General features: G+C 50.0%; 53 protein-coding genes and 1 tRNA gene (2 of these 54 only partly in view). 3 read left to right on the top strand and 51 right to left on the bottom strand.

Features of this window, described 5'->3' with window-relative positions:
• From AADEFJLK_RS12945 to AADEFJLK_RS12905, 10 genes are all read right to left on the bottom strand, one after another.
• Positions 1-239, bottom strand: the 5' portion of a protein-coding gene (locus AADEFJLK_RS12945; protein WP_103974571.1) for a hypothetical protein. 73 nt of this gene lie to the left of the window's left edge; 239 of the gene's 312 nt are visible here — the first part of the coding sequence; it begins with the start codon at positions 237-239; its stop codon lies off the left edge, out of view.
• Entirely contained in the window at positions 221-691 is a 471-nt protein-coding gene (locus AADEFJLK_RS12940; RefSeq protein WP_103974570.1) for a hypothetical protein, read from the bottom strand. Before AADEFJLK_RS12940 ends, AADEFJLK_RS12945 begins: the two co-directional genes overlap by 19 nt.
• A gap of 1 nt (position 692) precedes the next feature.
• On the bottom strand, positions 693-1424 hold the full coding sequence (hisA, locus tag AADEFJLK_RS12935) for a 1-(5-phosphoribosyl)-5-[(5-phosphoribosylamino)methylideneamino]imidazole-4-carboxamide isomerase (protein WP_088618698.1): 732 nt from the start codon (positions 1422-1424) through the stop codon (positions 693-695).
• 63 nt (positions 1425-1487) lie between these two features.
• The gene (gene hisH, locus AADEFJLK_RS12930; protein WP_103974569.1) at positions 1488-2123 is read right to left on the bottom strand and encodes an imidazole glycerol phosphate synthase subunit HisH; all 636 of its coding nucleotides are present in this window, start codon (positions 2121-2123) and stop codon (positions 1488-1490) included.
• Between the two features lie 20 nt (positions 2124-2143).
• Positions 2144-2737 carry an imidazoleglycerol-phosphate dehydratase HisB gene (hisB, locus tag AADEFJLK_RS12925; RefSeq protein ID WP_088618700.1) on the bottom strand — a complete coding sequence of 198 codons (594 nt, stop codon included), beginning with the start codon at positions 2735-2737 and terminating at the stop codon, positions 2144-2146.
• A 110-nt stretch (positions 2738-2847) separates the two neighbouring features.
• Positions 2848-3024, bottom strand: a complete 177-nt coding sequence (locus AADEFJLK_RS24525) for a hypothetical protein (RefSeq protein WP_170065110.1) — start codon at positions 3022-3024, stop codon at positions 2848-2850.
• Positions 3025-3049: 25 nt separating this feature from the next.
• Positions 3050-3544 carry a hypothetical protein gene (locus tag AADEFJLK_RS12920; protein ID WP_103974568.1) on the bottom strand — a complete coding sequence of 165 codons (495 nt, stop codon included), beginning with the start codon at positions 3542-3544 and terminating at the stop codon, positions 3050-3052.
• A 144-nt stretch (positions 3545-3688) separates the two neighbouring features.
• Positions 3689-5500 (bottom strand): translational GTPase TypA, encoded by a 1812-nt coding sequence (gene typA / locus AADEFJLK_RS12915; protein ID WP_088618702.1) that lies wholly within the window; start codon positions 5498-5500, stop codon positions 3689-3691.
• 165 nt (positions 5501-5665) lie between these two features.
• A complete protein-coding gene (locus tag AADEFJLK_RS12910; RefSeq protein ID WP_088618703.1) occupies positions 5666-6058 on the bottom strand; it encodes a rhodanese-like domain-containing protein in 393 nt (130 codons plus the stop codon).
• Between the two features lie 197 nt (positions 6059-6255).
• Positions 6256-7164 (bottom strand): LysR family transcriptional regulator, encoded by a 909-nt coding sequence (locus tag AADEFJLK_RS12905; protein ID WP_170065109.1) that lies wholly within the window; start codon positions 7162-7164, stop codon positions 6256-6258.
• A 291-nt stretch (positions 7165-7455) separates the two neighbouring features.
• On the opposite strand from AADEFJLK_RS12905, the gene AADEFJLK_RS24520 reads away from it, so the two are divergent.
• Positions 7456-7608, top strand: a complete 153-nt coding sequence (locus AADEFJLK_RS24520; protein ID WP_170065108.1) for a hypothetical protein — start codon at positions 7456-7458, stop codon at positions 7606-7608.
• A gap of 76 nt (positions 7609-7684) precedes the next feature.
• Here the strand turns inward: AADEFJLK_RS24520 and AADEFJLK_RS12900 are convergent, their stop codons facing one another.
• The 19 genes from AADEFJLK_RS12900 to AADEFJLK_RS12810 all read right to left on the bottom strand — a co-directional run bounded on the left by AADEFJLK_RS12900 (position 7685) and on the right by AADEFJLK_RS12810 (position 38941).
• The gene (locus AADEFJLK_RS12900; protein ID WP_103974567.1) at positions 7685-9691 is read right to left on the bottom strand and encodes a polysaccharide biosynthesis protein; all 2007 of its coding nucleotides are present in this window, start codon (positions 9689-9691) and stop codon (positions 7685-7687) included.
• On the bottom strand, positions 9688-10689 hold the full coding sequence (locus tag AADEFJLK_RS12895) for an MraY family glycosyltransferase (protein WP_103974566.1): 1002 nt from the start codon (positions 10687-10689) through the stop codon (positions 9688-9690). The genes AADEFJLK_RS12900 and AADEFJLK_RS12895 overlap by 4 nt, the downstream gene beginning before the upstream one ends.
• Positions 10689-11645, bottom strand: coding sequence for a UDP-glucose 4-epimerase family protein (locus AADEFJLK_RS12890; protein WP_103974565.1), 957 nt, complete (start codon positions 11643-11645; stop codon positions 10689-10691). Before AADEFJLK_RS12890 ends, AADEFJLK_RS12895 begins: the two co-directional genes overlap by 1 nt.
• Positions 11646-11796: 151 nt before the next feature.
• Positions 11797-12933 (bottom strand): glycosyltransferase, encoded by a 1137-nt coding sequence (locus AADEFJLK_RS12885; RefSeq protein WP_103974564.1) that lies wholly within the window; start codon positions 12931-12933, stop codon positions 11797-11799.
• Positions 12930-14246, bottom strand: a complete 1317-nt coding sequence (locus tag AADEFJLK_RS12880) for a glycosyltransferase family 4 protein (RefSeq protein WP_103974563.1) — start codon at positions 14244-14246, stop codon at positions 12930-12932. The genes AADEFJLK_RS12885 and AADEFJLK_RS12880 overlap by 4 nt, the downstream gene beginning before the upstream one ends.
• Positions 14247-14373: 127 nt before the next feature.
• A complete protein-coding gene (locus AADEFJLK_RS12875) occupies positions 14374-16872 on the bottom strand; it encodes a GtrA family protein (RefSeq protein ID WP_103974562.1) in 2499 nt (832 codons plus the stop codon).
• A gap of 15 nt (positions 16873-16887) precedes the next feature.
• Positions 16888-17802: a glycosyltransferase family 2 protein gene (locus AADEFJLK_RS12870; protein ID WP_211299212.1), complete on the bottom strand. Its 915-nt coding sequence runs from the start codon at positions 17800-17802 to the stop codon at positions 16888-16890.
• 229 nt (positions 17803-18031) lie between these two features.
• Positions 18032-20551 carry a glycosyltransferase family 4 protein gene (locus tag AADEFJLK_RS12865; RefSeq protein ID WP_103974561.1) on the bottom strand — a complete coding sequence of 840 codons (2520 nt, stop codon included), beginning with the start codon at positions 20549-20551 and terminating at the stop codon, positions 18032-18034.
• The gene (locus AADEFJLK_RS12860) at positions 20551-21789 is read right to left on the bottom strand and encodes a class I SAM-dependent methyltransferase (RefSeq protein ID WP_088618713.1); all 1239 of its coding nucleotides are present in this window, start codon (positions 21787-21789) and stop codon (positions 20551-20553) included. The genes AADEFJLK_RS12865 and AADEFJLK_RS12860 overlap by 1 nt, the downstream gene beginning before the upstream one ends.
• Positions 21786-23006, bottom strand: a complete 1221-nt coding sequence (locus AADEFJLK_RS12855; protein WP_103974560.1) for an ABC transporter ATP-binding protein — start codon at positions 23004-23006, stop codon at positions 21786-21788. The genes AADEFJLK_RS12860 and AADEFJLK_RS12855 overlap by 4 nt, the downstream gene beginning before the upstream one ends.
• The gene (locus AADEFJLK_RS12850; RefSeq protein WP_103974559.1) at positions 23006-23800 is read right to left on the bottom strand and encodes an ABC transporter permease; all 795 of its coding nucleotides are present in this window, start codon (positions 23798-23800) and stop codon (positions 23006-23008) included. The genes AADEFJLK_RS12855 and AADEFJLK_RS12850 overlap by 1 nt, the downstream gene beginning before the upstream one ends.
• 59 nt (positions 23801-23859) lie before the next feature.
• A complete protein-coding gene (gene lpdA / locus AADEFJLK_RS12845) occupies positions 23860-25275 on the bottom strand; it encodes a dihydrolipoyl dehydrogenase (protein WP_103974558.1) in 1416 nt (471 codons plus the stop codon).
• A gap of 17 nt (positions 25276-25292) precedes the next feature.
• Positions 25293-26609: a dihydrolipoyllysine-residue acetyltransferase gene (gene aceF, locus AADEFJLK_RS12840; protein ID WP_103974557.1), complete on the bottom strand. Its 1317-nt coding sequence runs from the start codon at positions 26607-26609 to the stop codon at positions 25293-25295.
• A gap of 15 nt (positions 26610-26624) precedes the next feature.
• Positions 26625-29303 carry a pyruvate dehydrogenase (acetyl-transferring), homodimeric type gene (gene aceE, locus AADEFJLK_RS12835; RefSeq protein ID WP_088618718.1) on the bottom strand — a complete coding sequence of 893 codons (2679 nt, stop codon included), beginning with the start codon at positions 29301-29303 and terminating at the stop codon, positions 26625-26627.
• 441 nt (positions 29304-29744) lie between these two features.
• Complete coding sequence (locus tag AADEFJLK_RS12830; protein WP_103974556.1) at positions 29745-32132, bottom strand: putative bifunctional diguanylate cyclase/phosphodiesterase; 2388 nt, start codon at positions 32130-32132, stop codon at positions 29745-29747.
• Positions 32133-32267: 135 nt separating this feature from the next.
• Entirely contained in the window at positions 32268-34928 is a 2661-nt protein-coding gene (locus AADEFJLK_RS12825; RefSeq protein WP_103974555.1) for an MMPL family transporter, read from the bottom strand.
• Positions 34929-35381: 453 nt separating this feature from the next.
• Entirely contained in the window at positions 35382-36290 is a 909-nt protein-coding gene (locus AADEFJLK_RS12820; RefSeq protein WP_146054585.1) for a tetratricopeptide repeat protein, read from the bottom strand.
• 51 nt (positions 36291-36341) lie between these two features.
• On the bottom strand, positions 36342-38549 hold the full coding sequence (locus tag AADEFJLK_RS12815) for a CHAT domain-containing protein (protein ID WP_103974553.1): 2208 nt from the start codon (positions 38547-38549) through the stop codon (positions 36342-36344).
• Positions 38550-38563: 14 nt separating this feature from the next.
• A complete protein-coding gene (locus AADEFJLK_RS12810) occupies positions 38564-38941 on the bottom strand; it encodes a hypothetical protein (RefSeq protein WP_103974552.1) in 378 nt (125 codons plus the stop codon).
• Positions 38942-39594: 653 nt separating this feature from the next.
• On the opposite strand from AADEFJLK_RS12810, the gene AADEFJLK_RS25880 reads away from it, so the two are divergent.
• Entirely contained in the window at positions 39595-39720 is a 126-nt protein-coding gene (locus tag AADEFJLK_RS25880) for a hypothetical protein (protein ID WP_282957362.1), read from the top strand.
• A 56-nt stretch (positions 39721-39776) separates the two neighbouring features.
• On the opposite strand, the gene AADEFJLK_RS12800 is transcribed toward AADEFJLK_RS25880, so the two are convergent.
• The 20 genes from AADEFJLK_RS12800 to rlmE all read right to left on the bottom strand — a co-directional run bounded on the left by AADEFJLK_RS12800 (position 39777) and on the right by rlmE (position 53972).
• Complete coding sequence (locus AADEFJLK_RS12800; RefSeq protein WP_146054584.1) at positions 39777-40448, bottom strand: hypothetical protein; 672 nt, start codon at positions 40446-40448, stop codon at positions 39777-39779.
• Positions 40449-40565: 117 nt separating this feature from the next.
• Positions 40566-40991 carry a Mor transcription activator family protein gene (locus AADEFJLK_RS12795; protein ID WP_146054583.1) on the bottom strand — a complete coding sequence of 142 codons (426 nt, stop codon included), beginning with the start codon at positions 40989-40991 and terminating at the stop codon, positions 40566-40568.
• A 73-nt stretch (positions 40992-41064) separates the two neighbouring features.
• Positions 41065-41409 (bottom strand): hypothetical protein, encoded by a 345-nt coding sequence (locus AADEFJLK_RS12790; RefSeq protein ID WP_103974548.1) that lies wholly within the window; start codon positions 41407-41409, stop codon positions 41065-41067.
• Between the two features lie 258 nt (positions 41410-41667).
• Complete coding sequence (locus AADEFJLK_RS12785; protein WP_103974547.1) at positions 41668-41922, bottom strand: hypothetical protein; 255 nt, start codon at positions 41920-41922, stop codon at positions 41668-41670.
• A gap of 331 nt (positions 41923-42253) precedes the next feature.
• Positions 42254-43708 (bottom strand): DUF3987 domain-containing protein, encoded by a 1455-nt coding sequence (locus tag AADEFJLK_RS12780; RefSeq protein ID WP_170065107.1) that lies wholly within the window; start codon positions 43706-43708, stop codon positions 42254-42256.
• The gene (locus tag AADEFJLK_RS12775; RefSeq protein ID WP_103974545.1) at positions 43708-43905 is read right to left on the bottom strand and encodes a hypothetical protein; all 198 of its coding nucleotides are present in this window, start codon (positions 43903-43905) and stop codon (positions 43708-43710) included. Before AADEFJLK_RS12775 ends, AADEFJLK_RS12780 begins: the two co-directional genes overlap by 1 nt.
• Positions 43905-44360, bottom strand: coding sequence for a hypothetical protein (locus AADEFJLK_RS25575; protein WP_146054582.1), 456 nt, complete (start codon positions 44358-44360; stop codon positions 43905-43907). Before AADEFJLK_RS25575 ends, AADEFJLK_RS12775 begins: the two co-directional genes overlap by 1 nt.
• A 375-nt stretch (positions 44361-44735) precedes the next feature.
• On the bottom strand, positions 44736-44996 hold the full coding sequence (locus AADEFJLK_RS12765; protein ID WP_103974543.1) for a helix-turn-helix domain-containing protein: 261 nt from the start codon (positions 44994-44996) through the stop codon (positions 44736-44738).
• Complete coding sequence (locus tag AADEFJLK_RS12760; protein ID WP_103974542.1) at positions 44993-45334, bottom strand: hypothetical protein; 342 nt, start codon at positions 45332-45334, stop codon at positions 44993-44995. Before AADEFJLK_RS12760 ends, AADEFJLK_RS12765 begins: the two co-directional genes overlap by 4 nt.
• 30 nt (positions 45335-45364) lie before the next feature.
• Positions 45365-45592 (bottom strand): helix-turn-helix transcriptional regulator, encoded by a 228-nt coding sequence (locus AADEFJLK_RS12755; protein WP_103974541.1) that lies wholly within the window; start codon positions 45590-45592, stop codon positions 45365-45367.
• 103 nt (positions 45593-45695) lie between these two features.
• Positions 45696-46088 (bottom strand): hypothetical protein, encoded by a 393-nt coding sequence (locus tag AADEFJLK_RS12750; RefSeq protein WP_146054581.1) that lies wholly within the window; start codon positions 46086-46088, stop codon positions 45696-45698.
• Positions 46089-46094: 6 nt separating this feature from the next.
• On the bottom strand, positions 46095-46382 hold the full coding sequence (locus tag AADEFJLK_RS12745; protein ID WP_146054580.1) for a hypothetical protein: 288 nt from the start codon (positions 46380-46382) through the stop codon (positions 46095-46097).
• 184 nt (positions 46383-46566) lie between these two features.
• Positions 46567-46770 carry a hypothetical protein gene (locus AADEFJLK_RS23945; protein ID WP_146054579.1) on the bottom strand — a complete coding sequence of 68 codons (204 nt, stop codon included), beginning with the start codon at positions 46768-46770 and terminating at the stop codon, positions 46567-46569.
• Between the two features lie 7 nt (positions 46771-46777).
• Positions 46778-47995 carry a tyrosine-type recombinase/integrase gene (locus AADEFJLK_RS12740; protein WP_103974538.1) on the bottom strand — a complete coding sequence of 406 codons (1218 nt, stop codon included), beginning with the start codon at positions 47993-47995 and terminating at the stop codon, positions 46778-46780.
• 192 nt (positions 47996-48187) lie between these two features.
• Positions 48188-48272, bottom strand: a tRNA-Leu gene (locus AADEFJLK_RS12735).
• A gap of 5 nt (positions 48273-48277) precedes the next feature.
• Entirely contained in the window at positions 48278-49030 is a 753-nt protein-coding gene (gene secG, locus AADEFJLK_RS12730; protein ID WP_103974537.1) for a preprotein translocase subunit SecG, read from the bottom strand.
• A gap of 16 nt (positions 49031-49046) precedes the next feature.
• The gene (gene tpiA / locus AADEFJLK_RS12725) at positions 49047-49793 is read right to left on the bottom strand and encodes a triose-phosphate isomerase (RefSeq protein WP_088620032.1); all 747 of its coding nucleotides are present in this window, start codon (positions 49791-49793) and stop codon (positions 49047-49049) included.
• Between the two features lie 54 nt (positions 49794-49847).
• Complete coding sequence (glmM, locus tag AADEFJLK_RS12720; RefSeq protein WP_103974536.1) at positions 49848-51191, bottom strand: phosphoglucosamine mutase; 1344 nt, start codon at positions 51189-51191, stop codon at positions 49848-49850.
• Positions 51192-51315: 124 nt separating this feature from the next.
• Positions 51316-53217, bottom strand: a complete 1902-nt coding sequence (gene ftsH, locus AADEFJLK_RS12715) for an ATP-dependent zinc metalloprotease FtsH (RefSeq protein ID WP_088621634.1) — start codon at positions 53215-53217, stop codon at positions 51316-51318.
• A gap of 137 nt (positions 53218-53354) precedes the next feature.
• A complete protein-coding gene (gene rlmE / locus AADEFJLK_RS12710; RefSeq protein ID WP_088620034.1) occupies positions 53355-53972 on the bottom strand; it encodes a 23S rRNA (uridine(2552)-2'-O)-methyltransferase RlmE in 618 nt (205 codons plus the stop codon).
• Positions 53973-54022: 50 nt separating this feature from the next.
• On the opposite strand from rlmE, the gene yhbY reads away from it, so the two are divergent.
• Positions 54023-54289, top strand: coding sequence for a ribosome assembly RNA-binding protein YhbY (gene yhbY / locus AADEFJLK_RS12705; RefSeq protein ID WP_103974535.1), 267 nt, complete (start codon positions 54023-54025; stop codon positions 54287-54289).
• 156 nt (positions 54290-54445) lie between these two features.
• On the opposite strand, the gene greA is transcribed toward yhbY, so the two are convergent.
• Both greA and carB read right to left on the bottom strand, forming a co-directional pair.
• Positions 54446-54922, bottom strand: coding sequence for a transcription elongation factor GreA (gene greA, locus AADEFJLK_RS12700; protein ID WP_088620036.1), 477 nt, complete (start codon positions 54920-54922; stop codon positions 54446-54448).
• A gap of 57 nt (positions 54923-54979) precedes the next feature.
• A protein-coding gene (carB, locus tag AADEFJLK_RS12695) for a carbamoyl-phosphate synthase large subunit (RefSeq protein ID WP_088620037.1) crosses the window boundary here: on the bottom strand, positions 54980-57671 show its 3' portion. Its footprint extends 527 nt past the window's final position; only the last 2692 of its 3219 coding nucleotides appear in the window; its start codon lies off the right edge, out of view; the stop codon is at positions 54980-54982.

Raw genomic sequence — 57671 nt, 5'->3', positions numbered from 1 at the left:
ATTTCAGGAGTGGTCGTCTCCCAAAGCAATCCGATTAATTCTTTCAATACGTTGCCCCCATAAGTCACTTCCAGTAAGGGCTGTTTTACGACCACATTAACAACAAATGAAGTGGGAATCATGCCCGGATAAGCTTCTTCAAGATAAACGGCATCCTTATCTCCGGTATCAATATAACCTTTTTCGCCACAAACCTGCGTAAAAGCTTGTAGCTGACCAATCAGCTCTGTTCTATCCATTGTAATAACCCATCGTTATGTGGTAGTAACTCAATCAAACGCTGTACATGTTTTGGATTTTGCGAGCCTTTAGGTTGATAACGGACTTGTTCATGCCATAAGCAACGCTTTTCCCCAGCGATTAAATACGCGTGGGTCTCCATAAGGATGATATTATTTTTTTTCGTCGCGTCCAGCTTATTTTTCAAACCGCTAAAAATCAGCAACCGCTTAATATCATGAATTTTAACGGCATTCCTCACACTGGCAATACTGTCCTTATCAGTATCTTTGCTGTCTTCGTCAAAAAGGTTATCCACGCCAAAATGTTGGCAAATTTTCATTTTTAACATCAATTCAACGCTATAACCCGCCAAATAGAACGCGCCATCGTACTTATTGTTATCGCAAAGGATTTTTGCCTCGCTGAGCCGCTCATAAGCCAGCGCTTTAATGAGTTGCGAATTTTTCATTTTAAAACGATTCGGCTAACTTTGCCGCTTCGGTAAAATCCAACGTCCCTTCATAAATTGCCCGGCCTGTAATCGCGCCCATAATTCCTTCATGGGCAACTTTGCCCAAGGCATGAATATCATCAATATTGGTAATGCCGCCGGAGGCAATCACGGGGATATTAATCGCCCGCGCCAATCTGGCAGTGGCTTCGACATTGACCCCTTGCATCATGCCATCGCGGGCAATGTCGGTATAAATAATCGCTTCGACCCCATCGGACTCAAAATGTTGCGCCAAATCGATGACATCATGCTTGGATAATTTCGACCAGCCGTCAATCGCCACTTTACCGTCTTTCGCATCCAAACCGACAATAATATGGCGCGGGTATTCCAAGGCGACATCACGGACAAAATGCGGCTCATTCACCGCTTTAGTGCCGATAATGACATATTCGACCCCCGCATTCAGATACGCTTCAATCGTCTCTTCACTACGGATGCCGCCGCCGATTTGGATAATCAGATCGGGATAGGCTTCGGCAATAGCATGGACAACCTCGGCATTTCGCGGCTTACCCGCAAACGCCCCATCCAAATCCACCAAATGCAGGCGCTTAGCGCCCGCCGCCACCCAACGCCCCGCCACCGCGACCGGATCATCGGAAAATACCGTATCATCCTCCATGCGTCCTTGGCGCAAACGCACACATTTTCCTTCTTTTAAATCGATAGCGGGTATTAACAGCATAACAAGCAAATCCTCAACACGGTAATAGGCACAAAGAGGCAAAAATGACGCGCCATCACGCCACTAGACATCCCAATGCAAAAAGTTTTTCAGCAACTGCAAGCCAACGGTTTGGCTTTTTTCAGGGTGGAATTGTACAGCAAAGACATTATCCTGCGCCAAGGCACAGGCAAACGCATTGGGATAGTCGCAAGTCGCCGCCACAATAGCACCATCATCAGGCTGGGCATAATAACTATGGACAAAATAAAAACGGCTGTCTTGGGCAATGCCCTGCCATAAAGCATGGGGCTGTTGCCTGACTTGATTCCAACCCATATGCGGGATTTTCAGGCGGACACCGTCAGTATCCGTTAAGCCTTCGGCAAAACGCACGACATGGCCGGAAAACACACCTAAACCGTCGGTATGGCCATTTTCGGCACTGTCCGTCAACAAGGCCTGCATCCCCAAGCAAATGCCTAACAACGGCTTGGTGTTGGCAACTTGCCGGATAACCTCGGCCAAACCTGATCCGTTCAAGGCCAGCATACAATCACGCATCGCCCCAACACCGGGAAACACCACACGGTCAGCCTGCAAAATAGCGGCGGCGGTGCTGCTGATCTGCACATCCACGCTAGGGTCGGCATGTTGTAAGGCTTTAGCAATCGAATGCAAATTGCCCATTCCGTAATCAATAACAGCAACAGAAGACATAAATAATGCTCAGTAAAAAATCAAAGAGTGCCTTTCGTGGACGGCATCATCCCCGCCATACGCTCATCGGCAGTCATCGCCATCCGCAATGCGCGGCCCATGGCTTTAAAAATGGTTTCGGCAATATGATGGGCATTAACGCCTTTCAGATTGTCAATATGCAAGGTCACCCCGGCATGGTTGACAAAGCCTTGGAAAAACTCCCGGAACAAATCGACATCAAACGAGCCGATCATGCCACGCGTAAACGTGACATTATAAAACAAGCCGGGGCGGCCAGAGAAATCGACCACCACCCGTGACAGCGCCTCATCCAAAGGGATGTACGCGTGTCCGTAGCGGTATATGCCTTTTTTGTCACCTAACGCCTTAGCGACGGCCTGCCCTAAGGTAATGCCGACATCTTCAACGGTATGGTGCGCGTCAATCTGCAAATCGCCGTGGGCGACAATATCCATATCAATCAGGCCATGCCGGGCAATTTGGTCAAGCATGTGGTCAAGGAACGGCACACCCGTGGTAAAGCTGGCCTTACCCGTGCCATCCAGATTAACGGTGATTTTGATTTGGGTTTCGAGCGTGTCGCGCTCGACGGTGGCGGTGCGTGGGGTCATGGTTATATTGTTTTTGGGTTTCAATAAATTAAATTTTTGCTTAAATGTAGATATACATTTTCAAATAAACAGAGAGACACAGAATTGCAGTTCTTTTACGGTCATAGTTTTTACCTGCCGTCCTTGCGCTCAATGCCAAGGGCATCAAGCGGAATTACTCGACCTGCAACAAAGTCACTATCAGCCCGTTTGCCAGCAGCATCTAAACGACCCGCTAAAATATCAGCCTCAATTTCCTTATCCCACTGATCAGCTAAAAATTCTTCAAGCAATTCGGAAAATTCCATAAGCTCATTGATAACTTAATATAGGTCAATTACCTGTTGTAAAGCACTCATTTACACGATCAGCAATAGATGCGGCATTGTGATATGGTGCAGCATAAGAATCGGCAAATCTCCAAGCTATCGTAGGTGCTGTCCGTACAAATATCAAAATACCAAAATGCTCTAACACAACCCCTAAATAGCTTGATCCTTGGGCATAGTAGACATTCCGATTTACTCTATACAAGGCCACGCCAAAACCATCTATTTCCGCTCCATTTCTAAGCTGTTCCACATTGTTTGCAAGCGGAAAATCTGCACCCCCAAATCGGCCTAGCAACCAATAAAGAGCGGCAGAAATTTCATCTTTCGTAAAACATCGTTTGCCTTGATTAGCCCAATTATTTCCGATATACAATCGACCATCTGCATTACGATCACTGGATATTTTTTGAATAATCAGCTTGTCATTGGAAATATACCAAAAGAAATCTCGCGCAACTCCACCTGGGCCGCGAGTTCTTGAAATGTGATGAACCATAAAAACACCCCATAATATTTAAGCCAGCTTGAACGTTTAGACATCAATCGACAAGCTCAAAACTCTATCGCTTCCAGACGAACAGCTAACAACGGATAACAGCAGCAAAAGCCTGTTATCCGTATCTGGTTGCCCTAAGAAACCTTAACCCTTAGCCGCCCGCTTACGCTCGTTTTCTGTCAAAAACTTCTTGCGCAGACGGATGGATTTAGGGGTCACTTCCACCAGTTCGTCTTCGGCAATAAATTCCAACGCTTGTTCCAAGGTCATTTTTTGAATCCGTGCCAATACTAAGCTTTCATCCGTGCCTGAAGCGCGGACGTTAGTCAATTGTTTCGGTTTGCAAGGGTTGACGCATAAGTCATTACTGCGCGAATGCAAGCCCACCAGCATACCTTCGTAAACTTCATCGCCATTGACCAATAACAATTCGCCGCGTTCCTGTAAAGGATGCAACGAATAGGTGACGGCCTTACCCGCAACCATTGAAATCATCACGCCCCGCAAACGGCTGCCCACCTCACCCGCTTTCATCGGGCCGTAATGGTCAAACACATGATAGAGCAAGCCAGAGCCTGAGGTTGCCGTCATAAATTCGGTTTGGAAACCAATCAAACCGCGTGATGGCATCATGTACTCCAAACGGATCCGGCCTTTGCCATCGGGAACCATATTGGTCAAATCGCCTTTACGCTCGCCCAATTTCTCCATAATGGTACCTTGGTGGATTTCTTCCACTTCAATGGTAACCATTTCGAAAGGCTCACATTTTTTACCGTCAATTTCTTTGATGATAACTTCTGGACGGGAGACGCCCATTTCAAAACCTTCGCGGCGCATGTTCTCAATCAAGACGGACAAATGCAATTCGCCACGGCCTGACACTTTAAATTTATCAGGGTCAGCAGTGTCTTCGACTTTTAAAGCGACGTTATGTTGCAATTCCTTATCCAACCGGTCACGGATTTGCCGGGTTGTGACAAACTTGCCTTCTTTGCCTGCAAAAGGTGAGTTGTTGACTTGAAAGGTCATGGTCACGGTAGGCTCATCCACCGACAATGGCGGCATGATTTCCACCTTATCAGGATGGCAGATGGTGTCAGAAATTTCCAGCTTTTCAATACCGGCAAAGGCAATAATATCACCGGCACGCGCTTCGGACACTTCAACACGCTCCAAGCCATGAAAGCCGAAAATTTGCAGCATACGGCCCTTACGTTCGACACCTTCACGGTTGATAATGGTCAACGGTTGGTTAGCTTTAATACTGCCGCGTTGGATACGGCCTACCCCAATAACGCCCACATAAGTGTTGTAATCGAGACTGGACACCTGCATTTGGAATGGGCCGTCAATATCAACAGGCGGCGGGCTGACTTTGGCGACGATGGTTTCAAACAAAGGGGTCATGTCACCACCCGTAATGGTGTGTTCCAAACCCGCATAACCATTAATGGCCGAAGCAAAGACGATAGGGAAATCCAGTTGCTCGTCGGTCGCGCCCAAACGGTCGAACAAGTCGAAGGTTTGATCGACAACCCAATCAGGGCGTGCGCCCGGACGGTCAATCTTATTGATGACCACGATAGGTTTTAGGCCTAAAGCAAAGGCTTTTTGGGTAACGAAACGGGTTTGTGGCATGGGGCCGTCAACCGCATCGACTAACAACAAAACCGAATCCACCATTGACAAAACGCGCTCGACTTCACCGCCAAAATCGGCATGGCCAGGGGTGTCAACAATATTGATGTGATAGCCGTTCCAATCCAAGGCGGTGTTCTTTGCCAGAATGGTGATGCCACGTTCTTTTTCAATATCGTTGGAATCCATCATCCGCTCGGTCACTTTCGTATGCGCGGCGAAGGTGCCCGACTGTTGCAGCAACTTATCAACCAACGTGGTCTTACCATGGTCAACGTGGGCAATAATGGCTATATTTCTTAATTTATCAATCACTTTGTGTACTCTGGGGGTTAAAAATAAACAGGGTGGCCCGACAAAAACAAGGTCTGGCTTAGTGTGTTAGGTAAAAAGATGGCGGTTAGCCATAAATGTGTGAAACGCAAAAACGCAGGGACGCAATGGCAGCGTCCCTGGCTTATAAAACAGGGCGTTTTTAGCTTAACTCTGTTGCCACGGCAGGCCATGAAACCGCCAACCGTCAAGCGTATTACGGTGCTTATCGCTGTCCAGTGGCCCTTCAAAACCACCTTCAATATTAATAAGCTGGGTATAGCCAATCTGTTGCAAAGCGTGCGCGGCCTCCAACGAACGCTGTCCGCTACGGCACAATAACAAAACGGGGGTATTCCGATCAGGCACCGCTTCAATGACCAGAGGGACAAATTCAGGATTCAGTAGCCAACCAGGCAGCTCTTTCCAGGCAATATGAACTGCACCTAAGGGATGTCCGATAAATGTGTGTTCAATTTTTGTCCTGACATCAATCAGTACAGCAGAAGGCTGCTGTTGCAATAAGTCCCAGGCCTGGAGTGGGGATAGATTTTTTATCATTGACCGTTCAGTAAGTAGGTTAATCTGACCACTCATAACATGGCAAGACTTTCAGCCGTTAAATAATGGCTAAAACACGGGGTTGTCGGTGACAAGTCCGCCTATTATCGCATTCAAACGGTCACGGTCAAAGCAATCTACTGCGAAAGCCCAGAATAAGCCCCCCTTTTGCCCAGCCAAGCCAGACTTTTTGGGGCTTATTCCGAACCGGGCATCGTCACTTGCGGCCCTAACCATTCCTGTAAAAAATCCAGAAACCGCCGGACTTTCGCAGACAAATACTTGCGGTGCGGATAAACCGCATGAATATCCAAAGGCGGTAAGGTGTAATTTTCCAAGACAGCTTTCAATTTACCTTTTTCAATATCTCGGCCAACTACATAAGAGGCCAGCATCACCAGTCCTAAACCATCAATGGCGGCGACGCGGATGGCATCGGCAACATTCGCCTGCATCCGTCCCGACACCGTGATAATGGTATGCCCCGATTCGCCTTTAAATTGCCATTTATTGCGCGGCGAACTGGCCCAATTTACGAGACAACTATGGTCCAGCAGGTCTTCGGGCGTTTTCGGGACACCGTAACGTTCCAGATAGGCCGGGGAAGCACAGACAACCATTGAGGAACTGGCGAGTTTTCTTGCCACCATACTGGTGTCATCCAGCACCCCCAGATAAATGGCGACATCAATGCCCTCGTCAATCAGATCCCCCGGACTGCTTTGTAATATCAAATCCACCGTCAAATCAGAATGTATTTTCAAAAACTCGGAAATGGCCCGGGTGATATGGCTAGCCCCAATCACCGGCGGGGCGCTGATTTTTAACACCCCGCGCGGCTCGGTTTGCAGATGCGTCACCGCCGACTCCATTTCCTCAACGTCCAGCAACACTTGCTGGCAACGCTCAAGATAAGACGCGCCGACATCGGTCAGACTTAAACTGCGGGTAGTCCGGTTAAACAGCCGTGTCCCTAAGCTGCCTTCAAGCTGCATAATGTGCTTGGTCGCCATCGCCCTAGAGATTCCCAATTCGCGCGCGCCACCCGCAAAGCTTCCGGCTTTGGCGACCCGAACAAAAACATTCATACTGGTTAACTTGTCCACTTCATGTCCTCAATATCATCAAAATACCCCCGACTCGCCAGCTGACTAGCGTGCGGCGGAGCCATTTTCACGAAACGTGTTTATAAATTTAGTAAATGCCCGGTTATTCTATCAAGAAAATATTGACTTTCTTTATTGTTTCTCAAATAAAAGCAATCCATTCATTATTTGGTATATTGTATCTAAACTTTATCCCTGTATAGTAAGCATCAAAGCAGTGAAAAGCCCCACCCGGTAGCCACTAACCCTTACACTGTATAAAGTTTTTTAATATCTTATAGGACTTTAGCAATGAACATCGTGAAGAGAGACATCATCATAGGCTTATTGTTTATTGGCGGTATTTGGAGTTTCATTTCCGGCCAATTCATTTTTTCAACCGTATTGTTCGCCGTTGCCGCCATTTTCAGCAACATTGCGATGCGCACCCAGCTAAAAGGCTGAGGGTAAGAACCGATTAACAACCTCCTGGTGTTATACCTCTCAAGCAGCAACTCCTCATAATCTTCTGCTTGGATTTTCAGCCTTCCCCCGCTTCAAGCGGCGGAAGGTTTTTTTTTGCCCGAAATAGCTGCTCAGAACAGGCTGGCGAGGCATTTTTTTGCCATAACACATCATTAATCGCACATTGTGGCACAAAACCGGTGACCGCTTCCTGTAAAACCGCCCTGACCTGCCGATAGTCACCCGCCGTATTCGCCACTTCTAGGGCGGCAAGCAAGGCTTGCAATTCAGCCCAAGCAATAATCGGTTCTTTCGCCCGCATAATCCTCGGATGGCTGGTTTCAGTCACATGATCGCCGATCAGCAATTCCTCATATAATTTCTCGCCCGGCCTTAAGCCGACCAAACTGATCTCAATTTCGCCATCAGGATGCGCATCGTCTTTTATTTGCAAGCCGCTTAAATGAATCATGCGCTTAGCCAAGTCCATGATACGCACGGGTTCGCCCATGTCCAAAACAAAGACATCACCGCCCTGCCCCATGGCCGCCGCCTGGATCACTAGCTGGGCGGCTTCGGGAATGGTCATAAAATAGCGGATCACCCGCTCATCCGTCACGGTCACCGGCCCGCCACGCGCAATTTGCTCCCTAAACAACGGCACTACCGAACCGGACGAATCCAAGACATTGCCAAAGCGCACCATCGTAAAACAGGTTTGCCCAGTATCCACAAGGCTAAGGCTTAGGGCCTGCAAAATCAATTCGGCAAAACGCTTGGTCGCCCCCATGGTATTGGTCGGCCTGACTGCCTTATCGGTCGAAATCAGGACGAATTTTTCCACTTGCGCGGCAACGGCGGCTTGTGCGGTATATAAAGTGCCGAAAACATTATTCCAAACCGCCTCGCCGGGATTCCTTTCCACCATCGGCACATGCTTATAGCCTGCGGTATGGTAAAGCGTCTGCACCTGAAAAGCCTTACATACTTGCTCAACCCGTGCGCGGTCACGCACCGACCCCAACACGGCAACCAACTCAACCGCCTCACCACCTGCTACCAGCAGATGCTGCAACTCTTTTTCTATCGAATACAAGGCGAACTCACATATTTCTAAGAGAATTAACGCCTTGGGCTTAAGGGCAATAATTTGTCGGCATAATTCCGACGCAATCGAACCGCCCGCCCCTGTGACCATCACCACTTTGCCGCTAATCGTCGCCCGGATTAAGGCCGGATCAGGGTCTACACAGTAGCGCCCTAGCAAATCGGCAATATCGACTTCCTGCAAGGTGTCGAAAGTGACTTTGCCTTGGGCAATATCCGCTAAACCGGGCATAGTTCGGACATGGACGGCGTGCGGCTCCAACAGGCGGATAATCTCGCTACGGCGTGTCCGGCTCACTGAAGGCATCGCCAACAAAATGTCCGACACCCGAAAACGGCTAATAAGCTGAGCTAACAATCCCGGCGGATAAATTCTTATACCATTAATTTTTTGCCTGTGCAGCAAACCATTATCATCAATAAACGCCACCGGATTATATTCGCGGCCATGCATCAAAGCCGCCGCCAATTGCACACCGGCACTGCCCGCACCATAAATCACGACATTCTTTTTCTGGCAACGCACCGGATGGTGGATACCCGGCAAACGCACATAAATGTCCGACAACCACCAGCGGGCAACAAACCGGCTCCCCCCCACCAACAGCAACATCAGCACCCCATTCAAAGGCGCGACCGTGCGGGGAATGTTAGGGATGCTGGATTGGTAAATGACAAAGGCAAAAATCAGCGCGTATAATGCCGTCGCCTGGACAATCGTCCCTAATGCCCTGACCTCTATATACCTGACAATAGCATGATAAAGGCCTAAGCGGATAAAAATAGGCACGGCAATAAAGGGTGCGGCAATAAACAAATACCTTTCGTCACCCATAGGTTCATACCAGTACCCCCAACGCAAAGAAAACGCCAGCCATAAAGCCAATATGGCGAACACCACATCAATGCCGATAAGGATACTCGCCTTTTTTGCTCTGGGCAGCCCCGTAAACCAATTCGCTATCCGTGCTTTCACCCGCCCCCTTCCTTAGCGCCTGCCTTAAAAACCACGGCCAACCCCAATAGCGGAATATAAGCCAAAGCTAAACCAAAACCTGCCGACAAACCACTGCTTACCCAAAGGGCGATCGGCAACAGCCACAGGACATTAATGGCCATCACCACCAAGGAGACAAGCCGATGGCCATAAGCACGGGCGGCATACTGGTAGGCGTGGCTACGGTGCGCCTGATAAACCTTATCTCCCTGACACCAACGGCGCAACAGCGTCCAAGTTGCGTCAACAATAAAAACACCCAGCAAAATCAACCAACTCCAAAAAAATTGCGGTGAGACCCACGCTGCCTGAAGGGAAAAAATACCTAATACTATCCCTAAAAAGCCACTGCCGCCATCCCCCATAAATATCTTTGCGGGCGGCAGGTTCCAATATAAGAACCCCGCCACCGCCGCCGCCAATACCAACAAGAGGCCGGAATGTCCGCCAGTTCCATATAACAGCGCACCGCCGAGACAAACGCTAAACGCCTCCAAGCCCGCCAAACCGTCAATGCCATCCATAAAATTGTACAGGTTTAGCAACCAAACCAGATAAAACAGCCCTGCCCCTGTCAACAAGCCCCGCACCCAGATGCTATCGGTAACGATCAAGGCGGGCATACCGCCTAAACACCACAACACCCAAGCGGCGGCCAGAAAATGCGCCAACAACCGCCAACGCACCGAGACATGGCCACGGTCATCCAAAAAACCCACGCTGGCGACTAGCCCCCCCGCACCCACAAATGCCGCAACATCCACCCAAGGCAAATCCCCTACCGCATAAAAAATCGGCAGACTGGCGAGAAAAACCGCCACAATGGCCAAGCCACCACCACGCGGTGTAGGCAGGGTATGGGAACTACGCGCATTCGGAATGTCAATAAGATGGCTGGCAAGGGCATAACGGCGCAACCATCCCGTTAACCCCACTGCCGCAAAGAACGCCAGCACCAGCAGAAACAAAATAATCATCAACGCGCCGTTAAATAAGACTGTGCCGTTTCAGCTAACGCTTCATTAAGGCTGACTTTAGGAACCCATGCTAACCGCGCACGGGTTTTAGATATATCCACTTGCAAATTGCCGCACAAACGCGCAGCCACCCCGCGCTTGCCTAAGCAAAACAACAGGGTATTTAACACCACCACGGGAACAGGCAACAAGCGGGCCGGTTTACCCAACGCTGCCGCCAAACGCCGCAACAGCTCCGGCGTGGCGATATCCTCGCCATCGCTGACCAAAAAAGTCTGATTGGCCGCCGCCGGATGGGTCATGCAAAGTATAATAACATCGACCAGATTATCTAGGGCAATTAAGCTACGTTTATTCACAATTCGCGCCAACGGTAAAGGTATGCCCCTGTGCAGAAAACCTAACAGAGCCCGAAAATTCGCCTTAACCCCTGGGCCGTAGACCAAAGGCGGACGGATAACCACCACCTCCATATCCGTATCTAAGGCCAACTGCCGCAAACCGTCTTCGGCTTCCCACTTGGAAAGGCCATAAGCATCGGCAGGTGCAGGCATCGCATCGGCAGTAAAGGCTTGGCCTGGAAGGGTATTTTCGCCGTTCACCTTAATGGAACTGATAAAGACAAATCGTTTGACACCGGCACGGGCGGCTTGGCGGGCTAAATTCAACGTCCCGCCGACATTGATTTGCCGGAACGCCGCCAAAGGGTCAGCCGCCTTATCGTCCAACACATGCACCCGCGCCGCCAAATGCACCACCACATCAACAGCGGTTAACGCCGCTTGCCAATCAGTGTGGGCGTTAATATCTGCAATGGCGATATGTCGAGTGGCTTGCGGCACTGCGCATAAAAAACGACGGATGGCTGCATTGACCTCCCAATGGTTAGCCATTAAACCACTACATAAAGCACTACCAATAAAGCCAGCCGCCCCCGTTACCAGAACCCTATTCATAAGCTAAACAAACAAAGCAATAAGATAACATGTTAATTTATTATTTTTTAAAATCCTAAGCGAATAATATCCTCGGCAAAGCACTACTGACCACCTAGAACCCGACGTTAAGTAAATGACATGGCTAAAAAGCCAGATGAGTCTGTGTTGCTTAATTAGTGGCGGCATCTATAGGTGACAGCCCCAATATCCGCCTGTACAATCGGGCATAGCTTTGCCCCATTTTTTGCCCTGTCAGCAACCGTTCATAGCGCTGACGGGCAGCAGAACCCAATTGCCGGGCCAACAGCCCGTCTTCATGCAAACGGAGCATAGCCAGACGTAATTGCTCAGGGTCGGCAGGAGGGACAACAAAACCCGTTTCATTATGCACATTCACATAACTGGTACCCGTACCAATTTCTGCCGAAATGAGCGGCTTACCGAACAGCGCCCCCTCAACTAAGGTTACCCCAAACGCTTCCGAACGTAAATGGGACGGAAAAACAATGGCTTTTGCCAATTGGATGAGGGCTATTTTTTCTTCATCGCCCACATAACCAAGAAACTGCACGTTATTTAACCCCAATTGCTCAGCCTGTCCACGCAACTCGTCTTCTATCGGCCCCATGCCGACAATAACAACCTGCAAATCGGTATTTTGTATAGCCTCAAGCAAAATATGCAGGCCTTTATAATAACGAAGCACGCCAATAAAAAGAAAAAAACCTTTCCCGCACCGGGCACGGGCCGCCGCCAAGGCCGCCTCAGTAGGCTGAAGGTAACTGTTGTCATCTAAGCCAATAGGGATGATTTCGACTTTATTTTTAAAATCCTGCAATTGCCCGCTACTGGCAACGTAATTGTCAGAAGTCGCCACAATGCAATGGATTTGCTTTAAAAAATGCCGCATCAAAGGCCCATACAGCATTAATAACTTTTTTTGTCTGATGACATCGGAATGGTAAGTCAGCATTGAAGGCTTCTTAACCGCCGCCAAAACATGCAGCATATCGGCAAACGGCCAAGGAAAATGGTAATGGACAATATCCGCCCAGGCCACCAACCGCTTAAAGCCCGCCAAAGCCGTAACCGACACACCGCACGACGCCACCTCAAATGTCCGATGATAACGGTAAACATCGGCCTCTTCCCTTAAGACAACAGAATGTCCGGCCTGTGGGCTTAAAGTAAAAACCCTGCTTTCCACACCTTCGGCCAGGGTATTGCGGCAAATTTGCCGGATAACTTCTTCCAAACCACCTTGAGTATCAGGAAAATACGTCCTATAGACATGCAAAACTTTCATGCTTTCCCCAGGGCCAACCGATAACCCTGCTCAAGCCGTTGCAGATGGTTAGCAGAAGAAAACTTATCGGCTTGCTTTAACCCCCGCGCAATCAATTCCTGACGCAACACACCGTCACCCGACAAACGGTCAATGGCAGCAGCAATTTCGCCGACATCATACGGATTGACCGACAATACCGCATCACCGCCGACCTCCGGTAAGCAACTGACATTCGACGTGATAACCGGACATTGCATCAGCATCGCCTCTAAAACCGGCAAGCCAAAACCTTCGTACAAAGACGGAAAAACCACCCCACAAGCCCCTTTTATCAAATACATAAGATGCTCAAAAGGCACATAGCGGATACGCCGATAACGGTTTTTGCCTGAGTCTTGTTCATGCAGCTTAGCTAGCAATGCCTGGACATCATCATAAAGCCAACCATCCCGCCCGACAATGACCAACGGATAATCTGTCCGGGCCATCATCATCGCTTCAATAATACGCGCGACATTTTTCTTAGGCTCGACACAACCAAAAAACAAAAAATACGCATTTTTGGTCAACGCAAATTCCTGCGCTAAAAATGCGGCCACTTCCCCGTCATCTAAAGCCTGATAATGTGCCGGAATGGCAACGGTCTGATAAGTGACGAAGACCTTTTCTTCGGGAATGCCAAAATAGCGGATAAGATCGTTACGGCTATGTTCCGACACTGTAAAAATCATATCGGCGGTCTTCATAGACAGCTTAAGGATACGCTGATAATGCCGCAAATTAATATTGGTGCTGTGCGGCAGCACTAAGGGGATAATATCATGGAATGTCACCACATTTGCCGCATTCTTCATGTACATGGGCAACGGGCAAGTGGCATGGAAAATATCCACTTTTTTATCCTTCGGGAAGCTGATCGCCAAAGAACGGTCTACCAACAAAGAATAGGCTTGGCATACCCTAAACACCGAAGGGATATTAAAAAACTCGCCCGCAGGCAACCTGTCCTTAACCCGTCTACTATCCACGTCGGGCAACACCGGCACAGGCCGCGCTTCTATAGGCCACCCTAACAAATAGTTGCCGAAATATTGCCCGCTATAGCGCAGCCATTTAGTAACATCTTTGCGCCCCGCTTCCCCCTGTGTAGCCAAAGCCTCAACAAAACGCCCCCAAGCTTGGCTAGGATCATGGCCAACACCATTCAGCCCATAACAGACGGAAACGTCATGCCTATTTGTAGCGAGGATTTTTGCCAATTCGCGGGCATAAGTCGCAATCCCCGTACCTTGGAGAAACCCCAAATTAAAGCCGTCAATCGCAATTTTCATAGTCAATTTAGCCAAAAATAGCCATAATCCCAATTAATATCTTCCGTTCGTCCCATAGTCTCTGCTTAACCATCGGTTCACGGAGACAACGTAACATACGAAGAGGTTGCCAGAAAAACGCCGCCACTTATTCCGTAAGTTGAAACGATACAACGCCGACACCCAGTGTCCGAGAATCGCCGCTAATCCCTAACTTTTTTGGCGACATTGAATCGGGAGTGGCGAACAAAAAGTCCAACTGCCCTTTGTCACCAAGTACACTGGCCGGTATTTCCACAACCGCTTCTTGCGGCTTATCGTCGTGCCCTGCGTGGAGGACAAGATGCCTGAGCACATTGCCATTCAAGGCAATATCAACCCTCTGCTCAGAATGCTTTTCATTGACAAAAGCGTTCATATTTAAGCGCAATAACAGCGGCTTAGTTTGCGGCGAGTCTAATCTGAGCCGCAAGCGGGCTTTGCGGCCCACTGTCCACCGCCCCCAAGGCTCTGGATTTGACCAACCCTCTCTTGAATATAAAGGGCTATTACCTTGCGCCGAGAAATCGACTATTTGACCTAACTTATAGATAGGGATAGGTAGAGCATCTTGCTCATTCCAAAATGGCTTGGGAACGCCTAAACCAAAGCCATATATTCCCACATCGGCGCGTAATCCTGAGGCGGCACGGCTTAACCTGACATCAGGACGGAACTTGACAGACTGGGCTGTCAGCGGACGGTTGAACAGCACCCTCACCCCCCAAGGGGCAGGCAACACCCTAAAATCCCGGACACGGCGTAATTCATGACCGTCTGCCCATAATTCATGCTCCCCAAAATACACATCCGTAAACCCGCCTTGCAAACCCGTAATATCGATTAAATCTGTTACAGTGTTGCCAAGCTCCCAAGAAAGCGCTTGCCCTTCGGAGCCTGGCGCAGAATTAACCGACAAATTGACAGGCCTGAAATCGACCTGAGTCCGAAACGACAACAGCAATACTAAGGAAACCGATACGATGCCAAATTGAGTGGCAAAACTTTTCTTGCTGACATTCCATTGCCGCACCAAAAAAGCAACCAGTAACCATGCAAACAAGGCAAGATACGGAAACATCCATTTAAAGTAATGGATATTAAAATAACGCCACAAGCCATTAGGCAATAAATCGCCATACGGCAGATACAAGACAAATTGCACGCACATCGCCAAGGCAATAGTGCGCAACACCCAATCGCCGCATAGAATGACAAAAACAAGCCCTATCAATGAAAGGGCAAGCCAAGGGTAATGGTCGATTAAGCCCGACTTAGGTTCCAGATAAAGGCTATAGCCATCAAGAAACAAGGACACAAACTTTTCCGCCAAATCTGCCGGAAAAAAACCGTTTGCCGCATTAACTTGAATATAGCTACCCAATATTGACCCGAAGACCAAGTAGTTAAAGCCGATAAATAGGGCAGGCCCTATCAGTATGCCTACCGCCGAACCCGCAAATATGCGGCTAAAAGGGGCTAGCCAAGCCGTGCCGGAAGCACGCAAAAGCTGTATTATCCGCCCGATATAACCAAGCCAAAGCACCCCGCCTACCACTGCGTCAGCCGGACGTAAAGCCGCAATTAAACCGATTGCCAGAGAAATGCCAAAACTTGCCATAACAGAGGGTACTGGAACCAAAGCCCCTGGCCGGCTTGGGTTATCGCGCAACTTAAGCATCCCGTAAATCCCGACGGAAAGCAGTGCGGTACAGAGGGTTGATGTCCAAGGGATTAAAAAGTGCTCAAAAATCCTGTAATTGGCCAGTACTGACACCAGTAACAAAGCTACCGCCCCCCATCTGGGTATATAGCGGCTAGCAAGCCATATAAATACCGCACAAAACCACAACAGGCAGACAAAATTAATAAGCAAAAAAGGATGCTTATCCAACCAAGGCACAAAAAGACTGCCCAGCATTGGATACAAGGGAGGGTAAAAATACTTTTCAGGACTAAAGTCGAGTTGGGCGATTGAATTGACGGCCAAAAGGTACTTGCCTTGATCGAACCACCCCCACCAACCTAAAGGGTATTGGCTGTCATTTCCTGGGACGTAACGGTGCGACACATAACCGACAAAATAAGCGATAGTTACCATTAGCACCGCTACGCACGGCTTACAAATAGATTTCTGCCAGCTTACCAACCTAATAACATTTTCCTGCCCGACAAAAAGCACTAACGGCTCCAGAAAACTCATCGGCTGAGTATTTATTTCCCGCTCACTCATTGACCCGCCCTTAAATACATAGCGCTTCGCCATAACAAAATTAACGGCCAATCCGGCAACTGAACCCAACCCCAAAGCGGCTAACGGCCATCTTGCCATCGATTCAAACGTAAAAATAGCTAAGGCATATACGGCATAATTAAGCCCGGCACCGACCGATTGCGAAACAAAATAGCGTTTAAATTCCGCCCAACCATCTTGGCGGCTTTTAAACGTAAATAGGCGGTTTAAGCGCCATGTCACCAAAATAGCAACTAAAAAAGACCCAAAACGCGCCAAATACGGCCCAAAATAAGGCAAGAGCCCAAACAAAACGCCCGCATCAACCAAAAAGCCTAACGTACCAACCGATGCAAAACTCAAAAAACTACGCATTACTGCCGTCCATCATCATTTAACTTTACCGCCCGCGACCGATTTATGCTTTAAATAAAAAAGCCTTTTCATTTCGCGTCTGCCGGTCAAATTGCTGTCGATGATAACGCCAGAAAACATTGAAAACACGCCGATAACCGTCATACCAACCACTAACGTCGCAGTAGGCAAACGCGGCACCAAGCCAGTCTCAAAATACGTTGCAAATAGCGGGGCGGCAAGCAGTAATGCCCCTAATAATAAGCTTAAACCCAAAAAACCAAACAAATGCAGAGGACGCTCGTTTTTTACCAACTTAAACACCATAAAAAGTATCTTAAGCCCGTCTTTATAAGTGGACAACTTACTGACCGAACCTTCCGGCCTAGGCCCATAAGGCGTGTCAACTTCTGCAATCGGCATCCGTAACTCAAGGGCATGGACAGTCAATTCCGTCTCAATTTCAAACTCACCCGATAAGGCAGGAAACGATTTGACAAAGCGACGCGAAAAGACCCGGTAGCCTGATAGCAAATCGGAAATGCGGTCGCCAAATATTTTTGTAATTAGCAAAGAAAACATCGCATTACCAAAACGATGCCCGCCCCTATACGCTGCCTGAATAGTAGATTTTCTGACCCCTGTCACCATATCCAAATTCTCGGCCAGCAGCTTATCTACCATTAAAGGCGCAGAATCTGCATGATATGTTGCATCGCCATCGGCCATCACATAAACATCCGCCTCCACATCGGCAAACATACGCCTGACCACATTACCCTTACCTTGCAAAGATTCAGTGCGGACGATAGCCCCCGCTTGCCGCGCCACATCAATTGTGTTGTCGGTTGAATTGTTGTCATAGACATAAATCTTACCGTCGGGCAAATTCCTTTTAAAATCATCAATCACTTTGGCTATCGCCAATTCTTCATTATAGCAAGGGATCAAAACAGCAATCCTTAATGATTTGCTTTCTTTCATTCTATAAATTCCAAAGGAGGGGGAGTAGAAGGGTATAAATCTAAGGAAAGGATATGCAGCAAACGGTCGTATATTGCTTAAAACCACATTATTTTTAACGCAATACAATGCCCAGATTATTTAAAACCTAGGTGGATTCCGGCTTTTTTTTATGCCCACCTACGCGTATGGCGGGCAAAAAAGCCAAATCACTATTTCATACCCGTTCACTAATCTGCATGGCAGCCAGTAATTGCCGGGTACTTTGGCACCATTTCTGCCACGGCATATTATCTGACTTAGGCGCGGCCTCTGCGGCATATAAACCCAGCCACTGATGAATGGCATCGGCGAGCATTTCCGGCTGCAAGCCATTGAAGAAATAGGCATATTCACCCGCCACCTCACGGAATATCGGAATGTCCCGGGCAATAATAGGCAGCCGTTGGTTAGCCGCTTCAATCAGCGGCAAGCCAAAACCTTCCCCTTCGCTGGCGGCAAGCAAACAGGTGCTTGCACCATAGACTTTCTCCAAATACTCATCACTGATGCCTTGCAGCCAGAACAAGCGTTTGTTGAGCAATTGATGGTTTTTTAAACGGCTAGCCAAGCTTTCAATCATCCAGCCTTGCTTGCCGACGATCACTAAATTGACATCAACCCCTTCTGACCAGAGCAATTCAAACGCCGCTAATGTTTGGGCATGGCCTTTGCGTGGCTCAATTGTGCCGACACTCAAAAAACTAGGGGCTTGGCTAAGTGCAGATAACACCGTATCGGCATCATCAGGTATCCCTAAAGTCGGCACGCTATTTTCCACGTCAGCGCCCAAATGGAAAAAGCTGATGGGCAATGGCATCAGCCTAGGCGGCGGGTTAGCATTCACCCATGCCCTGACTTGATTGGCCACTGTCTCAGAAACACAAATCAACCCCGTAGCAACCTCGGTAATGCTGGCCAACCATTTAGCAAAGACAGCCGATGTACCCTCAGGCCACCAATCTGGCCGCTGAAGCAGCAATATGTCATGGACAACAAAGTACACATAAACCCCTTGAGCCTGCAAACGCGCATGTAAGGGATGAAGGAATGGGGTTAAGTGGGCGTTCAGATCGACCGCAAGATAAGTGTCCCCTTGGTTAAACTCAACCACGCCATCGACAATATCCGCTTCGGGTTTCCCTAAAAAGCGTGCCGAAAAACGCTCGGCATAACGGTATTGCTGACCATCGAAATAAATAGGCCGTACCACTAGCCCATCGAAATCAATAGTGAACAACTCCAGCAATATACTGCGCACGACCCGCTGAATACCGGACTTTGCATCGCGTTGGACAAGTTCCGAAATATCATACAGCAATTGTCTGGGCAAGCCGGCGGCAGTATTAAATGCAATCGCCTTGGCAACTTGCCGTAAATCAGCCTCAGAATATTCACAGGGGCAACTGATATGCGCTATGGCATCCAGTACATTATTAAAACTGCCCGAAACTTCCGCCGCAAGATCCGAACCCTGCCGCTTAGGGTAACCTTCAAAAGCCGCCCATATTTTAAGGGCGCACGAATCCCACGAAAACTTTGCCGCCTGTTGCAAACCGTGTTGGCTTAATTGATGGCGGAAGGCATCATCCGTTAAAGCCTGAGTTATCTTAGCGCTGATGGAGGCTACAGAATCCGGGTCGAACAACGCCTCTTGAAAACCAATCACTTCTGGAATGCTGGTCGTATCGGAGCCTATCGTCGGGGTTCCGCAAGACATTGCCTCCAATACCGGCAACCCAAAGCCTTCATGTCGGGAAGGAAACACAAACAACGTGGCCCGGTTATAAAGCAGGATAAGCTCCGCGTCGGATACATAGCCCGTCACCACCACTTCATGTTCCGCAAGCCCAGATTTTTTACGCAACGCCTGCAAATTTTGCCGATCACCGTCCGTAATTTTGCTGACAATGACCAACTGATGCGTATCGCGCAAATTTTGGGGCAACCCGGCATAAGCGGCAAATAAATTCACAAAGTTTTTACGCGGATCAAAGCCTCCAGGCGCATACATGACCACTTTCCGCGAGATGCCAAGGCGCAAAAACAATGCCGAGACGGTTTCATGTCCGTAACTCTCCGGCCTAAAACAGCCATCAGCCGCCGAAGCAATAGTGATAATGCTATGTTCCTGCAAACCTAAGGCCTGCACAGCCTCTTGCTTGGAATGGGCAGAGATTGAAAACAGTAAATCGGCCTTTTTTAACGATTGGATTTTGCCATCGTAATAATGCCTTTGCTGCGGCTGCGCTAAGTATACATTTGGCTTCATCAATGGGATCAGATCATGCAAAACCACCGCCGTTTTAATGTTAGGCGCAAACAGCCCTATTGAAGACACCGCGTCATCGACATAACCTTCAAACAGACTGGGAATTAAGACAAAATCAGGCTGTAACTGCTGTAAAAAATGTTCGCGGATTTTTTCACCCGCCCTAGCCCGCCAAACATTGGCAGGCTCACGCTCCGCCACGGGTGTCGGTATATCAAACACACGCAGGCGCGACTCTGGAAGCAAATCGGCAAACGCTTTCCGTATTGAGAAAATACTGTCAGGAAAAGCGGCATTGAGAACCAACCAAATATCATGTGTGCCGGCATTGCGTACTAGCGCTAACGTTAATGATAAGGCAGAACGGCCTATCCCCCGAAATCGGCTCTCCGTTTGCGCCCCTTGCATATCAATGACTATACGCATCAGCTTCTTCCTTTGTGTTGATCGATAGCATCCATCAAGCCGTTATAAATTTGCTGGGCACGCTGGCCCAGTTGTAGCGTAGACGTATTGTCTGCCCCGGACGGGGAGGCAAAATTATCCGTATTTAAAATATGCGGCCCCATCCTAAAATAAGCAGACCGCAAGGCTTCATATACCCCGAATTTCCTTGCTATTGCAACACACAAGGGATGGCTGTCCACAACGCTCATCGCGTAGCTTACCAGCGGTTTAGCACATTTTTTCACCAAGGCCTTAATCCGCATAACAGGGCCATGTTCTTTCAACAGCCTCAATTGGAAGGCAATCCAACGCAAAAGGGCAGTGATTCGCCAAGAACGGCTGTCAGATACCGCATCTAATTTGGCAACGGCTTGTTGCATTGCCGCCAATGTCTGTTCGTTTTTTTTGTTAATATGTTCCACTGCTGCTTGCGCCTGTTCCGCGATACTGATGGCCTGATTGATTTTGGCCTGTAGTTGCTCATCATACCAAGCCGATAGTGTACCGAGTGTTAACCCATACTCATGCCCGAAACAAACTGAAAAAACCGACAACTCTTCAGGTAAGGCATTCTTTTGGGCAACTATCGCATAATCTGGGCTTACCCCATTAAACACATCGGCAAGGCTTGGATTTTTACTTGAGAGCAATTCGGCAGGTTCCTGCAAACGCAAAATTTTTGTACGGCCAAAGCCATAATATTCGGGTAAAAAAGCTAACAAAGGCGGCGGAATGGGGCGTTGATGGGTAGGGTCCATATAAAACCCTACCGTACCGACCACTATATTTTCGGAATTAGGACTTTCCAAAATCAACAGGCCAGCAGGCTTTAACACCCGTAATGCTTCCTGAACCAAAATTTGTAAATCAATAAATGGAATATGCTCGATCAAATGAAAAGCGGATACAATAGCCATACTGTCATCCGGCAATTTTTGCAAATAGGAGACAGCGCTACCTATTTCAACATCTAACCCTGTGTCCCTACAAGCGGATAGCATGTTTTCATCAATATCGACACCTTTCGCTTCAATCCCCGTCCCAAGTAAAAGCTCTAACCATTCACCCCGCCCACAGCCTAAATCAATGGCACGGGCATCGGGATATAAGGCTTTCACGGATTCGACAAAAGGGAGATAAATACCCAGCCGGCATTTCACTAACTCACGCGAGCCACGAAACCTATCCTCAAAAGACCTGTAAAACGCATCGCTCATCGGAAAACCTCAAGTTCGGGAGAGAGCCAAGCGACGCCAACAAAACGCTTCCTGCTCATATTGATAACATTAAAAACCAATGCTAAATCTCTCCATTCATAGTTTTTCCCAATATGGGTATCCGAAGTGTGCAGCGCAACCGCGATGGAATAACTGCCCTCACCTAAATTGGCGGCGAAGGCAAACTTAAAACAGATAGACTCGCCAGCAGACACATTGCTTAACGTTTGGCATAAATGATGGGTATTAATACCGAAAACAGGTTGCCCCAACCTATCCTTAATCATATAGCCCAACACCAATTCAGGCAGTTCCTTGTGTACGGCAACGGTTATTTGCAAGCAAACAGCTTGACCGACATCCACCACCTCCACTTTGGCGCCTGAACTATTCAGTAACGCAATATCGCTTACCATCGCTTCACCAGATCCCGAAACGGTTTGCACTTTGCCATCATCCGTAATATTAAGCCTGACCATTTCATGATCACGCTCCGCTAACATGGCATTATAATAATCCATGATTGCTTCTGGAGTCCCTTCCTTAATAACGCTACCCGCATTGATAAGAATAGCCCGATTACAAATCGACTGGATAGCGGCTTTGTCGTGCGAGACAATTAACAGCGTCGTACCTTGCAGGCCAAATTCGCGTATCCTAGCAAAACTTTTGTGTTGGAAATAAGCGTCACCCACCGACAATGCTTCATCGATAATCAAAATATCGGGCCGTTGGGCGGTAGCGACACTAAAAGCCAAACGCATCTGCATACCGCTGGAATAAACCCGCACTGGCTGGTCAAGGTAATCGCCTATTTCAGCAAAAGCCTCTATGTCCGGCATAAACCGATGAATATCGGCGACACTATAACCGAGCAATTGACCCGCCATAAAAACGTTTTGCCTACCCGTAAACTCAGGGTGAAAGCCCATGCCCAGCTCCAGCATTGCGGCAACACGTCCGGTCATGGTAACTGAACCGGTGGTCGGTTGCGTTGTGCCCGTAATCATTTTCAGCAGCGTGCTTTTACCCGCACCATTGATGCCGATAATGCCTACAGCCTCACCCGGATGGATAGTGAAATTAATATCGCGCAACACCCATTTCAATTGGTGGCGGGGTTTATTAAAAGGCGATAGCCATTCTGCCAGCCGTGACCAGCGGCTAGGATATTGCTTATACGCTTTGCTCAGATTGCTAACAGTAATGCTGCCCATTAAAGTTCGTCCACCATTTCGCCGGATCGCTTGCTAAAAAGATGGAACGCCAGCCAACAGAGGATCAGGCTAAGTATAGCAACGGGTAGTAACGTTGCCCATTGCGGCCATAAGTCATTGAGGAGAATATTTTGATAAGCGTGGATAATGGCGAACATAGGGTTAAAGGCCAATAAGCCGCGTATATTTTCTGGCAAAATGGTGATGGGGTAAACGATAGGCGTAAACCAAAACCAAAACTGGATGACAATACCAAAAAACTGGCCTACATCGCGGAAAAAAACATTAAGCACACCTAAGGTGATACCCAAGCCTATCGAAAATAGCACTTGAATAGCCAACACGGGCAATATTGCCAAAAAAGGCCATCCGGGAAAATTGCCGCTTAAAACCAGAAATATACTGAATAAGCCGAAAATAATCCCGAAATTGAGCAGGGAGTTTAATACGACAATAACAGGCAAGCAAATGCGGGGAAAATTCAATTTCTTAATCAGCGTAGCATATTCAAAAAAAACATTTTGACTACGGCTTACCAGTTCAGCAAATAAATTCCACGTCAACACGCCTGCGCAAAGATAAATGCTGTACGCAAAATCGCTATCTATACCCGGCAACCTAGAGCGCATGACTTGCGAAAAAATAACCGTATACACCACAATCATCGCAAGCGGATTAATGATAGTCCATACGGCTCCCAACATAGAGTTCTGGTACTTAGATTGAAATTCGCGCTTGACACTACCCAGCACAAAACCACGATAAGCCCAGAGGGAAGATAATTTGTTATTCAAAGCCTTATATCTATTAAGAATAGCAAGCCAAATAATGGCCTTGAAAAATTCACCGGCGCTTATTTTTTAATATAAAGGTCAGTAATCGTACCCGTAATCATTTCCGCCGCAAAGGCAAACGTTTCTGACAAAGTCGGATGCGGATGGATAGTCAGGCTAATATCTTCGGCATCAGCGCCCATTTCCAACGCCAATACCGCTTCGGCAATCAGTTCGCCCGCGTTAGGGCCGACCATACCGGCACCGAGAATCCTGCCCGTGTCTTTTTCGCACAGGATTTTGGTAATGCCTTCTTTGCGGCCCATGCTTAACGAACGGCCGCTCGCCGCCCAAGGGAAAGCCGCCTTATCGTAGTCTATGCCCTGTTGTTTGGCTTGGTTTTCGGTCAAGCCCATCCACGCGATTTCAGGGTCGGTATAAGCCACCGACGGAATGGTCAGGGCATCAAAACTGGCTTTGTGTCCGGCAATCACCTCGGCGGCCACCTTACCTTCATGGACGGCTTTATGCGCCAACATCGGATTGCCGACAATATCGCCAATGGCGAAGATATGCGGCACATTAGTACGCTGTTGCTTATCGACGGTGATAAAACCTTGCTCGTTGACTTCGACCCCCGCCAATTCGGCACCAACCAACTTACCGTTAGGACGGCGGCCCACGGCTACCAAAACGGCATCAAACAGTTCCGATTCGGGTGCGCCCTTACCCTCAAACGACACCTTCAAACCTTCCGGCAAAGCCTCAATCGCCGTGACGCGGGTTTCCAGCCAGATATTTTGGTATTGTTTCTTGATGCGGCGGAACAGCGGCGTAACCAAGTCTTTATCGCAACCGGGGATGATTTGATCCATCAATTCGACCACGCTGATTTGCGAGCCAAACGCATGGTAAACCGTCGCCATTTCCAAACCGATAATACCGCCGCCGACAATCAGCAACTTGTTGGGGATTTGGCTTAAGGCCAACGCCCCGGTCGAATCCCACAAACGCGGGTCATCGTTCGGGAATGAAGGAATTTTCGTCGGTTGCGACCCTGCCGCGATAATCGCTTGCTGGAAATTAACCACAGTAGTGCCGGCTTCGCCTTGTACCGTCAGGCTATTGGCTGAGGCAAATTGCCCCACGCCGTGAACAACAGTGACTTTACGTTGTTTAGCCAAGGCAGACAAGCCACCGTTTAAGGTCTTGGTCACACCTTCTTTAGAGGCGCGGATTTTATCCAAATCCAGCACTGGCTTACCGAAACTGATACCGTGTTCGGCCATTTCATCCGCTTCATGGATAACCAAGGCGGTGTGCAACAACGCTTTAGACGGAATACAGCCGACATTCAGACACACGCCGCCCAACACCGGTTCACGTTCCACCAAAACCACTTGCTTACCTAAATCCGCCGCCCGAAACGCCGCACCGTAGCCGCCGGGGCCGCCACCTAATACCAACACTTCCGCGTCAAGAACTGTTTCACTCATGTCTATCTCTCTTAAATTTAAAGTAACAAACGGCGGATGTCGCTTAAGTTTTGCTTGATGACCGCCATAAAACGCGCCCCTTCGGCACCGTCTATGACCCTATGGTCATAGGTCAAATCCAGCGGTAACATCAACCGGGGTATAAATTCCTTACCGTTCCAGACTGGCTGCATTTTAGCCCGGGTCACACCTAAAATCGCCACTTCCGGGGCGTTGACTATCGGCGTAAACGCCGTGCCGCCAATGCCGCCCAAACTGGAAATGGTCAGGCAACCGCCCTGCATATCCGCCGGCATCAATTTGCCTTGGCGGGCTTTCGCACTTTTCTCCGCCAACTCCACCGCCAATTGGTTAATGCTCTTGGTATTGACATCACGCAACACCGGCACAACTAGGCCATTAGGGGTATCGACGGCAATACCGATATTAAAATATTTTTTCAGGATCAGGCTTTCACCATCGCTGGACAGCGAGGCATTAAAGCTAGGGAACTGCTGCATCGCGGCAACCAATGCCTTAATGATAAACATCAAGCCGGTGATCTTAATTTCATCCTTACCTTTTTCGGCATTCAGCGCATTGCGGAAGGCTTCCATATCGGTAATATCCGCTTCTTCGTGATACGTCACCATCGGCAGGTTCAACCAGACCCGAGTCAGGTTCTGCCCAGTCAGACGCTTGATCTTGCTTAGTTTTTGCACTTCAGTAGCGCCGAACGGCGAGAAATCGACCGCCGGGATGCTAGGGATACCCGCACCCGCCGTACCCGGCAGACCCTCAGCCATGACTTTCTTGACGAAGTTTTTCACATCGTCTTTCAAAATCCGGCCTTTGCGGCCACTACCCGCCGTAACCTTACCGATATCGACACCCAACTCGCGGGCGAACAAACGCACCGAAGGCGAAGCATGGGCTTTTGCCCCTGTGCCGCTAATCGGCGCAACCGTTTCGGCCACAGCCGCTTTCGGTGCAGGCGGCGGTGTGACGGGAGCGGCGGCTACGGCAACCTCAGGTACGGGGCTAGCCACAGCCGGGGTGGCCGGGGCGGCAGGTTTTTCGGCAGCACCCTGCCCTGATTCGGCGACCATGACAGTAGCGATTAACGCCCCTTCGGCAACCTTATCGCCCGGCTTGATAAAGACTTCTTTGACTGTCCCGGCAGCATTGGACGGCAATTCCATAGAAGCCTTATCGGTTTCTACCGTAGCGACCGTCTGCTCCAATTCAATAACGTCACCGACTTTAATCAGCACTTCCACGACATCAATAGACGGTACGTTACCGACATCAGGCACTTTAATTTCAAACAACCCAGTTTTATTATTATCGGTCATCTTCTTATCCTTGGATTACATTAGCCACGGTGCTTTGACATCTGGCGAAATACCGTATTTGGCGATCGCCACGTCGACTTTGGCAAGCTCAAATTGCCCCAAGTCAGCCAGGCTCTTCAATGCGGCGATAGTGACATGGTAGCGGTCCACTTCAAAAAAGCGCCGCAAATTCTCGCGGGTATCCGAACGGCCAAAACCGTCCGTACCTAATACCGTATAAGGGGCGGCAATCAGACTGCGGATTTGCTCGGCAAAGGCACGGGTATAATCGGTGGCGGCAATGACCGGCCCGACAGTTTTCGCCAAACAGGCCGCAACATGCGCTTGCTTAGGCGGCTCGGTCGGATGCAGACGGTTCCAGCGCTCGCAATGTTGCCCATCCCTGGCCAATTCGGTAAAGCTAGGGCAACTCCACAAATCGGCTTCCACGCCCCAATCGGTGCGCAACAACTCGGCGGCGAATTCAACTTCCCGGAAAATAGTCCCCGAACCCAACAACTGCACCCGTGGGCCTTTGGTGTCCGCACCTTGGCGGAAACTGTACATCCCCTTGAGGATGTTATTTTCCTCGCCTTTCGGTAAGGCCGGATGCTCGTAATTTTCGTTCATCACGGTGATGTAATAGAACACATCTTCCTGTTCGACATACATGCGGCGCAACCCGTCTTGGATAATCACCGTCAGCTCGTAAGAGTAAGTAGGATCATAAGAAACGCAGTTCGGTACAGTCGCCGCCATCAGATGGCTATGACCGTCTTCATGCTGCAAGCCTTCGCCATTCAAAGTCGTACGCCCTGCCGTACCGCCCATTAAGAAACCACGGGTACGCTGATCGGCAGCGGCCCAAATCAAATCGCCGACCCGTTGGAAACCAAACATGGAATAATAAATGAAAAACGGGATCATCGGCACGTTATGGGTAGAATAAGACGTACCCGCCGCAATCCAGTCGCACAGACCGCCGGCCTCGTTAATGCCTTCCTGCAAAATCTGCCCGTGCTTGTCTTCCTTATAGAACATCAGCTCTTTGGCATCTTGCGGCGTGTATAACTGACCGACTTGCGACCAAATGCCCATTTGCCGGAACATGCCTTCCATGCCGAAGGTTCTCGACTCGTCAGGGACAATCGGCACAATACGCTTACCGATATTTTTGTCTTTGGCGAGGATATTAATTAAACGCACAAAAGCCATTGTTGTGGAAATTTCGCGGCCTTCGCCCGTCGCTTCCAACAACGCCTTAAAATCGCTTAACACCGGCACATCCAACGCGTAGGACTTGCTGCGGCGTAACGGCAAATGCCCGCCCAAATCGGCACGGCGTTTAAGCATATACTCCAGTTCCTTAGAACCTTCCGCGAAAGTCAGGTACGGCAGCTCGTGCAGTTGGTCGTCCGTGACCGGCAACTCGTAACGGTCACGGAAATGGGTCAGCGAACTGGGGCTCATTTTTTTCTGTTGGTGGGTGATGTTTTGCGCTTGGCCGGATTCGCCCATGCCATAACCCTTAATCGTTTTCGCCAAAATCACCGTCGGTTGGCCTTTATGGTTAACCGCCGCATGGAAAGCCGCGTAGACTTTAGCAGGATCATGGCCACCCCGATTTAGTTCCCAAATATCACGGTCAGACCAATCGGCGACCATCGCTTTCAGCTCAGGGCTGTTGAAGAAAAACTCCCGGACATAGCCGCCATCTTTGGCCTTAAAGGTTTGGAAATCGCCGTCTACACATTCCATCATCCGCGCAATCAGCAAGCCTTGCTTATCCCGCGCCAACAGCGTATCCCAACGCTGGCCCCATACGACTTTAATGACATTCCAACCCGCGCCCCGGAATTCGCTTTCCAGCTCTTGGATGATCTTGCCGTTGCCGCGCACCGGCCCGTCCAAACGCTGCAAATTACAATTGACGACAAAAATCAGATTATCCAGCTTTTCACGTCCGGCCATACCAATGGCGCCCAAAGATTCCGGCTCATCCGTCTCGCCATCGCCTAAGAAGCTCCATACCTTACGGTTAGCGGTATCGGCAAAGCCCCGGTCTTGCAAATAACGCATAAACCGCGCCTGATAAATCGCCATAATCGGCCCCAAGCCCATCGACACGGTCGGGAACTGCCAAAAGTCCTGCATCAGCCACGGATGCGGATAAGACGGCAAACCGTTACCGTTGACTTCTTGGCGGAAGCTGTCCATTTGCTCTTGGGTCAACCTGCCCATCAAAAACGCCCGTGCGTAATCGCCTGGGGTTAAATGGCCTTGGGTATAAATCAAATCCCCGCCATGATGGTCGCTGGCGGCGTGCCAAAAATGGTTATAGCCGACATCATACAGCGTCGCCGCCGAAGCAAAACTGGCAATATGGCCACCGACATTGGTATGCTTATTGGCGCGTAACACCATCATCATCGCGTTCCAGCGCACATAAGAACGGATTTTTTGCTCTATCGTCGCATCGCCGGGAAATTGCGCCATCCGCTCGACCGGAATGGTGTTGAGATACGCCGTATTCGCACTAAAGGGAATATCAAATCCTGAATGGCGGGTCACCGCCACCAGTTGTTCAATCAGAAAGTGTGCCCGTTCGCTGCCATCCTGTTCCAGTACGGATTGTAAAGCTTCAATCCACTCCCTGGTTTCTGCCGGATCAATATCATTCTGTCCGGTAATTTCTGATATTAGACTCTTCATCATGGTTAATCCTGTTTGGGTTTGATCCTGTGGGGGGTTGATCGTTTAGCGCAACGGCATAGCATGGGTAACATTAAAAAATGCCAAACCCGGCGGATACCGCCTAAGCCTATCCTGTTGGGTTCTTTTGTGCCAGATTGGGGGGTAGGCGGGTAACGCAGTCAATACGCTTTTTAAAGTCATTGCTTGAAATAGGCTGGTGAACGGTGTTTTAGGCGGCGACGCCTAGTAAGAAATACACGCGCAGTTCGACATAGTATATACAAATGAAGGGAAGCAATGCACTCGTTTTAGCAAATTTACCTGAGTACGCAGACACGGCACAGCCTCTCAAAAGCATCGCCAGCCTTTATGGCCACCCCAGCCCTGCGGCAAGGGCTGTGATATAATTCACATTTTTTCAAAAATCTCCGCCGCGTCCAGATACTTAAGGGGCTTTGGCATTTACAAAAGGCCTTTATCAAAAAATCCCGTATCCTGGGACGAAGACGGCAATGCCTTTCTTTGGCTGCTGGTCAAATGGCGTTGGGCTTCTTTTGCCAGCAAGTTGGTCATGTCTTGCGTCGGCAACGGCTTGCTAAAAAAATAGCCTTGGATGATGTCACAGCCGCGATGGGTCAAATATTCCAATTGCTGCTCAGTCTCCACCCCTTCGGCAATGATCTTTTGCCCCAAAGAATGCCCCATTTCAATAATCGCCGAGGTCAATCGGGCATCTTTCGATTCGACCGTCATTTCCCGAATAAACGATTGGTCTATTTTCAGCACATCAATGGGGAAGCTTTTCAGATACGATAATGACGAATAGCCCGTGCCGAAATCATCTAAAGCAATTTTAATGCCCATTTTCTTCAAACGCTGCAACTGCAACTCAATTTGCTTAATGTCGCCGACCAACATAGATTCGGTGATTTCCAACTCTAAATGCTTGGAATCCAGTTTGGCTTGGGAGAGCGCATCTTCCACCGATTTGAGGAAATTATTATCGGTAAACTGCCGCGCCGAGACGTTAACGGACACCTGTTTTAAAGGATAATCAGCCAGCAACCACTTTTTCATCTGCAAACAGGCGACCTTCATAATCCATTCGCCAATCTCGACAATCAGCCCGGTCTCCTCGGCAATCGAGATAAATTTATCAGGCGGGATCATTTTCGGCGGCTTAGTCGAACCTTGGAACCAGCGGATTAAGACCTCTGCACCAAAAATGGTGCGGCTGGCGGCGTAATATTGGGGCTGGTAGTACAACTGCAATTCATTTTTCTCTAAGGCCTTGCGCAAATCCAGTTCCATCAGCAAACGGTCTTGGGTTGCCGCCGCATAATCTTTTTTGTAAAACTGATAATTATTGCGCCCCTGCTTTTTCGCCTCATACATAGCAATATCGGCATGTTTCAACAGCACCTCGGCGGTCGTGCCGTCGTCGGGATACATAGAAATGCCGACACTCGCCCCGATAAACACTTCGCGGCTTTGGATATGGTACACTTCTGATAATTTATGGATAATCTCCCCGGCAATCATCGAAGCCGAGTACAGCGCCTGTTCATGGGAGGTCTGGTTCAGCAACAACAAAGCAAACTCATCGCCGCTTAACCGCGCCACCACATCATCTTCGCGCATAATCGCGCGTAGCCTGACCGCCGTATCTTTCAGCAAGCTGTTACCCGCATCATGGCCTAAAGAATCATTAACGGTTTTAAAGCGGTCCAAATCAATAAAGAAAATCACCGCAAAATAGGTTTTATGCTTAACCTCTTTCAAAAACAGGTTGAGGCGGTTAAAAAACACCACCCGGTTCACCAACCCCGTCAAATCATCATAATGGGCGATTTGCATGACCCGTTGCTCGGATTGCTTTTGCGCGGTAATGTCGAACAGCGTCGCAAAATAACTCACCTCTTGGCCTTCCTGGGCAATAGCGATAATATCCAAACGCACCGGCAACAGCTTACCGTTTTTATGCCGACAATTCAGTTCCCCCGACCATAACACTTCCTGCTCATTATTAAAAAAATCGGTACGGATCAGCTCAATTTGGTCATCGATAATCCGCGACATCGGCTGATGGTTGATTTCGTCAAACACATAGCCCGTTAACTGGGTAAAGGCCGGATTAACCCGGTTAATCCTAAACTGGGCATCCAAAAACACAAAACACCAATGGCAGACCTGAAACGCCTGTTCCACCTGACCGAGCTTCGTCTTTTCTGTCTGGTCGACAAAATGTCCGGTGACCAGCAAATACAGACGGTTTTGCATGACATCAAAAACCGGTGTCCTGATAATCTCCAGAATTTCACTCTTATTGTCGAGCCGAGGAATAACCCGCGTTTCCTTAACCTTGCGCCGTAAATGCCAGGCACTTTTATCTTGGATACCGCTCAAGCGTAACGCCCGCGCGTTGCTTTGCGGAAACGCGATCAGTTCGTCATCGGTCTTGCCGATATAATCGACATCCTGTAAATTTAAACTGAGCAGGTAAGACCGGCTCGCCCGTAACCAATGCCCATCCCGGTCTTTTAGGCATAAAAAATCGGGGATATGCTCAATGACGCGTAAATAATCCTGGTTTTGCGGCGATAACACAGGCATTTCATAATAAGCCGCCTCTTGCGCCTCTTCATCATTGGCAGCCAGCGCCTCAGCCCGCCATTGCCAAAGATAGCCGATAAAAAACACCATAAATACCGTACCGTCCAGCCCCAACAAAGCCTCGGCCAGCTCATCTTTATAGGGCACATGCCAATCGGGTACAAAATGCACTATCACCAGATAAGACACATTTGCCAACACCAGCACCAATAAGCATAAAGGTATCTTATAATTCATAAACCCATGATTAACGCATAGCAAGCAATGTTAAATAGATAGCCACAACCGCATTGGCTTGCTAGTAGTTTAAACGCAAATACCGCATAACCCAAGTCCACAATCAATAAGGCTTACCTTTCGTTCCCAAACGTATCATGCCGCCACATCCGTCTCTTTCAAGACCAACTTGCTTAAGACAGGTAAGATGATAAAAGTGCTGAACATAATCCAAAAAATCCCTACTGTAATCACCAAACCCATACTGGCAATACCTTGGTGACTAGAAAACGCCAAACCGGCAAAACTGGAGCTAGTGGTCAACGCGCCATAAAACATGGCCCTGGCGGTGCTGGACTGATACATATTTTTCTCTTCAATCGCCGAATGGCGCAATTTTTCCACCATGTGGATACCGTTATCGACCCCAAAACCCAATAACAGCGGCAAGGCGATAATATTGGCGAAATTAATCGGGGTGTGGGTCAGCACCGTGCTGGCCATCGTAAACAAGCCTGCCAACACCAATGGGGTCATAATCAGCAAGGTATCGGTGACATTGCGGCGGATGCTGAACAAGACCAAGGCGATGGTGATTAAGGCAATGGTAATGGCTTCTTGGAACGCCGCCACCACTGCCTTCATAGACTCCCAATATAAAATCGGCAAATCGGTGGTATCAGGCTCTACCGCCTGCACATCGGTGATGAACTGCACCATATTGGCCAATTCGTTCAAATTCTGCTTAGGGAAGATCTGGATACGGTACCAGCCCTCTTTACTTAACCAACGGCTCTTAATATCGTCAGGAATATCCGCCAAGGCAATCCCGCCCGCATCAAAGCTGCCCAGCAACTCGTTCATCACTTGCGGTAACGTCCCCATCAGCGCGGTTTGCACCTTATCGACAAAAGCATGGCGATAAGGTTGCAAACGCGCGTCGTATTCGGTCAACATATCCTGCAATTCATCTCTAAACCCCGTCAAGATGGCAATTTCTTGCGGGTCGGTCTTTTTCGGCAACACAGCCGCCAAAGAGGTCAGCAAATGCCGGATTGCCGGAACTGGGTTATTGTCCATATTCAACGGCGGAAACTCGCGGGTCTGTATGCCCATGGTCAACGCCATGTCCTCAATCAGCGCCAGCTTATCGTCCTGCTCGGTCGGCTGAAAATCAAACAGGCTGATGGTTTTGTCGACCGTCGCCAGCGTCGCCAGCTTTTTTTGCACAGCCTTGGCCTTGTCCGCATCCTTCACCAACACCGTCAGCGTCATCGGCGTGGTTTCCTTGTCTTGGGTCAGGCGCTTAAAGGCAATGACCGATTCGGTATTAGGGTCACGCAGATTAATCGGGTTAAAATCGGTCTGCACTTGCGGCACCAAAAATGCCGCCCCGACCGCCAACATCGCCACCAACAACGCAATCGGCTTGGCATAACGCATGGTTAACGCCGCTATCTTAGACGGCAAATGCTCAAACCCTGAGGGTGTTTTAACGATAGGGGTAGCCGATACGGTCATCGGAATCAGTTTTAACAGCACGGGTAAAACGATCAGCGTCACCAACAGACAGATAAACAAACTGGTTCCCGCCAACAGCCCTAATTCCGACACGCCCTGATAATCGGTCGGGATAAACGCATACAAGCCTATCGCGGTCGTGCCTGCGCACAACAGCAACGACGGGCTAGTCGAGGTTAAGGTGCTGATAATCGCCCTATCTTTATTAATATGATGGTTGATGTTATCGCGATAGCGCAAACAAAAATGAATAGCATACTCGACCCCCAAACCGATGTTCGACACCGCAAACGCCACCGAAATCAGATTCAGCTCCCGCACCGCCGCCGCCGCAAACGCCCCGCACAACACCATGCCTAAGGCCAAGGTCACTAGCGTCGCCAAGGTCAAATACACCGAGCGGTAAGCCACCAACAAAATCCCCAGCACCACCACCACCGAAAACAGGCTGGCGTTAAACGTCCCAGTGCTGATGCCGGACAACTCGTCATCCTCCAGCCCCACCTCACCGCTGAGCCACACCTTCACTTCCGGCAAATCGGCCTCTTGGATTTGCGCCACCGCTTTGCGCACCGAATTGATCGCCTCCTCCGCCGGACGGATGCGGGCATAATCAAATTTAGGCCGGACAATAATAAAACTGTTTTTGGAGGTGACTTTCTTGCTGTTGGTGATCAGCTCTTCCCACGATAACAAAGCCTTGTCGCCGTTCATGGTCTGATGCAACGCCGCCGAGACTTTTTTCAGCATCGCGGGCAAATCCATCGGCACCGGGCCATTATCGCCTGTTGCCGTCAGCGCGTCGTCAATAATGGAAAAAAAGCCCGACAAATGGGTTTCCTGATAAATCCGCCCGATAAACGGCTGCGCCTCGGACAAAGTCTCCGACAAATCCTGTAAATCCGCCTTATCCAGATACAGCAAGCCATTGCGGCGGAAAAACGGGTTATCGTTAGGCGTGTAGACTGACTCAAAATTGACCTTATCGGCGTTTAACAAACGGCTTAAGCGTTGGGTCGCCGATTTGGTCAACTCCGGGGTACTGGATTCTACCACCAGCAGCAACGTGCGGATGTCTTGGGGAAACGCCTGCTCAAACCGACGGCTGGTTTTTTGGAACGGCGCATCCGGCGCGACCAGCTCGGTGGTGTCGGTATTGATGCTGAGGTTATTGGCGGTATAGACAAATGCGAAGCCTACCGTCACGCAGACGACGAGCAAGATAAGCAAGGGATGGGCAACACTCCACTTCCCCCAACGGGACAATAAGTGTTCACTTTGGCTGGTAAATGACATATCGGACAGTTTGAGTTTCAGAAACGGATTAGAATAGCCGAAATTGGCAATGGGCGTTAAAGAATCTTGTGGGGTGGTGGTGATTTAAGGAAGCACTCAATGACCACGTTTTTAACATTAAAATAAATAGTTAAGATTTTAGGCAACAGATGTGTTGTTATCTTTAATTAAAACAAAAAGTTGCAACGGAGTCCGTCTCCCTCCCCTGATGGGGAGGGCTGGGGTGGGGAGAATCTACATAAGGCTTTTTTCATTAAACGGATTGAAATCAGTCTGATTAAAATCTCTGTGCTATATGTATAAGTTATTGATTTTATTCTCCCCACTCCAACCCTCCCCATCTGGGGAGGGAGCCGCCTCACTGTACAGGCTTGTATTTTTAACAAATGCCCAACCCTATTTCGGGTGGGCATTATAAAAAACTTGGACATCAGGCAATAGGCAACACCCACATCACTCCAACCCCACTTGTTGGCTTAACTCCTCCCAATAATCCAACCCCTCACCGCCCAAGCCTTTAGCCAAGTCCTCCAAAGCCTGCAACACTTGCGCCAAGCCAATCTGTTTAGCAATACGATAAGCCGTTAACCAAGCCGTCAAAGCGTGTTGCTGCTCATCATTTTGCCAATGGATATGCCCGATATTAAACAAAGTCGTACATTCACCTGCCCTATCGCCGATGGCTTGCCGGATGTGCAGCGATTGTTCCAAGTAGCGCAAGGCGGTGACGTAGTCGCCTTGGGCAGCGTAAATCTGGGAAATGTTATTGAGTGTCGTGCCTTCGCCGGATTTATCGCCGATGGCTTGCCGGATTTGCAGCGCTTGCTCCAAGTAGCGCAAGGCGGTGCCGTAGTCGCCTTGGGCGTGTGCAGTTGTGGCAAGGTTATTGAGCGTCGTGCCTTCGCCGGATTTGTCGCCGATGGCTTGCAGGATTTGCAGCGCTTGTTCCAAGTAGCGCAAGGCGGTGACGTAGTCGCCTTGGGCGTGTGCAGTTGTGGCAAGGTTATTGAGCGTCGTGCCTTCGCCGAATTTGTCGCCGATTGCTTGCTGGATGTGCAGCGATTGCTCCAAGTAGCGCAAGGCGGTGACGTAGTCGCCTTGGGCATCGTAAATCTGGGAACTGTTATTGAGCGTCGTGCCTTCCCCTTTTTTGTCACCAAGTTCACGGTTAATGGGCAATGCTTGTTCATAATAGGCCAAGGCGGTCGCATAATCGCCCCGCAAGTCCTGAATCAAAGCTATTTGGTTATAAACAAAGCTCTCGCCTTTTCTGTCACCTAACGCTTGACGTATCGGCAACAGGGCTTCATACAAACCTTTGGCCTCATCATAACGGCACTGCTCATATAAATGATTAGCCAAAGCCCCCGTCACTGGCGAATAAATAGGCCATTGCTCGCCCAGCTTGGCGATTCAGCTCAGTTCCCAAAGCTCTTCAAGGCGGATGGCATAATCACTCTCCCACCACAGCTCATACAAACACGCCGCCGCCAAGCGATAAACCGCCTGTTGCTCCTCGGCATCCAAAATATCTGCCATCAACGGCACCAGCAAGCGCGAAACATAAACCCCATCCGCCACCGTTTCCACCAAGCCTACCGCAATAGCCGCCTGTAAATGGCGGTCAACATCCGCCCCCACCATCACCGCCCCTAGCAGGGCTTTCGGCACAAACACCTCAAACAAGGCCAAGCAAGCGATCAGTTGGCGGGTGTCGGCGTGTTGGTAGTCCAATAAGGTTTGCAGCAGCAATTCTTCGCGGAATGCCGTCTGTTTGGCCGCCAATTGGGCGAATAGGCTTGCCGTGCCTAAACCTGCCGCCAACACCTGGTATAAGCGTTCTAACAGGCGCGGATTACCCGCCGCAAGGCTGATGGCTTGTTGCTCTTGTTCGGTGCTGATACTGTCGGCCAGATCGTTCGCCAAGCGCAAGGCGGCGGTTTTTTTGCCCAAATCCGCGCCCTGCAAAGAATCTAAGGGCAAAGCGGTGAGCCGCACCTGTCCGGCAGTTACTTTAAAAGCATAACGGCTGGTCAGTAACACCCGGCTGGGTGAGCCTGTTTGCTGGATAACCGCCAATAACGCGGCGACAATCTCATAAGCGGGCGGCTCAAGTTGCTGATAATTGCCATCACGGAAATTTTGCTCAAAATCATCAAAAACGAACAACGCCCCGTGCAACACCTCAAACTGCCTGAACAGCAGTTGCAGGCGGGCTTTCAGCGGTTGCGGTTGGTTTAGGAGGTCGTTCATGGCCGGGGCATGTTCGGGCAATTTGTCACCGAGCAGATTACGCAGCACGGTTTCATCCAGCCCCCCGCTGGCGATAAAGCGCAGCGGCAAATCTTGCGCTAAGCGTTGGCAAATGCGCAAGGCCAAACTGCTTTTGCCTAAACCGCCCATGCCCGTGAGGATAATGCCTTCGGCATAGTCCTTATCGCCTGGGACACTGCGCAAAATCCGCAACGCCTGTTGCAACAGCCGCCGCCTGCCGACAAACGCCGCGCGGGGGCAGACTTCGACTTTAGCAAGGCTGTCCAAAAATTCTTGGTGGATTTCCGGCGCTGCCCGCTTCCTGCCTTTGATGACCAACGGGGTAAGCGGGGTTTGGTCGCCATATAAGCGCAATAAATGCCATTGTGGCTGATAAAAGGGGTTACTTTGCATCAGGCTTTGCTCGTGCTTATACAGGGCATGGCGGGTATAACACACCGCCCGCTCCAGTTCGGTACCTTCCGCTAAACGATAATACAATGCTTCCGCCGCCAAGCTGGCGATGGCATCATAAACAGGCTGAGCCCAGCCCAACACCGCTGGCACCCCCGCATCGACCAAGGCGGCGCATAAGCTCGGTAACGCCAACTCGCTGGCTTGGGCGGTTTTGCAACCGGACAAAAACAGCAAGCGCGGAAACCGACCCTGCTCATTAAACATTTCCGCAATAGCCGCCGCATCGGTCGCTTGCTGTTGCCCTAACTCGTCTTCCAATAAGAACACCGGCACGCCGTCAACAATATCGGCATGGCCGGTGATATGGATAACATCAAACAGATCATCCGCCGCCCCATAACTGAGCCGTTCGCGTAAGCCGCTTAAAGAGCCGCTCTCTTCCACCACCAGTTCGATATTGCTCTGGCGGGTCGCCGCTAAAATCCGGCCTTCTTCCTGCTCAAATTGCAGCACGGGCTGGACATTCTGCGGCGAGCTGGCCATAAACAGCAAACGCAAGGGGCGGTTTTTCGCTTTGGCGGTTTTATCGGTGCTTGCCACTCGCCGCAAGGGGGTAAAGGCGTGGACTTGGTCGGCACATAAAAACCGTCCGTTATGCAGCAGTTCCCACGCCAACTCACCCAGCGGATGCAGGGTGTCGATAGTTAGCACGGTATCTTTGCTATAGGCCTGTAAAAACCCTTCCGCACCATCCAACCAAGCAAACAACTCTTTACCCAGTTGCTCTAAGCGCAAGCCCTTCTGGTAATGCGCTTGGCTACGCGCGATAAAGCCGTCCAGTTCGCTGGCGGACAGTTCGCGAGTCTGCGGGGTGGGGTTGCCGTCGATAAAAAACCGCAATTGGTAGCGGTCGGTGTTGGGCTTAAAGACCGTTATGCGCAAGCTCTGCATTGGGCATCCTATCCTTAGCGGTTTTGGGAATTAAGGTCTTTAAGCATTTTCTCGATATGCCCCGCCGAACCGGACAGCTCTATGGTGCGGTTATTTTCGGTGACTTTGACTTGGACTTGTTGGTTAGCCAGTGTTTCAAAAACCTTCGCCATTTGGGTAATCGCCCCACCTTCACCCATGCCAATAGTCAACGCGCCACCTGTCCCTACCGCGATAGCCAACACCGTCACCATCGACATCTTGGCAGAACCACCCGCCCTTTGCGCGATAGGTTCCGGCGCAGCAAGCACCTCAATAGTGTATAGCTCTTGCAATTGATAACGGGCTAACGCTTTCTGTACTAAAGCAACCGCCTCAGCTTCGCCAGACGGACAGGTTAAGTAGATTTGCATGATCAAACCCTTCAAGTGATTGGTGGCACTTATCTTAAAGTAAGGCGGGCTTGCTGGCTAGGTAATAATTGCAGGGATGGGGTGAAAAAATTCAGGCAAACGCTAAAGGGTACAAATCTTGGAGCGCGGGCATCTTGCCCGCAAGGGGCGGGCAAGATGCCCGCGCTCCAAAATAGCATACCGACAGTTCGGGTAGAACGCAAAAGTCCTTAGTGATCGCCCACAGCCAATATACCCCCAAAACCCCAGCCAATAAAAAACCCGCGAAGCCTTACGGCTTGCGGGTTCTTGTATTGCTTGGGCTGATTAGAACCCTTATTTGGTAGATGGCCGGAACCGCATTTATAGCGCAAATATATGATAAATAATAAAATAATTTTTTGCATTTTTTATGATACCAACAAATATACCAACACACCCCCGTTGCTTAGGTGGCTTTGCATGGTACGGCATGGCATAAAAGCCTAAATTACCACCGCAACGGGTGCGCCCTATAATGCCGTTTCGTGATTCGGTCTTGAACCAGCCCTATATTAAAGGAATAAAACCGGATCAAGCCCGCCAGCTAATACGCCAAAGACACGGGAAAACTGCCCAAGCCAAGCGGTTCTGGCAAATGATAGGGGCCAGGCGTTCTTATCCGGTATCGGTAAATGATCGTGGCATCGGTTCAGGGTTCGGCTGTTGGCGGTGGCGGTCAGGCCAAAGGCGGTTTTATCTTAGGGGGGGGGCAGGTGTTGCCGTCTTGGCTATCCATACGCTTAAGCATGGATGGTTAGGCAGGCGTAAAATAGAGGACAAAAAAAACCGCCCCATTGGGCGGCTTCTTTAATCGTCAATTAAGTATTTTCTGGTGATTAATCACTTTTTCTGTCATTTGCTGTTGCCGTGCCATTTGGAGCGACTTTAGCGGCGAAAGCTCTCTACCATAAAACATTTCATAAAGTTGTGAAGCCCTAGATTTCGCTTCCAGTATCCTAGATATAATCTCAAGGGCTTGGGCTTGATTAGGAATTTCAATACCATTTAGAGACAAATCGGCCATATCCCTTAAAGTTTTTTGATCGGCTACCGCTGAACCTGTTTTCCAGCATTGGAAAAACAAGGGCAGATTATTTTCAATTCGGGCATTTTCCATTGTTAAGGCAAGCAATGGCAGATCGAAGGCGGCTAATTCATTACTATAAGCCATTCTGATTTGTGCGTCTTTTTCTGGTTGGTCGCTAAATTTTTGAATTGATAATAAAAAAACTTTTGATTGCCAGAATTTATGATTTATAGCCGCTGTGTCGGCCACTTCATCAATGCTTGCCTTTGTTTGGGCAAAAGCCGGTGCTGTTTTTTCCTGCATCGCTTTTATCGTTTCCTTTTTCCATTCAGGAGACCTAGAGGCATCGGAATTTGTTTGGTCAATAAATAGGCTCATTGCTTGCACTATTTTCTCTAACGCGGTAATGAGGGTGCTAGATTTCATTTCTGAAATCGATAATTCACTAATTTTAAGCATATAAATACCCTTATAAAAAACTTGATTGTTGGTGGCACAGCATCGTGCCAATATCATTTTTTGCCGTATCGAATCCCGAAAAATCCCGCCGCTTCCCGTTTAGTCCCGAATTAATAATCATAGCAATACCGTTATGGCCGCTTTTATTTGGTCAATTCGGCCTTGCTTTTCTTCGTTTTTTAACCTCATTAAAATTTTTCTGATACTCCGTTCTGTGAGCTGGTGCTTGATAGCCATTTTTGGCCTAGAAAGGCCAGCGTTGTAATCCTGTAATATTTCAATATCGCGTGACAAGGACATTAATCTTATGCACCTAGGTAAATCTAAATATGACCCGCCATATACATGGCATAAGGCGGCAAGATCATTCATGCCGATTAAATTCGCTAAGGTATGGCTAGATTTTGCTTTATTGGGTATTTCTATGTGTGAACCCCCATACTGCTTAACCAGTATCAGTGTAGATTTAACGCTGATTAGCGTCATGATATAGAGAACGCTTTCAGGTAGATAAGCGCGTAACACTTCGATTTCTTGATTCATCAGCAACTCATCTCTATTACGGAACAAGTTCCATTTTAGCGGGGCAATTACTGACAAAAAAGCCAATTAATAATTAATTATCAATGTACTGTGCCATGTAATACCGTGCCGTGTCGGGGCTGTGGTTTAGGGCTTTCAGGGAGGAACAAAGACCGCCGTTTATCATGATGGCCTTTATTTTGTAAAGTCGGCAATATTGGCCGTTGCCGGTGGCCGTGCGCTTGGCGGTGAAGGGTCGGCGGGCTTCCGGCATCCTTGGCCGGACAATCCGGCCAAGGAACGCTTGGCCTGTTCCGGTGGCGGCGGGCTCGTCGGCTGTCTGGGCTGGCGGTCGGCGCGGTTTCCGTGAAGGGCGGCGATATTGGCCGTTGCGGGTGGCCGTGCGCTTGGCGGTGAAGGGGCGGCGGTCTTCCGGCATCCTTGGCCGTGCCTGTTACGATGGTTACTGATGGTGGGCTTTGTTTCTTGACGGTTGGCGATCGGTCGGCAATTTTTGCATTTTCTGGGGTAGATCCGGCCTGATCGGACGCTGGCCAGCGTCCGAAACCTGCAAAATGCCGCTGGTTTGCCGTTTTATTGTGCCGTTGGCGGTAAACAATGCCCGTCCTGCTTTGGGCAAGCCACCGCCAAGGTGAGGCGAACCCGTTTAAAGCGGGTTCGGTGGAGGGCATGGGGCTTAGTGCCGTTTCCGTTTGAAGTAATCGCCAGCATCTAAGCGGCACACCTCAAACAAGTCGCACTGCAAGCGTTTGACCTGGTCGTCCGGCAAATGCCTTAACAGCTTCCTTTTGTGCTTTTTGGCAACGGCCACCCACACATCGGATACGGGCTTGCCGTGTGAGGTGATGCGGATTTTGTTTTTGCCTAGCCGTGTCAGGTCTACGCCAGCGCGGTTAGCTATGGTTATAAAATAACAGGGGTCGAATTTCATGATGTCCACCTTTTTTGGGCAATAAGTGGGGGTAAAAAGAAGGTTCTTTGGGGCGTTTGGGCGGGGTGGTGGTGTAAAAAAACGGTGCGGAGAATGCGGAGAACCCCCCCTAAAAACGCTGTAAGCCACGGACGGCAAGGCCTCCAGCGTTTTATTTTTTTGCGGAGAAACCCCCTAACAAAATCAGGACAAAAACGCCGCAAGCCACTGATGGCAAGGCCTACAGCGTTTTTTACTTTATCCGCAAAAAGTGCGGAGAAAGTGCGGAGAAACCCCCTGCAAAATTCTCAAAAGGGGGGTTTCTCCGCATTTCTCCGCACTTTCTCCGCACCTATAAAACCAGCTCTAGGCCGCGCCGTTCGTGGCTTGGAGGTTTCTCCGCTTTCTCCGCACCGTTTTTTATCCGATAAGCCTTTTTAGGCCGTCCATTTACGCCCTTTTTGGCTTCGATTTGCTCAATGGTCGGCGGGTTTTCGCTTAACAGATAGCCTAGGGCTTTTTGTATCTTGTCACTGGACAAATGCTTCTTAAAACAGTCGTTGTTCAACTCCCAAAGCCCCGCGCCTTCGGGGCGGTCGCTAAGGAAAAGCAAGATTTTATCGGCATGGGTGCGGTTTTCGCGTACCAGTGGCGATACGGCCTGATCGGAAAACACATACTTGACGGTATTTATCGCGTAATTTACCCACGCCAGCGCGGCTTGCAGGTGTTTCGGCTCAATGACGTGGGTCTTGTTGGTCAGGGCGAACAGCATCGCCAGCCGTAACAGGTAGGGGGCGCGGCGTTCAAGCAACGCGCTGATGGCTTCGCTGTCAAGCGGCCTCCTTAGGCTTGGGTAGATGGCTTTGTAATACTCCCGCGCCGCTTCGCTCATGTGCATCTGTAAGCCGTTTACCGAAGCCGGATAACCGCCCTTGGCATACCGGATAATGTCGGCGGCTTGGGCGGCAAGGTCATCGACCACGCTTTCCGGTGTCGGGCTTGGGAACGCCACATGGGCGACATTCTCAGAAAACACCATCAGGAAGCGGTTAAAAAAGCCGTTATTGATGTCACGCGAACTCGACAGGCCTTTCAGTTCGGACGGGGTAATGTTGGCGTGAATGCCGATGTGCGGCGCACTGCTCGCCACCGAACGGCTTTTAGTGGCGGGCTTGATGTCGGAACCGTCCCACGCGTCACGCAAGGCGGTTGACAAGGTGTTGCCGTCCCTGCGGCCTTGGTGCAGGACGTTGGCGAACTCGCTCTCTATCACCCAAAGCCGCTTATCATCAATCGCCCGGTTTTCGCCGTGGCCGTCATGGATTAGCCCCGCCAGCCCTTCCCGCGAAGACAAGCCGCCGCTATGGCTTTGCCCAAGCAAGTTGCTATGGGCCAATTCAATGCGTTTGCGTATCCGGTGGGTAAGCTGTTGGGAATCGCCCTTGCCGCCTTGGCCTGAACGCCCAATGTGCAACGTAAACAGGCGCGGGTGGTGGACGGTATCCCCCACCATCAAAAACGTGTCACGGCCTATATTTGCCCCCAAGAACGACAAGAACGCGGTGGACACCGCCACACGGTTAAGCCCCGTACCCTGTGCGGCGATACGCGCCAACTCACCGACAAAGCCGTAAAACATCGCCTCCGTGGGTTGGGGCGGGGCTATTACCGTGTCCTCTATGTAGTCATCCTCTACAGGTTCGGGCTTTTTCCGTGCTTTCGCGGTGGCCTGTTGGCTGATCGGCTTGGTCAATGCCTCAAGTTCGGCGACGGCCTTACGCTTTTTTTCCTGTGCGTCATCCATCACGCGCCCTCCCATCGGTTGATTGTTTTTTCTAGCCTGTCCGTTAAGTAACTGAGCAAACACGCCAAGTCTTCACGCTTTACCGTGGTTAAGTCATCACTTGGAATTGCCAGATTAGCGACTGCTGATAAACACATTTGGATGGTGGTAATTTCGTCCATTTGGTCAAGGCTTAATGGGTTTGTTTGGGTAGCCATTATTTGCCCGCCTTGGTGATGGCCTTAATTTGCTGGCCTATCTGATACAGGCCGTCATCACTCCAGCCGGACACATGGCGGATATGCAGGATTTGATGGAAGAGCCGGAAGCCTTCGGCATCCAGCTTGCCCAGTTCGCTCAGACTGTGCAGAAAAGGCGTGTCGGTGCGGTACGCGCTTAAGAAGGCATCGGCTAAAAACTGGCCTGAATGCCCGCCTTGGGCGATACGCTTAAGCAATAGCTCAGGCTCAAGCGGTAACGGCTCTAGGCCGCGTTGCGGTGCGGGGTGCTGGTAGGTTTGCGGTGTAACAGGCGGGTTTTTTGTGGGGGTTTGGCTGGCGGTCAGGGCGTTGCCGGCTGCGATACTTTCCCGCCTATTCAGCGGTGCGCTAACGGGGCCTTGTTGGGGTGTGGCTTGGCCTGAATTGGCCGGATTTTGGGCGTGGGGTATCATTGCGGTTTTCCTTTGAAGGGGGGATAAGCCGCCGTCCAAGGGTTCGAATCGTTGGGCGGTGGGGTGTATCAAGTTCGAACTACCTGCAAAGGCACAGGCCAGCCGTTTAACGGGCTGCTCAATACACCCCACCATAACAGAACGCGCACGGCAAAACGCCGCCCGTGTTTTTGGTGGGCATAAAAAAACCACATGTGACTGTGGCCTGCTGTGGCCTTTGCGCGGGGTTCGAATCCCGGCCTCCGTTTTTTGCGAAGGCGGGCAAAGCATAAGGCGGGGGTGGTTCCCTGTCAATGGGGATATAATAATCATGTTCATTTCGTCCGGTGAACGCCAAAGAAAAAAGAAAACGGCCTGTTAAATCGTGAACGCGGTTTAACAGGCTTTTTTATGCCCGCCCGCTTGTCGGTCAGGGTCGGCGGGTTTCCAGTCTTCAGGCAAGGAATAGCGGGCTATCCCGTTGCCTTTTTCCTGCTCGGTGATGATAGGCCAGCCCTTATCACGCAAACGCTTGATAATCGCCGATAGCCGCGTTATGTGGTGCAGGTTAAAGGCCTGTACGGAATCAACGGGCTTGCGGCCAAGCAGATCGGCCTTGATTTTGTCCTGTTGGCTGGGTTGGTTGGGTGCTGTCATGGGTCGGGCTCCAGTTTGTCCAGATAGGCGAAGATTTCGCCGGGGTTTTCGGTCAGCCTGTCCATCAGCGTTTGCTTTACCCGCTCAATGCCTACGGCTTCAATTTTCCGGCTGTTCTTGGCGATTTCCGCCAAAGGCATACCCAAGGCAAGCAACGGGGTGAATTTGTCCTGTAGGGGCTTGCCTATGCGCTGTAATGACGTTGGCGACAACGTTATGCCGTGTTTATCGGTCAGCCATTGGCTTATGCCGTGATAGGGTTCACGCGCCAGAAGCTTGGCGATAAGCTCCGTTCGGGTGGCATTGGGCAGGGTGTCGATAATGGCGCGTTTAGGCATGGGCGGCCTCCTTCATTTCTGCCGATACGTTCATGCCGCCTCTTTGCTTGCCAGCCACTCAATAATTGAATCGGCCTTCCAGACAGTGACCTTATCCGATAGCTTGATCGGTTTGGGGAATTTGCCTTCCCTGACAAGCCGCCAGATCGTGCTTTTTGACATGCCTAAATGTGGGGCAAGGGTGGACACGCGCAAGTTTGCGCCGGATTTTAGAGGGTCTTGGGTGGTGGGGGTTTTCGTAGTTTTAGCAGTTTTCATGGTTAGTATTACCGCGTTGTTTAGGGTGCGGTAATACTAAGATGTTTCATGTGTGTTTTGTTGCTATAGCGGAATAGCCGCTGCTATAGCAGTGCAATAGCGGTTATTTGACTAATTCGGCGGCTTTTCTTAGATGCTTTTTGATAACTCTTGCTGTGATTAGCACACCAAGTGTTTCTGTGATTTTTTCAAGCTCTTTGTCTAGCCCGTCCTGATCGGCGGAAACGCCAGCTTTTTCACAAAGAGCGGCAATGATTTTTAACAGGCTATTTTGTTCTCTTGGGTCTAGTGGCTTGTCTGGATATGGATTCACTTTCATGGGTTCTTGTTTTCTATCCCTCTCCTGATCGGGTTGGCTTTTATCTAACAAGCTGTGCAGTTCTGTGGGCATTTCATACCCAACATTAGCCGCCCATTCAGTAAAATCAGCTAATTTAACCATTCCACCAATAAAGTCTTTCCCTACAGGAATAAAGCTTAGTTCCTTGCAAACCAAAGCAGATTACACAACCTGCAAACGTCCGTAATACTCCTTAATCTCAACGAATGCACCGCTTACCTCCCCAAAAGAAGCGTGTTTAGCCATTGATCGCGGTTCTATGTCAACAGACAGCCATAACGCTTCCTTGATGGTAACAACCGTCATTTTCAGCCAATGCCGCCATTCAGGCCTTTCCGGTTTGAGCCGCCCTAGAATTTCTTCATCCGTTTTGGGTCTGTCAGGTTCAAATTGTGATAAGTCAAGCAAAGGCGCACCACTGCCACCGCCTGGTGTTTTTTCATTAGCCATAACCATCCTTTCAATGATTGCCCTTTCAAATAGGAAAACCGCACCAATGGGTGAAAGGTTGCCCACGTTCGCCCCGTCGGGCTAGGTGCGGTTTATTCGGTCTACAGCTTGGCTTGTAATTCTTTGTCAGTGTCAGCGGCTAAAATCCATGGGCCACTAAAAGCCGCTGCGCATTTCGTAACGTTTAGGAACTGTCTTTAATCAGGCTGGGCGGCACTGGCGGCGCGGTACGGTAACGGCGGGATACCCTGACATGCTCATAACCGTTTTTACTCCAACGGTAAAAGGCTTGGCGGCAAGCGTTCGAGCAAAAACGACGGGGCCGGCCAGCCACCCATGAGGTGGCAAGTGTGTTCTGACAGGTGGGGTGGCGGCAATGGGTCGTCATAGGGTGGCTACGCGGTTTTAAGCTGGAACGGCACAACTACGCCGCCCGCTTTCAGGCTGTCCAGATAATCCGCCCACCATTGCATCATTTTTACCCGTTCCGGCAAGTATTGGGCGCGGTTGTAAGCCGCCCTGACACTGTTCTGTTCGCCGTGCGCCAATTGCCTTTCTATCGCGTCAGGGTGGAACAGGTGCGCCTCATTCAGCCGCGTGGAGGCCATGCTTCTGAATCCGTGGGCAGTCATTTCCTGCCCTGTGTAGCCTAGCCGCCTTAACGCGCCCGTGATGGTGTTTTCTGACATAGGCCTTGCGCTGCTACGCACGGACGGAAAAACAAACTGTCCTGAGCCGGTCAGCGGCTTGATTTCTGATAATACTGACAGGGCTTGTTTTGATAGCGGGATGATGTGTTCATCGCGCATTTTCATTTTACTGGCCGGAATCCGCCATTGCGCCCGTTCAAAGTCAATCTCCGTCCATTCTGCCCTGCGGATTTCGCCCGGTCTCAGCATGACCAAAAACGACAGGCGCAAGGCGCAACGGGTAGCAAAATGCCCTGTGTAGCCTTCACAAGCGCGTAGTAATGCGCCAATTTGCACGGGGTCTATGATGGCGGCGTGGTGTGTGACCACGACAGGGGATAACGAACCCTGTAGATCGGGTACGGGGTTTCTGGTAGTGCGTCCGGTGGCGATTGCATACCGGAACACTTGCCCAATAACGCGCTTGGTGGTGTGTGCCAGCTCATTGGCCCCGCGTTGTTCAATCCGGCGTAACAACGCGAGAATATCAGGGGCTTCAATATCGGTTATCGGCGTTTTGCCTAGCCATGGGAAAACGTCCTTTTCCAGTCGGTCAATTGTTTTTTGGGCATGGCCTTCGCTTTTGCTTGCCATGTGGGTTTCATGCCATTCCCGCCCGATGATTTCAAAACTGTTTGCCGCTATACCTTGCTTGGCTTTTTTGGCGGCTATTTTTGCCTTTGACGGGTCAATACCATTGGTCAACTGCTGTTTGGCCTCCATGCGTTTGATTCGGGCTTTTGCAAGGGAAACGCAAGGGTACTCACCAATGGATAGGGTTCTTTGTTTTCCGTCCAGCCGATAGGCCAAACGCCAAAATTTTCCGCCTTGGGGCGTTATCAGCAAGAACAGGCCACCACCATCAGACAGCTTTTTCGGTTTATCAGATGGTTTGATTTTGTCTATTGTCGTAACACTCAGCATGGCGCATTCCTCAAGGGCTAGGGCGGGTTTGTTGGCATCGGTTTGACTTTGGCGGTCGATACCAGCAAAGATACCAACAAGTATGTTGGCATTTGATGATACTTGTTAGCGCGGCTTAAGACAATAAAAAACCCGCTAAGCCTTACGGCTTGCGGGTTCTGATACCGTATGATACGGCTTGGTTTTGCAATTTGGTACCGATGGCCGGACTCGAACCGGCACAACTTGCGTCACCACCCCCTCAAGATGGCGTGTCTACCAATTTCACCACATCGGCTTTAACTATTTTTTCTCTGCTTCTTTTTTTGCTTTGGCAGCGGCGGCAGCTTTTTTCTTCTCTTCTTTTGCTTTCGCGGCGGCTTCTTTTTTTGCTTTGGCAATGGCCTTTTTGTCGGCTGGTTTTTGCTCAGCTTCGGCAGGTTTGGCTTCTTCGGCTTTCGGCACTACCACAGGCTTAACGGCTTCAACTTCTGGAACCTTAGTTTCTTCCAGTGGCTTAGCGGCTTCAGTAGAACCTTCGGGCGCTTTAACTTCTTCTTGCACCACAGGGGCGGCGGCATCCGGCAACGGTTTAACCTCAGTGCCGCTTGGGGTCGCTTCACCTGTCACGGGAGCGGCCTCAGGTTGGGCGGCTACAGGCGGCTGCACCTGTTCAGGCTGGACAACAGGCGGGTTGCTCAAGGCATTTTCCACCGCTTTGTTAATATCCGCAGCAGGTGCTGGTGGCGTATTAAGGTCTGCCGACGGAATACCGATAGGGTCTTTCTTAGCGGCTTCCGAACTCATCAGGTCGTAAGCGGCGCCTTGCCGTCCGTTTAATACCGCCAAGCCTAAGCTGGTCAGGAAAAATAAGGTCGCTAAGGTTGCTGTGGTTCTTGATAAGAACGACCCTGCCCCTTGCGCCCCAAAGACCGAGCCTGATGAACCGGAGCCAAATGAAGCCCCGGCATCAGCACCTTTGCCTTGCTGGATCATGATCAGGCCAATTATGCCCAGACCCAGCAACACATGAATTACTATAATGATTTGATACATGAAAGTTTAAACTACTCTACACTGAATGGTAAATCTTTAAGAAGGATTCCGCATCCAAGGAAGCCCCACCGATTAAGCCGCCATCAATATCCGGCATGGCAAACAGGCCTTTGGCGTTATCAGGTTTCGCACTGCCACCGTATAATATTTGTATTTTTTCGGCAATGGTCTGATCTTTTGCGGCGATGTATTGACGGATATGCTGATGGACTTCTTGCGCCTGTTCATCACTGGCGGTTTTGCCTGTGCCTATGGCCCATACTGGCTCATAAGCGATGACGGCGTTGTTAAACGCGGCAATGCCAGCCAACTCAATAACGGCATCAAGCTGTCCGTCAACGACAGCAAACGTTTGTTCTTGTTCGCGTTGTTCCAAGGTTTCACCAATGCACAAAACGGGGATGATGTTTTGGCTTTGGGCTTGGCAGAAACGGGCGGCGACTGATGCGTCGGTGTCGCCATAGTAGCTGCGCCGTTCGGAATGGCCGACTAAAGCGTATTGGCAACCGAATTCGGCCAACATGGCGGCGGACACTTCACCTGTATAGGCGCCGGAAGCTTTGTCGGCGACATTTTGTGCACCTAAAGCCAAGCGGCTACCGTTGATAATTTCGCCGATACTAGGCAAATAAACGTAAGGGGCGCAAACGGCAATCCCTGCGGTATTGTCGCCTAAGCCAGCCATAATACCCTGTGCAAGCAATTCAACACTAGCACGAGTCCCATTCATTTTCCAATTACCGATAACCAGTGACTGACGCATCATTACCTCCACATAGAATAAAGCCGCCTATGATATAGGCTAACAGGATTGAGTTCAAGTGCCGATTGCACTCTGTACTGCTTCAGCAAGCTGTTGGGCATAATTATTGACCTTTTCTTCATGCTCGCCCTCAACCATGACACGAATTAACGGCTCTGTTCCTGAGGCCCTAAGCAATACCCTGCCCGTGTCACCCAAGGCTTTTTCAACGGCTTTGACTGCCTGTTGTATGCCTTCGTGCCGGTCGATATCCACTTTGTGTGCCGTTCTCAGGTTAATAAGAACTTGCGGATATTTTTGCATGGCCGATTTCAGTTCATGCAGGGATTTGCCGCTGTATTGCATTTCCGCCAACACTTGCAGGGCGGCGATAATGCCGTCACCCGTGGTGGTTTTATCTAAACAAATGATATGGCCGGAGTTTTCGCCACCTAAGATGCCGTTGTGGGCTTCCAGCATTTCCATGACATAGCGGTCGCCGACTTTAGCTCTCAGCAGCGTAATGCCCAGTTTTTTTAGGGCGTGTTCCATGCCAAGATTGGTCATTAAGGTTCCGACCACGGGCCCGGCCATTTGTCCGGCGGCTTGCCTGGAGCGGGCGATAATGTAAATCAACTCGTCACCGTCAACAATTTCGCCTTTATGGTCGACCATAATCAAACGGTCGCCATCGCCATCTAAGGCAATGCCCAAATCGGCTTGGTTTGCCAACACGGCGGCGGCCAAGGTGGCCGGATGGGTCGCACCGCAATGGTCATTAATGTTCAGGCCGTTCGGTTGGATACCGATAGCAATGACTTCCGCGCCGATTTCGCTGAACACATGCGGGGCGATATGGTAAGTCGCGCCGTGGGCGCAATCGACGACGATTTTCATCTGCGCGAAATCAAGACGGGTCGGAATGCTGGCTTTGCAGTATTCGATATAGCGTCCAGCGGCATCTTCCAAGCGTTTGGCCTTACCTAGTTGCGCCGATTCGACGGTGGTCATGGGCATGTCCATATAACGCTCGATTTCGCATTCGATGTCATCTGGCAATTTACAGCCTTGTACCGAGAAGAATTTCACGCCATTGTCGTAGTAAGGGTTGTGCGAGGCGCTAATGACAATGCCCGCTTTGGCGCGTAGGGTTCGGGTCAGATAGGCGATACCTGGGGTAGGCATGGGGCCTAACAAACGTGTACCGACTCCGGCAGCGGTCAGCCCCGCTTCCAATGCCGACTCGAACATATAACCGGAAATGCGGGTATCTTTACCCACCAGCACAAAATCTTGCTGGTCATTGGCAAACACTTGCCCAGCAGCCCAACCGAGCTTTAACAGAAAATCGGCGGTTATGGGCGCTTCGCCGACTTTGCCCCTGATACCATCCGTACCGAAATACTTTTTTGTCGTCATAGTGTCTGTTCCCTCATAGTTATTTTACATTTCACTTCGGAAAAATTAGCTAAAAAAAAGGAGAGGTTTTCAGCCTCCCCTTTTTATCTGCGAATTTTATCGATTTTAGCGATTTTATCAATAATTAACTTTGTTCAGCCGGATTAGCGATAATGTTGCCTTCTTTCAGGTCATCAATCTTAACGCCACCGCGCGGCGGCGTATCTTGCCAGCCTTGCGGGTCACGCACCGGGCGACGCGCCATCAAATCTTCGATTTGATCTTTATCAATGGTTTCATACTTCATCAAAGCAGCCGCCATCGCATGAAGAATATCCAAATTTTCTTTGATAAGCCGTTCGGCACGTTCGTAGTTACGGTCGATAAAAGAGCGTATCTCTTCGTCAATGGTATGCGAAGTTTCTTCGGCAACGGTTTTATGTTGGGTTACGGAACGGCCCAAAAATACTTCGCCTTCTTCTTCGCTATAAGCCAAAGGCCCTAAGCGTTGTGACAAGCCCCATTTAGTGACCATATTCCGTGCCAATTCGGTGGCCCGTTCAATATCGTTAGAAGCCCCCGTGCTGACCTGTTCCCAACCAAAAACAATCTCTTCGGCAATACGTCCGCCGTATAAGCTGGAGATCATGCTGTCCAATTTTTGTTTGCTGGCGCTGTATTGGTCTTTTTCAGGCAAGAACATGGTCACACCCAAGGCGCGGCCTCTGGGCATGATGCTGACCTTATAGACCGGATCATGTTCAGGCACTAACTTGCCGACGATGGCGTGGCCTGCCTCATGGTAGGCGGTCATTTTCTTTTCTTTGTCGCCCATGACCATCGTGTGCCGTTCCGCACCCATAATCAGCTTGTCTTTGGCTTTTTCCAGATCAAACATACTGACGACGCGCTTGTTCATCCGCGCCGCAAATAACGCCGCCTCGTTGACCAAATTGGCCAGATCGGCGCCGGAAAAACCCGGCGTACCTTGGGCGATATATTTGACTTCAACATCGTCGGCCGCAGGCACTTTTTTCATGTGGACATTAAGGATTTGCTCACGGCCACGGACATCAGGCAAACCGACCGTCACTTGGCGGTCAAAACGGCCCGGACGCAACAAGGCCTTATCCAACACGTCAGGACGGTTGGTGGCGGCGATGACGATAATGCCTTCGTTGCCTTCAAAACCATCCATTTCCACCAGCAATTGGTTTAAGGTTTGTTCGCGCTCATCGTTGCCGCCACCCAAACCCGCACCGCGTTGACGGCCTACGGCATCAATTTCGTCGATAAAGATAATACAAGGCGCGTGTTTTTTCGCTTGCTCAAACATGTCGCGCACCCTAGAGGCACCGACACCGACAAACATTTCCACGAAATCAGAACCGGAAATGGTGAAAAACGGCACTTTCGCTTCGCCTGCAATGGCCCGAGCCAACAGGGTTTTACCTGTACCCGGAGGGCCTATCATCAATGCGCCTCTAGGAATTTTACCGCCTAAACGCTGATATTTGGCAGGGTCTTTCAGGAAATCAACCATTTCCTCCACTTCTTCTTTCGCTTCGTCACAACCTGCGACATCGGAAAAAGTGACTTTGATTTGGTCTTCTTCGAGCATCCGCGCTTTGCTTCTGCCAAAGCTCATCGCCCCACGGCCAGCGGCGCCGCCGCCCTGCATTTGCCGCATAAAGAATACCCAGATGCCAATCAGCAACAGCATAGGGCCAAAGGACATCAGCAAATTCATCAGCAAGGAAGGCTGTTCGGGTGGCACGGCCTTAATTTCCACGCCGTTCGCCAACAAATCATCAACCAAATGAATATCAGAAGGCGCGTAGGTTTTAAACACCTGCCCACCCTGCATTTTGCCCTTGATGACATGCTCGTCTATCATCACTTGCTGGACTTGGCCTGCCTTTACCGACTCAATAAATTGAGAATAGGACAGCGCCGAATCGGCCCTCTCGCTTTGAGAGCCAAAATTATTAAACAGGGACATCAGCACAACGGCAATGACGACCCACAAGACTACATTTTTTATCATATCGTTCACAAACACGCCCTAGGCTTGAACCGCTCGGTTTAAAACATTTATTAAATTATATCAGGACTTATCGTCCAGACTGTGGTTATTTGTAGGCGGACAACACTTGATAGCATAGATCTATGGGCTACCAAAGATTATTTAAAGCCTTTCGCCAAAATATAAACTTCATTACTGCGCGGCCTTGAGGCTTTCGGCTTACGGATGACGACCTTAGCAAAAGCCTGTTGCACTTCCCGATGGAACGCCTCAAAACCTTCCCCCTGAAATAACTTGACTAAAAAACTGCCGTTCTTCGCCAATACGGTTCTTGCCGTATCCAAAGCCAGTTCCCCCAAATAAATGGCGCGGGGCTGGTCGATGCTGTTATTGCCGCTCATATTCGGCGCCATATCGGACATGACCAAATGGATGGGGGCATCATCCAGCACCCTGTACAGTTCCGCCAGCACTGCCTCTTCGCGGAAATCGCCCTGAATAAAATCAACACCTTCCAATGGCTCCATCGGCAAAATATCTAACGCCACCAAGCGGTTATTTTTACCGATTAAGGGCTTGGCAAACTGTGACCACCCGCCTGGTGCCGCCCCTAAGTCGATCACGTTCATACCCGGCTTAATCAGCTGGTCTTTGTCTTGGATCTCACTCAATTTGAATACCGCCCGCGAACGGTAGCCCTGCGCTTGCGCCATTCTGACGTATTCATCATCAAAATGTTCCTGCATCCAACGGTTACTGCTTTTAGTTCGTGCCATAGGCCTTGTGTTTTAGTGTAAAATAAGCTTTTGATTTTCAGGAATAGAGAGTGAACTCTGTAGATAAGAAACAATTACGCGCCAATGCCCATACCCTAAAACCCGTAGTGATGATTGGCCAGTCAGGTTTGACCGATGCCGTCCTTGCGGAAATTGAACTGGCATTGGACAGCCACGAGCTGATTAAGGTCAAAATACGCGCGGAACGCGATGAACGCAAGTTGATTAGCGAAAAAATTTGCGGTGCGACGGGTGCTGAGCTGATTCAGTCGATAGGCCAGATTGCGGTGCTATACCGATTGAACCCCAAGAAATAATAGCTTGGTACGGGGATAAGGCGTTGCCGATGGCGCGGGGCGTTTTATGTCCGACCGTACGGTGGGAGTTAACCCCCACCGCTTACACGACCCCGCCGTCTGGCGGGGCCGCCTATAGGCGTTAAATAGCTTTTTAGAATAACCAGCTACACTGCATCAGATATATTCGACAGAGAGTATTTCATACTCGACATTGCCCGCCGGTGCCTTAACCGTCACCACATCACCGACTTCTTTGCCGATTAAGGCACGCGCAATGGGCGAGCCGATAGAAATGCGGCCATCTTTAATGCTGGCCTCATCTTCGCCAACAATTTGGTAAACCACGCGCTTTTCCAAATCCACATCTTCTATTTCCACCGTCGCGCCAAACACGACCTTGCCGTTGGCATCGAGTTTAGTGACATCAATCACTTGAGCGTTGGACAATTTGCCTTCAATTTCGCCAATCCGGCCTTCAGCAAAGCTTTGTTGCTCGCGGGCGGCATGATATTCGGCGTTTTCTTTTAAGTCGCCGTGAGCGCGGGCTGTCGCTATTGAAGCAATAATGCGTGGTCTGACCACGGTCTTTAATTCTTCCAATTCGGCGCGTAATTTTTCCGCACCTTTTACCGTCAGAGGTACTTTACTCATTTTTCAAAAACTCCAATTTATTGGTTTTGTCTTGGTTTTTTATTATCAAGCCCAAGATCACTTTAAACTTTTATGCAAGTCCTGCAAACACGACACATCACCCGCATCCAGCTCGCCTAAAGCAAAACAGGCGGCCCGTGCCCCGGCCATAGTCGTGTAATAAGGCACCCGGTTCTGCAAAGCGGCGCGGCGCATGGTGAAGGAATCGGAAATAGCCTTTGTGCCGATAGTGGTATTGATAATCAGTTGGATTTGACCGTTTTTAATCATATCAACCGTATTAGGCCGCCCTTCGTTGACCTTATAGACCAGTTCGCAAGGGATGCCTTTTTCCTTAAGATACTTAGCCGTACCGCCCGTGGCGACAATTTCGTACTTTTTATCGACCAACATGCGGGCGATTTCCGGGGCTTTCGCCTTATCGCCGTCGCGGATACTGATCAACACCTTACCGCTGGCATTCAGATTGACACCTGCCGCCCGTTGCGATTTGGCAAAAGCTTCGCCGAAGGTTTTACCCACGCCCATAACTTCGCCCGTCGATTTCATTTCCGGTCCTAATAATGGGTCGACACCAGGGAATTTCACGAACGGGAACACCGCTTCCTTAACGGAATAATAATCGGGGATACGCTCTTCGGTCACACCTTGCTGTGCCAAGGTTTGACCTACCATTACCCGCGCGGCGATTTTCGCCAACGCATAACCGGTGGCTTTGGAGACAAAAGGCGCAGTCCTGGAGGCTCTAGGATTCACTTCCAGCACATAAATGTCTTCGCCCTGAATCGCAAACTGGGTGTTCATCAAACCGCGCACCCCCAAAGCCTCAGCCATTCTGGCCACTTGTTCGCGCAATTGGTCTTGCAGATGCGCCGGCAAATCATAAGGCGGCAACGAACAGGCCGAGTCACCGGAATGCACCCCGGCTTGCTCGATATGCTCCATCAAACCGCCAATTAGGACGCGCTCACCGTCATAAATGGCATCCACGTCCATTTCTACGGCATCATCTAGGAAGCGGTCAAGTAAGACGGGCGAGTCGTTAGAGACACTCACCGCTTCTTTCATATAGCGTTGCAAACCTTCTTCGTTGACGACGATTTCCATCGCCCGGCCACCTAACACATAAGAGGGGCGCACCACCAACGGATAACCCAGTTCCTTTGCGGCACTGATGGCCTGATCGACCGAACGCGCGGTGGCATTCGGCGGCTGCCTCAAATTTAACCGCTCCAGCAATTTCTGGAACCGCTCGCGGTCTTCCGCCAAGTCTATCGAGTCGGGCGAGGTACCGATAATCGGCACTCCCGCCGCTTCTAAGGCGCGGGCCAATTTCAGCGGGGTTTGGCCACCGTATTGGACAATCACGCCCTTAGGCTGTTCCAGATGGACAATCTCCAAGACATCTTCCAAGGTCAACGGCTCAAAATACAAGCGGTCAGAGGTGTCAAAATCGGTGGAGACCGTTTCCGGGTTGCAGTTAATCATAATGGTTTCGTAACCATCTTCCCGCAAAGCTAAAGCCGCATGGACACAGCAATAGTCAAACTCGATGCCTTGGCCGATACGGTTAGGGCCGCCGCCGAGAATAATAATCTTTTCCCGGTCGGATACCCGCGCTTCGCACTCTTCTTCATAGGTTGAGAACAAGTACGCGGTATCGGAGGCAAACTCCGCTGCGCAGGAGTCAATACGCTTATAGACTGGCCGGATGTTTTGCTTGTGGCGGGTATTGCGCACTTCAGTTTCTGAGGTGCCCAACAGCTTCGCCAACCGCACATCGGAAAAGCCTTTGCGTTTGAGCTTATATAACTCGCCTGTTTTCAGCGTTGACAAGGTTTTGGTCGCCAAGGCCTTTTCAGACAGCACCAAATCTTCCAGTTGCGCCAAAAACCACGGGTCGATTTTACAAACATCATGGATTTCGGTCAGGCTCATGCCGATACGGAAAGCATCGGCCACATAACGCAAACGGTCAGGGCCGGGGTGGCGCATTTCCCTGTGGATTTTATCCAAGGCTTCATCGGCATTCAAATCAATAATTTCATCCAAACCGCTGATGCCGATCTCCAAACCGCGCAAGGCTTTTTGCAAAGACTCTTGGAAGGTGCGGCCTATCGCCATCACCTCACCGACCGATTTCATTTGCGTGGTCAGACGGTCATCGGCTTGCGGGAATTTTTCAAAGGTGAAACGCGGCACTTTGGTCACGACATAATCGATGCTCGGCTCAAACGATGCCGGGGTCGCACCGCCAGTAATTTCGTTTTGCAATTCGTCCAAGGTAAAGCCCACCGCCAACTTGGCGGCGACCTTCGCAATCGGGAAGCCCGTGGCTTTAGAAGCCAACGCCGACGAGCGCGACACCCGTGGGTTCATTTCAATGACGATCAAACGGCCATCGACCGGATTAATCGCCACCTGCACGTTAGAACCGCCCGTATCCACGCCAATCTCGCGCAATACTGCCAAAGACACGTTACGCAGGATTTGATATTCTTTGTCAGTTAGCGTTTGCGCAGGGGCAACGGTAATCGAGTCGCCGGTATGCACCCCCATCGGGTCGAAGTTTTCAATCGAGCAAACGATGATGCAATTGTCTTTGCTGTCGCGCACGACTTCCATCTCGTACTCTTTCCAACCCAACACCGATTCTTCAATCAGCAATTCATTGGTCGGTGACAAGTCCAAGCCGCGTTCGCAAATCTCCATGAACTCTTCTTTGTTGTAGGCAATACCGCCGCCACTG

It is taken from the genome of Methylovulum psychrotolerans (genome assembly GCF_002923755.1).
Taxonomy (GTDB): domain Bacteria; phylum Pseudomonadota; class Gammaproteobacteria; order Methylococcales; family Methylomonadaceae; genus Methylovulum; species Methylovulum psychrotolerans.
This window is presented reverse-complemented; position numbering and strand designations above follow the sequence as displayed.

What these genes read in the sequence shown, in the direction of transcription:
- AADEFJLK_RS12865 (WP_103974561.1), bottom strand. Translation starts at nt 20,551, where the DNA reads ATGCGTATAGTCATTGATATGCAAGGGGCGCAAACGGAGAGCCGATTT.
- AADEFJLK_RS12920 (WP_103974568.1), bottom strand. Translation starts at nt 3,544, where the DNA reads ATGGTTCATCACATTTCAAGAACTCGCGGCCCAGGTGGAGTTGCGCGA.
- AADEFJLK_RS24525 (WP_170065110.1), bottom strand. Translation starts at nt 3,024, where the DNA reads ATGGAATTTTCCGAATTGCTTGAAGAATTTTTAGCTGATCAGTGGGAT.
- AADEFJLK_RS12765 (WP_103974543.1), bottom strand. Translation starts at nt 44,996, where the DNA reads ATGACAGCACCCAACCAACCCAGCCAACAGGACAAAATCAAGGCCGAT.
- AADEFJLK_RS24520 (WP_170065108.1), top strand. Translation starts at nt 7,456, where the DNA reads ATGAACATCGTGAAGAGAGACATCATCATAGGCTTATTGTTTATTGGC.
- AADEFJLK_RS12780 (WP_170065107.1), bottom strand. Translation starts at nt 43,708, where the DNA reads ATGGATGACGCACAGGAAAAAAAGCGTAAGGCCGTCGCCGAACTTGAG.
- AADEFJLK_RS12810 (WP_103974552.1), bottom strand. Translation starts at nt 38,941, where the DNA reads ATGCAAATCTACTTAACCTGTCCGTCTGGCGAAGCTGAGGCGGTTGCT.
- AADEFJLK_RS12910 (WP_088618703.1), bottom strand. Translation starts at nt 6,058, where the DNA reads ATGATAAAAAATCTATCCCCACTCCAGGCCTGGGACTTATTGCAACAG.
- hisH (WP_103974569.1), bottom strand. Translation starts at nt 2,123, where the DNA reads ATGTCTTCTGTTGCTGTTATTGATTACGGAATGGGCAATTTGCATTCG.
- AADEFJLK_RS12760 (WP_103974542.1), bottom strand. Translation starts at nt 45,334, where the DNA reads ATGCCTAAACGCGCCATTATCGACACCCTGCCCAATGCCACCCGAACG.
- secG (WP_103974537.1), bottom strand. Translation starts at nt 49,030, where the DNA reads ATGTATCAAATCATTATAGTAATTCATGTGTTGCTGGGTCTGGGCATA.
- AADEFJLK_RS12800 (WP_146054584.1), bottom strand. Translation starts at nt 40,448, where the DNA reads ATGCTTAAAATTAGTGAATTATCGATTTCAGAAATGAAATCTAGCACC.
- rlmE (WP_088620034.1), bottom strand. Translation starts at nt 53,972, where the DNA reads ATGGCACGAACTAAAAGCAGTAACCGTTGGATGCAGGAACATTTTGAT.
- AADEFJLK_RS12815 (WP_103974553.1), bottom strand. Translation starts at nt 38,549, where the DNA reads ATGCAGAGCTTGCGCATAACGGTCTTTAAGCCCAACACCGACCGCTAC.
- AADEFJLK_RS12895 (WP_103974566.1), bottom strand. Translation starts at nt 10,689, where the DNA reads ATGATTATTTTGTTTCTGCTGGTGCTGGCGTTCTTTGCGGCAGTGGGG.
- AADEFJLK_RS12740 (WP_103974538.1), bottom strand. Translation starts at nt 47,995, where the DNA reads ATGCTGAGTGTTACGACAATAGACAAAATCAAACCATCTGATAAACCG.
- hisA (WP_088618698.1), bottom strand. Translation starts at nt 1,424, where the DNA reads ATGCTGTTAATACCCGCTATCGATTTAAAAGAAGGAAAATGTGTGCGT.
- AADEFJLK_RS23945 (WP_146054579.1), bottom strand. Translation starts at nt 46,770, where the DNA reads ATGACGACCCATTGCCGCCACCCCACCTGTCAGAACACACTTGCCACC.
- AADEFJLK_RS12880 (WP_103974563.1), bottom strand. Translation starts at nt 14,246, where the DNA reads ATGAAAATTGCGATTGACGGCTTTAATTTGGGGTTTCTCCAAGGTACG.
- aceE (WP_088618718.1), bottom strand. Translation starts at nt 29,303, where the DNA reads ATGATGAAGAGTCTAATATCAGAAATTACCGGACAGAATGATATTGAT.
- AADEFJLK_RS12755 (WP_103974541.1), bottom strand. Translation starts at nt 45,592, where the DNA reads ATGAAAACTGCTAAAACTACGAAAACCCCCACCACCCAAGACCCTCTA.
- AADEFJLK_RS12855 (WP_103974560.1), bottom strand. Translation starts at nt 23,006, where the DNA reads ATGGGCAGCATTACTGTTAGCAATCTGAGCAAAGCGTATAAGCAATAT.
- AADEFJLK_RS12825 (WP_103974555.1), bottom strand. Translation starts at nt 34,928, where the DNA reads ATGTCATTTACCAGCCAAAGTGAACACTTATTGTCCCGTTGGGGGAAG.
- glmM (WP_103974536.1), bottom strand. Translation starts at nt 51,191, where the DNA reads ATGACGACAAAAAAGTATTTCGGTACGGATGGTATCAGGGGCAAAGTC.
- ftsH (WP_088621634.1), bottom strand. Translation starts at nt 53,217, where the DNA reads ATGATAAAAAATGTAGTCTTGTGGGTCGTCATTGCCGTTGTGCTGATG.
- AADEFJLK_RS12790 (WP_103974548.1), bottom strand. Translation starts at nt 41,409, where the DNA reads ATGCCGGAAGACCGCCGCCCCTTCACCGCCAAGCGCACGGCCACCCGC.
- lpdA (WP_103974558.1), bottom strand. Translation starts at nt 25,275, where the DNA reads ATGAGTGAAACAGTTCTTGACGCGGAAGTGTTGGTATTAGGTGGCGGC.
- tpiA (WP_088620032.1), bottom strand. Translation starts at nt 49,793, where the DNA reads ATGCGTCAGTCACTGGTTATCGGTAATTGGAAAATGAATGGGACTCGT.
- AADEFJLK_RS12795 (WP_146054583.1), bottom strand. Translation starts at nt 40,991, where the DNA reads ATGAATCAAGAAATCGAAGTGTTACGCGCTTATCTACCTGAAAGCGTT.
- aceF (WP_103974557.1), bottom strand. Translation starts at nt 26,609, where the DNA reads ATGACCGATAATAATAAAACTGGGTTGTTTGAAATTAAAGTGCCTGAT.
- AADEFJLK_RS25575 (WP_146054582.1), bottom strand. Translation starts at nt 44,360, where the DNA reads ATGATACCCCACGCCCAAAATCCGGCCAATTCAGGCCAAGCCACACCC.
- AADEFJLK_RS12875 (WP_103974562.1), bottom strand. Translation starts at nt 16,872, where the DNA reads ATGCGTAGTTTTTTGAGTTTTGCATCGGTTGGTACGTTAGGCTTTTTG.
- AADEFJLK_RS12775 (WP_103974545.1), bottom strand. Translation starts at nt 43,905, where the DNA reads ATGGCTACCCAAACAAACCCATTAAGCCTTGACCAAATGGACGAAATT.
- hisB (WP_088618700.1), bottom strand. Translation starts at nt 2,737, where the DNA reads ATGACCCCACGCACCGCCACCGTCGAGCGCGACACGCTCGAAACCCAA.
- AADEFJLK_RS12860 (WP_088618713.1), bottom strand. Translation starts at nt 21,789, where the DNA reads ATGAGCGATGCGTTTTACAGGTCTTTTGAGGATAGGTTTCGTGGCTCG.
- AADEFJLK_RS25880 (WP_282957362.1), top strand. Translation starts at nt 39,595, where the DNA reads ATGATCGTGGCATCGGTTCAGGGTTCGGCTGTTGGCGGTGGCGGTCAG.
- AADEFJLK_RS12745 (WP_146054580.1), bottom strand. Translation starts at nt 46,382, where the DNA reads ATGGCTAATGAAAAAACACCAGGCGGTGGCAGTGGTGCGCCTTTGCTT.
- AADEFJLK_RS12830 (WP_103974556.1), bottom strand. Translation starts at nt 32,132, where the DNA reads ATGAATTATAAGATACCTTTATGCTTATTGGTGCTGGTGTTGGCAAAT.
- AADEFJLK_RS12785 (WP_103974547.1), bottom strand. Translation starts at nt 41,922, where the DNA reads ATGAAATTCGACCCCTGTTATTTTATAACCATAGCTAACCGCGCTGGC.
- greA (WP_088620036.1), bottom strand. Translation starts at nt 54,922, where the DNA reads ATGAGTAAAGTACCTCTGACGGTAAAAGGTGCGGAAAAATTACGCGCC.
- AADEFJLK_RS12890 (WP_103974565.1), bottom strand. Translation starts at nt 11,645, where the DNA reads ATGAATAGGGTTCTGGTAACGGGGGCGGCTGGCTTTATTGGTAGTGCT.
- AADEFJLK_RS12885 (WP_103974564.1), bottom strand. Translation starts at nt 12,933, where the DNA reads ATGAAAGTTTTGCATGTCTATAGGACGTATTTTCCTGATACTCAAGGT.
- AADEFJLK_RS12940 (WP_103974570.1), bottom strand. Translation starts at nt 691, where the DNA reads ATGAAAAATTCGCAACTCATTAAAGCGCTGGCTTATGAGCGGCTCAGC.